General features: G+C 70.6%; 50 protein-coding genes and 2 tRNA genes (2 of these 52 only partly in view). 30 read left to right on the top strand and 22 right to left on the bottom strand.

The window, feature by feature from the left end; translation table 11 throughout:
* The 7 genes from JGR64_RS09270 to recO form a co-directional block, all read left to right on the top strand.
* Positions 1-1,157 carry the 3' portion of a DegQ family serine endoprotease gene (locus JGR64_RS09270; protein WP_199373070.1) on the top strand. It extends 352 nt beyond the left edge of the window, so the window shows 1,157 of its 1,509 coding nt (coding positions 353-1,509); its start codon lies beyond the left edge, outside the window; its stop codon occupies positions 1,155-1,157.
* A 157-nt stretch (positions 1,158-1,314) separates the two neighbouring features.
* Positions 1,315-3,108: a translation elongation factor 4 gene (lepA, locus tag JGR64_RS09265; RefSeq protein WP_199373262.1), complete on the top strand. Its 1,794-nt coding sequence runs from the start codon at positions 1,315-1,317 to the stop codon at positions 3,106-3,108.
* Positions 3,109-3,130: 22 nt separating this feature from the next.
* Positions 3,131-3,922, top strand: coding sequence for a signal peptidase I (gene lepB, locus JGR64_RS09260; protein ID WP_199373069.1), 792 nt, complete (start codon positions 3,131-3,133; stop codon positions 3,920-3,922).
* Positions 3,923-3,977: 55 nt separating this feature from the next.
* On the top strand, positions 3,978-4,358 hold the full coding sequence (locus JGR64_RS09255; protein WP_199373068.1) for a DUF4845 domain-containing protein: 381 nt from the start codon (positions 3,978-3,980) through the stop codon (positions 4,356-4,358).
* Positions 4,345-5,028 carry a ribonuclease III gene (rnc, locus tag JGR64_RS09250; protein WP_199373067.1) on the top strand — a complete coding sequence of 228 codons (684 nt, stop codon included), beginning with the start codon at positions 4,345-4,347 and terminating at the stop codon, positions 5,026-5,028. Before JGR64_RS09255 ends, rnc begins: the two co-directional genes overlap by 14 nt.
* Complete coding sequence (era, locus tag JGR64_RS09245; protein ID WP_199373066.1) at positions 5,025-5,960, top strand: GTPase Era; 936 nt, start codon at positions 5,025-5,027, stop codon at positions 5,958-5,960. The genes rnc and era overlap by 4 nt, the downstream gene beginning before the upstream one ends.
* An 18-nt stretch (positions 5,961-5,978) precedes the next feature.
* Positions 5,979-6,725: a DNA repair protein RecO gene (gene recO, locus JGR64_RS09240; RefSeq protein WP_199373065.1), complete on the top strand. Its 747-nt coding sequence runs from the start codon at positions 5,979-5,981 to the stop codon at positions 6,723-6,725.
* On the opposite strand, the gene JGR64_RS09235 is transcribed toward recO, so the two are convergent.
* On the bottom strand, positions 6,701-7,423 hold the full coding sequence (locus tag JGR64_RS09235; RefSeq protein ID WP_233348041.1) for a response regulator: 723 nt from the start codon (positions 7,421-7,423) through the stop codon (positions 6,701-6,703). The genes recO and JGR64_RS09235 overlap by 25 nt on opposite strands.
* Positions 7,424-7,457: 34 nt before the next feature.
* On the opposite strand from JGR64_RS09235, the gene JGR64_RS09230 reads away from it, so the two are divergent.
* The 12 genes from JGR64_RS09230 (at position 7,458) to JGR64_RS09175 (ending at position 19,745) form a co-directional block, all read left to right on the top strand.
* Positions 7,458-9,488, top strand: a complete 2,031-nt coding sequence (locus tag JGR64_RS09230) for a hypothetical protein (RefSeq protein ID WP_199373063.1) — start codon at positions 7,458-7,460, stop codon at positions 9,486-9,488.
* 24 nt (positions 9,489-9,512) lie between these two features.
* Positions 9,513-10,121: a YdbL family protein gene (locus tag JGR64_RS09225; RefSeq protein WP_199373062.1), complete on the top strand. Its 609-nt coding sequence runs from the start codon at positions 9,513-9,515 to the stop codon at positions 10,119-10,121.
* Between the two features lie 82 nt (positions 10,122-10,203).
* Positions 10,204-11,535 carry a 23S rRNA (uracil(1939)-C(5))-methyltransferase RlmD gene (gene rlmD / locus JGR64_RS09220; protein WP_233348039.1) on the top strand — a complete coding sequence of 444 codons (1,332 nt, stop codon included), beginning with the start codon at positions 10,204-10,206 and terminating at the stop codon, positions 11,533-11,535.
* Positions 11,536-11,574: 39 nt separating this feature from the next.
* Positions 11,575-12,090, top strand: coding sequence for a CYTH domain-containing protein (locus tag JGR64_RS09215; RefSeq protein WP_199373060.1), 516 nt, complete (start codon positions 11,575-11,577; stop codon positions 12,088-12,090).
* Positions 12,091-12,102: 12 nt separating this feature from the next.
* Positions 12,103-13,104: a beta-N-acetylhexosaminidase gene (gene nagZ, locus JGR64_RS09210; RefSeq protein ID WP_199373059.1), complete on the top strand. Its 1,002-nt coding sequence runs from the start codon at positions 12,103-12,105 to the stop codon at positions 13,102-13,104.
* Positions 13,101-13,661, top strand: coding sequence for a hypoxanthine-guanine phosphoribosyltransferase (locus JGR64_RS09205; RefSeq protein WP_199373058.1), 561 nt, complete (start codon positions 13,101-13,103; stop codon positions 13,659-13,661). The genes nagZ and JGR64_RS09205 overlap by 4 nt, the downstream gene beginning before the upstream one ends.
* Positions 13,662-13,674: 13 nt before the next feature.
* On the top strand, positions 13,675-14,439 hold the full coding sequence (locus JGR64_RS09200) for an S-methyl-5'-thioinosine phosphorylase (RefSeq protein WP_199373057.1): 765 nt from the start codon (positions 13,675-13,677) through the stop codon (positions 14,437-14,439).
* A 98-nt stretch (positions 14,440-14,537) separates the two neighbouring features.
* Entirely contained in the window at positions 14,538-14,744 is a 207-nt protein-coding gene (locus tag JGR64_RS09195; protein WP_199373056.1) for a cold-shock protein, read from the top strand.
* Positions 14,745-14,872: 128 nt separating this feature from the next.
* Entirely contained in the window at positions 14,873-15,907 is a 1,035-nt protein-coding gene (locus JGR64_RS09190) for a glycerophosphodiester phosphodiesterase (protein WP_233348165.1), read from the top strand.
* A 109-nt stretch (positions 15,908-16,016) separates the two neighbouring features.
* Positions 16,017-17,054 (top strand): dienelactone hydrolase family protein, encoded by a 1,038-nt coding sequence (locus tag JGR64_RS09185; RefSeq protein WP_199373055.1) that lies wholly within the window; start codon positions 16,017-16,019, stop codon positions 17,052-17,054.
* On the top strand, positions 17,051-17,515 hold the full coding sequence (locus JGR64_RS09180) for a hypothetical protein (RefSeq protein WP_199373054.1): 465 nt from the start codon (positions 17,051-17,053) through the stop codon (positions 17,513-17,515). Before JGR64_RS09185 ends, JGR64_RS09180 begins: the two co-directional genes overlap by 4 nt.
* 97 nt (positions 17,516-17,612) lie before the next feature.
* Positions 17,613-19,745, top strand: a complete 2,133-nt coding sequence (locus JGR64_RS09175; protein WP_233348037.1) for a M13-type metalloendopeptidase — start codon at positions 17,613-17,615, stop codon at positions 19,743-19,745.
* Positions 19,746-19,795: 50 nt separating this feature from the next.
* On the opposite strand, the gene JGR64_RS09170 is transcribed toward JGR64_RS09175, so the two are convergent.
* The gene (locus JGR64_RS09170; RefSeq protein WP_199373052.1) at positions 19,796-20,353 is read right to left on the bottom strand and encodes a hypothetical protein; all 558 of its coding nucleotides are present in this window, start codon (positions 20,351-20,353) and stop codon (positions 19,796-19,798) included.
* Positions 20,354-20,479: 126 nt separating this feature from the next.
* Here JGR64_RS09170 and tsaA point away from each other — a divergent pair, with 126 nt between their 5' ends.
* Positions 20,480-21,037 (top strand): tRNA (N6-threonylcarbamoyladenosine(37)-N6)-methyltransferase TrmO, encoded by a 558-nt coding sequence (gene tsaA, locus JGR64_RS09165; protein WP_199373051.1) that lies wholly within the window; start codon positions 20,480-20,482, stop codon positions 21,035-21,037.
* 102 nt (positions 21,038-21,139) lie between these two features.
* On the top strand, positions 21,140-22,741 hold the full coding sequence (locus JGR64_RS09160; protein WP_199373050.1) for an SDR family oxidoreductase: 1,602 nt from the start codon (positions 21,140-21,142) through the stop codon (positions 22,739-22,741).
* Between the two features lie 65 nt (positions 22,742-22,806).
* On the opposite strand, the gene JGR64_RS09155 is transcribed toward JGR64_RS09160, so the two are convergent.
* Together JGR64_RS09155 and JGR64_RS09150 are read right to left on the bottom strand one after the other, a co-directional pair.
* On the bottom strand, positions 22,807-23,331 hold the full coding sequence (locus JGR64_RS09155) for a hemerythrin domain-containing protein (protein WP_199373049.1): 525 nt from the start codon (positions 23,329-23,331) through the stop codon (positions 22,807-22,809).
* Positions 23,332-23,419: 88 nt separating this feature from the next.
* Positions 23,420-24,163, bottom strand: a complete 744-nt coding sequence (locus JGR64_RS09150; protein ID WP_199373048.1) for a DNA-formamidopyrimidine glycosylase family protein — start codon at positions 24,161-24,163, stop codon at positions 23,420-23,422.
* A 155-nt stretch (positions 24,164-24,318) separates the two neighbouring features.
* Here JGR64_RS09150 and JGR64_RS09145 point away from each other — a divergent pair, with 155 nt between their 5' ends.
* The 3 genes from JGR64_RS09145 to JGR64_RS09135 all read left to right on the top strand — a co-directional run bounded on the left by JGR64_RS09145 (position 24,319) and on the right by JGR64_RS09135 (position 27,137).
* Positions 24,319-25,068, top strand: a complete 750-nt coding sequence (locus tag JGR64_RS09145; protein WP_199373047.1) for a DUF72 domain-containing protein — start codon at positions 24,319-24,321, stop codon at positions 25,066-25,068.
* A 74-nt stretch (positions 25,069-25,142) separates the two neighbouring features.
* Positions 25,143-25,481, top strand: coding sequence for a hypothetical protein (locus JGR64_RS09140; RefSeq protein ID WP_199373046.1), 339 nt, complete (start codon positions 25,143-25,145; stop codon positions 25,479-25,481).
* A 27-nt stretch (positions 25,482-25,508) separates the two neighbouring features.
* Entirely contained in the window at positions 25,509-27,137 is a 1,629-nt protein-coding gene (locus tag JGR64_RS09135) for an acyl-CoA dehydrogenase family protein (RefSeq protein WP_199373045.1), read from the top strand.
* Between the two features lie 46 nt (positions 27,138-27,183).
* Here JGR64_RS09135 and JGR64_RS09130 read toward each other — a convergent pair whose 3' ends face one another.
* Genes JGR64_RS09130 through JGR64_RS09115 form a run of 4 tightly spaced genes read right to left on the bottom strand, consistent with a single transcriptional unit; the run spans position 27,184 to position 31,206 of the window.
* Positions 27,184-29,040 (bottom strand): ABC transporter transmembrane domain-containing protein, encoded by a 1,857-nt coding sequence (locus JGR64_RS09130; RefSeq protein WP_199373044.1) that lies wholly within the window; start codon positions 29,038-29,040, stop codon positions 27,184-27,186.
* The gene (locus tag JGR64_RS09125) at positions 29,040-29,627 is read right to left on the bottom strand and encodes a YigZ family protein (protein WP_199373043.1); all 588 of its coding nucleotides are present in this window, start codon (positions 29,625-29,627) and stop codon (positions 29,040-29,042) included. Before JGR64_RS09125 ends, JGR64_RS09130 begins: the two co-directional genes overlap by 1 nt.
* Entirely contained in the window at positions 29,627-30,586 is a 960-nt protein-coding gene (locus JGR64_RS09120; protein WP_199373042.1) for a hypothetical protein, read from the bottom strand. Before JGR64_RS09120 ends, JGR64_RS09125 begins: the two co-directional genes overlap by 1 nt.
* The gene (locus JGR64_RS09115) at positions 30,583-31,206 is read right to left on the bottom strand and encodes an RNA polymerase sigma factor (RefSeq protein WP_199373260.1); all 624 of its coding nucleotides are present in this window, start codon (positions 31,204-31,206) and stop codon (positions 30,583-30,585) included. The genes JGR64_RS09120 and JGR64_RS09115 overlap by 4 nt, the downstream gene beginning before the upstream one ends.
* 168 nt (positions 31,207-31,374) lie before the next feature.
* Here JGR64_RS09115 and JGR64_RS09110 point away from each other — a divergent pair, with 168 nt between their 5' ends.
* A complete protein-coding gene (locus tag JGR64_RS09110) occupies positions 31,375-34,266 on the top strand; it encodes an EAL domain-containing protein (protein ID WP_343225141.1) in 2,892 nt (963 codons plus the stop codon).
* A 31-nt stretch (positions 34,267-34,297) separates the two neighbouring features.
* Here JGR64_RS09110 and JGR64_RS09105 read toward each other — a convergent pair whose 3' ends face one another.
* The 3 genes from JGR64_RS09105 to xseA all read right to left on the bottom strand — a co-directional run bounded on the left by JGR64_RS09105 (position 34,298) and on the right by xseA (position 38,973).
* Complete coding sequence (locus JGR64_RS09105) at positions 34,298-35,995, bottom strand: VWA domain-containing protein (protein WP_199373041.1); 1,698 nt, start codon at positions 35,993-35,995, stop codon at positions 34,298-34,300.
* Positions 35,996-36,057: 62 nt separating this feature from the next.
* Positions 36,058-37,449 carry an aldehyde dehydrogenase family protein gene (locus JGR64_RS09100; RefSeq protein WP_234447021.1) on the bottom strand — a complete coding sequence of 464 codons (1,392 nt, stop codon included), beginning with the start codon at positions 37,447-37,449 and terminating at the stop codon, positions 36,058-36,060.
* 180 nt (positions 37,450-37,629) lie between these two features.
* On the bottom strand, positions 37,630-38,973 hold the full coding sequence (gene xseA, locus JGR64_RS09095; RefSeq protein WP_199373039.1) for an exodeoxyribonuclease VII large subunit: 1,344 nt from the start codon (positions 38,971-38,973) through the stop codon (positions 37,630-37,632).
* A 559-nt stretch (positions 38,974-39,532) separates the two neighbouring features.
* Here xseA and ispG point away from each other — a divergent pair.
* The 3 genes from ispG to JGR64_RS09080 all read left to right on the top strand — a co-directional run bounded on the left by ispG (position 39,533) and on the right by JGR64_RS09080 (position 44,974).
* Positions 39,533-40,825, top strand: a complete 1,293-nt coding sequence (ispG, locus tag JGR64_RS09090; RefSeq protein ID WP_199373038.1) for a flavodoxin-dependent (E)-4-hydroxy-3-methylbut-2-enyl-diphosphate synthase — start codon at positions 39,533-39,535, stop codon at positions 40,823-40,825.
* Positions 40,800-41,528 carry a phosphatase PAP2 family protein gene (locus JGR64_RS09085; protein ID WP_199373037.1) on the top strand — a complete coding sequence of 243 codons (729 nt, stop codon included), beginning with the start codon at positions 40,800-40,802 and terminating at the stop codon, positions 41,526-41,528. The genes ispG and JGR64_RS09085 overlap by 26 nt, the downstream gene beginning before the upstream one ends.
* 143 nt (positions 41,529-41,671) lie before the next feature.
* Positions 41,672-44,974 carry a S8 family serine peptidase gene (locus JGR64_RS09080; protein WP_199373036.1) on the top strand — a complete coding sequence of 1,101 codons (3,303 nt, stop codon included), beginning with the start codon at positions 41,672-41,674 and terminating at the stop codon, positions 44,972-44,974.
* A gap of 75 nt (positions 44,975-45,049) precedes the next feature.
* On the opposite strand, the gene JGR64_RS09075 is transcribed toward JGR64_RS09080, so the two are convergent.
* The 7 genes from JGR64_RS09075 to rnd all read right to left on the bottom strand — a co-directional run bounded on the left by JGR64_RS09075 (position 45,050) and on the right by rnd (position 51,263).
* Positions 45,050-45,919 carry a DMT family transporter gene (locus JGR64_RS09075; protein WP_199373258.1) on the bottom strand — a complete coding sequence of 290 codons (870 nt, stop codon included), beginning with the start codon at positions 45,917-45,919 and terminating at the stop codon, positions 45,050-45,052.
* A gap of 41 nt (positions 45,920-45,960) precedes the next feature.
* Entirely contained in the window at positions 45,961-47,022 is a 1,062-nt protein-coding gene (gene murB / locus JGR64_RS09070; RefSeq protein WP_343225140.1) for a UDP-N-acetylmuramate dehydrogenase, read from the bottom strand.
* Entirely contained in the window at positions 47,019-48,074 is a 1,056-nt protein-coding gene (locus tag JGR64_RS09065; RefSeq protein WP_199373034.1) for a quinone-dependent dihydroorotate dehydrogenase, read from the bottom strand. The genes murB and JGR64_RS09065 overlap by 4 nt, the downstream gene beginning before the upstream one ends.
* 7 nt (positions 48,075-48,081) lie before the next feature.
* Positions 48,082-49,617 (bottom strand): aldehyde dehydrogenase family protein, encoded by a 1,536-nt coding sequence (locus tag JGR64_RS09060; RefSeq protein ID WP_199373033.1) that lies wholly within the window; start codon positions 49,615-49,617, stop codon positions 48,082-48,084.
* 65 nt (positions 49,618-49,682) lie between these two features.
* Positions 49,683-49,759, bottom strand: a tRNA-Arg gene (locus JGR64_RS09055).
* Between the two features lie 295 nt (positions 49,760-50,054).
* Positions 50,055-50,130: transfer RNA gene (locus tag JGR64_RS09050), tRNA-Ala, on the bottom strand.
* 14 nt (positions 50,131-50,144) lie between these two features.
* Positions 50,145-51,263, bottom strand: a complete 1,119-nt coding sequence (gene rnd / locus JGR64_RS09045; RefSeq protein WP_199373032.1) for a ribonuclease D — start codon at positions 51,261-51,263, stop codon at positions 50,145-50,147.
* Between the two features lie 179 nt (positions 51,264-51,442).
* Here rnd and JGR64_RS09040 point away from each other — a divergent pair, with 179 nt between their 5' ends.
* Both JGR64_RS09040 and JGR64_RS09035 read left to right on the top strand, forming a co-directional pair.
* Positions 51,443-53,257 carry a formylglycine-generating enzyme family protein gene (locus JGR64_RS09040; RefSeq protein WP_233348035.1) on the top strand — a complete coding sequence of 605 codons (1,815 nt, stop codon included), beginning with the start codon at positions 51,443-51,445 and terminating at the stop codon, positions 53,255-53,257.
* Between the two features lie 23 nt (positions 53,258-53,280).
* Positions 53,281-54,189 (top strand): M48 family metallopeptidase, encoded by a 909-nt coding sequence (locus JGR64_RS09035; protein ID WP_199373030.1) that lies wholly within the window; start codon positions 53,281-53,283, stop codon positions 54,187-54,189.
* Positions 54,190-54,217: 28 nt separating this feature from the next.
* Here the strand turns inward: JGR64_RS09035 and phbB are convergent, their stop codons facing one another.
* The 4 genes from phbB to gluQRS all read right to left on the bottom strand — a co-directional run.
* Positions 54,218-54,970, bottom strand: coding sequence for an acetoacetyl-CoA reductase (gene phbB, locus JGR64_RS09030; protein WP_199373029.1), 753 nt, complete (start codon positions 54,968-54,970; stop codon positions 54,218-54,220).
* On the bottom strand, positions 54,967-55,473 hold the full coding sequence (phaR, locus tag JGR64_RS09025; RefSeq protein ID WP_199373028.1) for a polyhydroxyalkanoate synthesis repressor PhaR: 507 nt from the start codon (positions 55,471-55,473) through the stop codon (positions 54,967-54,969). Before phaR ends, phbB begins: the two co-directional genes overlap by 4 nt.
* Positions 55,474-55,562: 89 nt before the next feature.
* Positions 55,563-56,303, bottom strand: a complete 741-nt coding sequence (locus tag JGR64_RS09020; RefSeq protein ID WP_199373027.1) for a beta-ketoacyl-ACP reductase — start codon at positions 56,301-56,303, stop codon at positions 55,563-55,565.
* Positions 56,304-56,351: 48 nt separating this feature from the next.
* Positions 56,352-56,357 carry the 3' portion of a tRNA glutamyl-Q(34) synthetase GluQRS gene (gene gluQRS / locus JGR64_RS09015; protein WP_199373026.1) on the bottom strand. The gene runs 921 nt beyond the window's last position, so the window shows 6 of its 927 coding nt (coding positions 922-927); its start codon lies beyond the right edge, outside the window; it ends in the stop codon at positions 56,352-56,354.

The following is a 56,357-nucleotide window of genomic DNA, read 5'->3' as shown; positions in this document are numbered from 1 at the left end:
GGTTCCTGATCTCGGCCGATGGCTACGTGCTCACCAACCACCACGTGGTGGCTGGTGCCGACGAGCTGAAGGTCAAACTGTCGGATCGCCGCGAGTTCACAGCCGAGCTTGTCGGCGGCGACGAACAGTCCGATGTCGCCCTGCTCAAGATCAAGGCCGGCGGCAGCCTGCCGTACCTGCGTGCCGGCAACTCCGCGGCGCTCAAGCCCGGCCAGTGGGCGGTGGCGATCGGCTCGCCGTTCGGCCTCGACCAGTCGGTCACCGCCGGCATCATCAGTGCGGTGGGCCGGTCCAATCCCTACGCCAACCAGCGCTACGTGCCCTTCATCCAGACCGACGTCGCGATCAACCGCGGCAACTCCGGCGGGCCACTGCTCAATACCGCCGGCGAGGTGGTGGGCATCAACTCGCAGATCTTCTCCAATTCCGGCGGCTACATGGGCGTCAGCTTCGCGATCCCGATCGACGTGGCCATGAACGTCGCCGACCAGCTCAAGACCACCGGCCAGGTGAAGCGCGGGCAGATCGGCGTGCAGGTGCAGCAGATCACCGCTGATGGCGCGCGCGGCCTGGGCCTGCCGGATACGCTGGGCGCGCTGGTCGCCGACGTGGTCCCGGACGGGCCCGCGTCCAAGGCCGGGCTGGAACGTGGCGACGTGATCCGCGAGATCGACGGCGTGCGGGTCACGCAGTCCAGCGACCTGCCGCCGATCGTCGGCGCCAAGGCGCCGGGCAGCCGCGCCACCCTGAAGGTCTGGCGCGATGGGCGCAGCCGCGACGTCACGGTGACGCTGGGCGAACTGGACGAGGGCGTGGCCAGCGTCCGCCCCGCGCAGGGCAGCGCGCAGCCGGCCAAGTCGAGCAACCCGCTCGGCCTGGTGGGGCAGGAGCTGTCAGCAGCGCAGCGCCGGCAGCTTGAGCTGCCGGCGGGCGACGGCGTAGCCATTGCCCGCGTCGAGGGGCTGGCGGCACGCGCCGCGGGCATCCAGCCCGGCGACGTGGTGCTGTCGGTGGGCCGCAAGGGCGTGGGTTCGCCGGCCGACCTGGATCGCGAGCTTGCCGCGGTCCGCCCTGGCCAGACGGTGATGCTGCTGGTTCGCAACCGCAGCGGCGGGACCCAGTTCATCGCGGTGACGCCACGCGCAGCCGCGCAATAGTGCGGAGCGGGGCGGGGCCGTGGCGCAGGCCACGGTTCCCGCCGCAGCCCGGGCCTGCACGGCCGGCGCGGGGCTTGGCCCTCGCTGTGCGACAATCTTCGGTTTGACGCCACAGCCGCATCAGCGGCACGACCTGCCGCCCATGCCCCCCGATTCGATGCGGAACATCCGCAACTTCTCCATCATCGCCCACGTCGACCACGGCAAGTCCACGCTGGCCGACCGCATCATCCAGATCTGTGGCGGCCTGACCGCGCGCGAGATGGAGACGCAGGTCCTCGACAACAATCCGATCGAGCGCGAGCGCGGCATCACCATCAAGGCACAGTCGGTGTCGCTGCCGTACACCGCGCGCGACGGCCAGACCTATTTCCTGAACTTCATCGACACCCCCGGCCACGTCGACTTCAGCTACGAGGTCAGCCGTTCGCTGGCCGCCTGCGAAGGCGCGCTGCTGGTGGTCGACGCCGCGCAGGGCGTCGAGGCGCAGTCGGTCGCCAACTGCTACACCGCGGTGGAGCAGGGCCTGGAAGTGGTGCCGGTGATCAACAAGATCGACCTGCCCACCGCCGACATCGAGCGCGCCAAGGCCGAGATCGAGGCTGTGATCGGCATCGATGCCAGCGACGCGGTGGCGATCAGCGCCAAGACCGGGCTCAACGTCGAGGACGTGCTCGAGGCCATCGTGCAGCGCATCCCGCCGCCCGCGCCGCGCGAGACGGACAAGCTGCAGGCCCTGATCATCGACTCCTGGTTCGACAACTACCTGGGCGTGGTGTCGCTGGTGCGGGTGATGCAGGGCGAGATCAAGGCCGGCGACAAGATGCTGGTCATGTCCACCGGACGCACCCATCAAGTGGACAAGGTCGGCGTGTTCACGCCCAAGCGCAAGGAACTGGCGAAGCTCCGCGCGGGCGAGGTGGGCTGGATCAACGCGTCGATCAAGGACGTGCACGGCGCGCCGGTCGGCGACACGCTCACGCTGGCCACGGATCCGGCGCCGGCACCGCTGCCGGGCTTCCAGGAAATGCAGCCGCGTGTGTTCGCCGGCCTGTTCCCGGTGGATGCCGACGACTACCCGTCGCTGCGCGAAGCGCTCGACAAGCTGCGCCTCAATGACGCCGCGCTGCGCTTCGAGCCCGAGAGCTCCGAGGCGATGGGCTTCGGTTTCCGCTGCGGCTTCCTCGGCATGCTGCACATGGAGATCGTGCAGGAGCGCCTGGAGCGCGAGTACGACCTCAACCTCATTTCCACCGCGCCGACGGTGGTGTACGAAGTGCTGAAGACCGACGGCAGCATCCTCACCCTCGACAACCCGGCCAAGCTGCCGCCGGTGAACCTGATCGAAGAGGTGCGCGAGCCGATCATCCGCGCCAACATCCTCACGCCGCCGGATTACGTGGGCAACGTGATCACCCTGTGCGAGGAAAAGCGCGGCAGCCAGATCGGCATCAACTACCTAGGCAGCCAGGTGCAGATCAGCTACGAGCTGCCGATGGCGGAAGTCGTGCTCGACTTCTTCGACCGCCTGAAGTCGGTGTCGCGCGGCTACGCGTCGCTGGACTACCAGTTCCTGCGCTTCGATGCCGGCCCGTTCGTGCGCATTGACACCCTGATCAACGGCGACAAGGTCGACGCGCTGTCGCTCATCGTTCACCGCCAGCACGCCGACCGCCGCGGCCGCGACATCACCGAAAAAATGCGCGAACTGATCCCGCGGCAGATGTTCGACGTGGCCATCCAGGCCGCGGTCGGCTCGCAGATCATCGCCCGCACCACGGTCAAGGCGATGCGCAAGAACGTGTTGGCCAAATGTTATGGTGGCGACATCTCGCGCAAGAAGAAGCTGCTCGAGAAGCAGAAGGAAGGCAAGAAGCGCATGAAGCAGGTCGGACGCGTCGAGATCCCGCAGGAAGCCTTCCTCGCGGTACTCCAGGTCGACAACAAGTAGCCGAACCGGGGACGCCGCGATGATGAAATGGTTTGAATTGGGACTCGTGCTGCTCACCTTCCTGAGTGGCCTCGTCTGGCTGCTCGACAGGCTGGTGTTCGCCAAGCGCCGGGCCGCTGCCGCCGGGCTGCTGGAACCGCAGGAGCCGGTGGTCGTCGACTACGCGCGCGCCTTCTTCCCGATCCTCGCGGTGGTGCTGGTGCTGCGGAGCTTCATCGCCGAGCCGTTCCGGATCCCGTCGACCTCGATGATGCCCACGCTCCTGGTCGGCGACTTCATCCTGGTCAACAAGTTCGCCTACGGCCTGCGGCTGCCGGTCAACAACCACAAGGTGGTCGCCATCGGCGAGCCTGCGCGTGGTGACGTGGTGGTGTTCCGCCCGCCGCAGTACCCCGACCAGGACTGGATCAAGCGCGTCGTAGGCCTGCCGGGTGACCGCATCGCCTACCGCGACAACACGGTGTTCGTGAACGGCGACGCGGTGGCGAATGCGCCCGTGGGCCGCTACGTGGGCAAGGGCCGCGGCGACGAGATGTCCGGCGCCACCCTGCTCACCGAGGACCTCGGCGGGCGCCGCCACGAGATGCTCGAGGTCGACAGTCCGCTGTTCGCCAACCACGGCGTGGGCGAGTGGACGGTGCCGGCCGGCGAGTATTTCGTCATGGGCGACAATCGTGATAGAAGCGACGACAGCCGCTTCTGGGGGACCCTTCCGGAGAGCCAGCTACGCGGCAAGGCCTTCCTGGTGTGGATGAATTTCGACAGTTCCGCCGGTGGGGTGGATTTCGGCCGCATCGGCACGCGCATTCCCTGAGCCGTCGGCACGGGGCATGGACACTGGTGTTCTAGGGGATCGAGGGGAAACTGCTATGAGGAATTCGCAACGCGGCATCACCCTGCTGGGGTTCGTCATCGTGCTGGGCGTGGTCGGCCTGTTCGCCTATGTCGGCATGAAGCTGTTCCCGATGTACTCCGAGTATTACAGCGTGCGGTCCGCGCTCAAGGGCCTGTCGCAGGAGCCGGGGATCGCCAACACCGATCCGCGCAAGATCCAGGACCTGTTCTTCCGCCGGCTGTACATCAGCTACGCCGAGAACGTGAAGGCCGAGCACGTCAAGATCAAGCGCGTCGACAACGGCTGGCAGATGGACGTGAGCTACGAGGTGCGCAAGCCGGTGATCGCGAACCTCGACGTGGTCGGCAGGTTCGACACCACGCAGATGTTGACCAGGTCCGGTGATACCAACTGATGCCGGCGGCGTCCGCTTCGCGGGGCATGTGTTCCGCGACGGCGGCTTGCTTGCGCAGGCGCTGACCCACCGCAGCGCCGGCGCTCCGCACAACGAGCGGCTGGAATTCCTGGGCGACGCGCTGGTCGGCCTGATCGTCGCCGAGGCGCTGTACCTGCGCTGGCCCAAGGCCGACGAGGGCGTCATGACCCGCGCCCGCGCCGAGCTGGTGCGGGAATCCTCGCTGGCGCAGATCGCACGCGACCTCGACCTCGGGCCACGCATCACCCTCGGCCCGGGCGAGATGAAGTCCGGCGGCCACCGTCGCGATTCCATCCTGTCCGATGCGCTCGAGGCGCTGGTGGGCGCCATCTACCTCGACGGCGGCTTTGACGCCTGCTGCACCGCAGTGCTGCCATGGTTCGAGCCTGCGCTCGCCGGGCTTGCCGCGGGCCGCATCGGCAAGGACCCCAAGACCCGGCTTCAGGAGTGGCTGCAGGGCCGCCAGCGCCCGTTGCCGGTCTACGATCTCCTGTCCGAGGCCGGTGACGAACACGCCAAGGTCTTCCACGTGCGCTGCACGCTGGTCGAACCCGCGCTGTCGGCACCGGGCGAGGGCAGTTCGCGCCGCGCCGCCGAGCAGGCCGCCGCGGGCGCAGTACTCGCAAAACTGGAAGCAGACAAGCCATGAACACACCCCACGACGCCGAAGCCGGCCACCGCAGCGGCGCCATCGCCGTCATCGGGCGGCCCAACGTCGGCAAGTCCACGCTGGTCAACGCCCTGGTCGGCGCCAAGGTCAGCATCGTCTCCAACCGCCCGCAGACCACGCGCCACCGGCTGCTCGGCATCGCCACCGTGCCCGGTGGCCAGCTGTTGCTGGTCGACACGCCCGGCATCCACCGCGGCGAGCGCAGCCAGTCGGCGACCGCCATGCACCGGATGATGAACCGCGCCGCGCGCGGCGCGCTGGAAGGGGTCGAGGCCGTGGTGCTGGTGGTCGAGGCCGGCCGTTGGGACGAGGAAGACACGCTGGCCTATGAATCGCTGCGCGAGGCCGCGGTGCCGGTGGTGCTGGTGGTCAACCAGGTCGACCGCATCCGCGACAAGGCGGCGCTGCTGCCGTACCTGCAGCAGGTCACCGAAGGCCGCGAGTTCGCCGGCGTGCATCCGATCTCGGCGCTCAAGCGCAAGGGCCTGGAGGCGCTGGTCGCCCAGCTGCTGACGCTGGTGCCCGAGCAGCCGCCGATGTACGCCGAGGACGAGATCACCGACAAGAGCCAGCGCTTCCTCGCCGGCGAGATGCTGCGCGAACAGCTGATGCGCCAGCTCGGCGCGGAGCTGCCGTACGCCACCACGGTCGAGATCGAGTCGTTCACCGAGGAGGCCACGAAATCCGGGCCGATGATGCGCATCGGCGCGGTCATCTGGGTGGAGCGCGACGGCCAGAAGGCGATCGTGATCGGCAAGGGCGGCACGCGCCTGCGCGAGATCGGCAGCAAGGCGCGGCTGTCGATGGAGCGGCTGTTCGGCTGCAAGGTGTTCCTGGAGACCTGGGTGCGCGTGCGCCAGGGCTGGTCCGACGACGAAGCCGCGTTGCGTACCTTCGGCTACGACGAATAGCGCCCATACAATGCGCGGATGCGCTTGCTCGGCCAGCCCGCCTATGTCCTCCATGCCCGGCCGTGGCGTGAGACCAGCCTGCTGCTGGAGGTCCTGACCGCCGAGCACGGGCGCATGGGGCTGGTGGCGCGCGGCGTGCACGGGCCGCGGCGACAGGCACTGCGCGCAGCGCTGCAGCCGCTGCAGCACATCCGCTTCGACGCCGTGCAGCGCGGCGAGCTGGCGCACCTCAACGCCGCCGAGGCGATCGATGCCGCGCCGAGGCTGCAGGGCGAGGCGATGCTTGCCGGCTTCTACGTCAACGAACTGCTGCTGCGGCTGGCACCGCGCCAGGATCCTCAGCCGGAGCTGTACGCGCTCTACGGTGAGCTGCGTGCGCGGCTTGGCGCCGGCGAGCCGCTGGCCTGGACACTGCGCCGCTTCGAGCGCGACCTGCTTGACGCGCTCGGCGTGGGCTTCGACCTTGCGCACGACGGCGACGGCGTGCCGCTGGACCCGGCGGCGCGCTACCGGCTCGATCCAGAGCAGGGCCCGCATCGCGTGCGCGGTGAGCGCGACGGCGAGCGTTCGCGCAGCGCGACCGGGCGTGCGCTGCTGACTTTGGCGGCTGACGACGCACCGCCACCGCCGGAGGAGCTGGGCGGGCTGCGGCGCGTGCTGCGCGAGGTGCTGGTCGCCCATCTCGGCGCACGGCCGCTGACCTCGTGGCAGCTGATGGCCGATCTCGGCCGGCTCACCACTCAGGGCGGTGGCAGCAGGTCCTGAGCGGCGTCCGTGAACGCCTGCAGCGCAGCGGCGGATCCGGGCGCGCCTTCCAGTGCGGCCACCGCGTCGGCAAGGCGCGCCGCACCCACGAAGCCGCAGCTCGCGCGCAGCCGGTGCAGGGCATCGCGCATGCGGCGTTCGTCGCCGTCGCGGGCCGACGACGCCACCAGGTCGCGCGCAGCCGGGAGTTCGTCGAGGAACAGGATGCGCAGCGCATCGACGTGCGCGCGCTCGCCGTTGAGCGCACGCAGCGCGGCGAAGTCGTCCCAGGTGGGCGGCGGGCCAACCACATCCGCGGCGTCGCCGGCCACGTCCTCGGCGACGCGCGGTGGCCGCCATGTGCCGATCGCATCGGCCAGGGACGCGCGCAGGGCGGACGCCGAAAGCGGCTTGACCAGCACGGATGCGAAGCCCGCGGCGCGCAGCTCGTGGTGCAGCCACGGATCATGCGCGGCGGTGTGCGCGATCGCGGGCGTGGTCAGGCCGAGTGCGCGCAGCTCGGCCAGCAGGCCGGCGCCGTCGCCATCGGGCAGGTGCGCATCGACCAGCCACAGCGCGTGGCCGGCGTCGGAGGCCTTGGCAAGCGCCGCGAGATGGCTGTCGGCCATGTCCACGATGGCCGGCAGCGCTTCGATGGCGGCGGCCATGAAGGCGGCGGTGGTGGGGTCGTCCTCGACCAGCAGGATGCGTGGCTTCATCGGTGCGTGTCGTCCTGTCGTTATTCTGGCGGCCATGCCGAGGGCGATCTTACCGCTGCTTCTACTGCTGCTGCTGGGTGCGGCAGATGCGGCGTGGGCGCGCACCCTGTCGGCGACGATCGCGCGCGTGACCACGCCGGTGGCAAGCCTCGAGGGCGTCGAGATGCGGGTGCATTGGCCGGCGGGCGCTGCCGAAGGCGAGCTGCAGCTGCGGGCCGCACGGGTGGACGCGCCGGACCTGGGCTACCGGTTCCGGGACGTCGACTGGCGCTGCCCGCTGCGTCGCGATGGCCAGGGCTGGCGCTGCGATGGCCAGGTCCGCCAGCAGCGCGGCGCGCCGCTGCGGCTGGCATTGGCGCTGGCGCCGCGCATGGCGAACGTGGACGCATCGCTGTCCGCGGCGGGCGGAGGCGGTCGGCCGCGCCTGGCCGTGCATTACGATCGCGCCGCGCCGGACATCACGCGCATCGATCTTGCGGCCGTGCCGGTCGCTTGGGCGCAGGCCCTGGCCAGCCAGGCCTGGTCGGCTGGCCGATTCAGCGCAGGCACGCTCGATGGAACGGTCCGCGTGCACGCTCCCCGCGATGGTCCGCTGCACGTGCAGGCACCGCTCACGCTCGACGGCATCGGGTTCGACACCGCCGACGGCAGCATGGCCGGCGAAGGGCTGGATGCGGAGCTGCGCATCGACTGGCGCGCGCTGGCCGCGGGGCCGCGCATCACCGTCGACGGCGCGCTGCGCGGCGGCGAGCTGCTGTTCGGCAATGCCTACGTCGCGCTGCCAGCGCACCCGGTGGCCGTGCACGTGGCGCTGCAGGGTGGTGCCGATGGCTGGACCGTTCCGGCATTCTCCGCCAGTGATCCCGGCGCGCTGGAGGTCAGCGGGCATGCGGCGCTGGCTGGCGATGGCACCGTGCGCAGCCTCGACCTGTCGTTGCGCAGCGATGCGGTGGCGGCACTGCCCGAACGCTATCTCTCCGGCTGGCTGGGCATCGCGGGCCTGACCGGCCTGACGCTCGAGGGCGCGCTGTCGGCCGAACTCGCGCTGCGCGACGGGAGCCTGCACGCGCTGGCGCTGCGTCCGGTCACGCTGGACGTGGCGGCGCCCGACGGACGATTCGCCTTCCACGGACTGGACGGCGAGCTGCGCATCGTCGCCGACGGCAGCGCAGACAGCGCGCTCGGCTGGCGCGGCGGTGCGCTGGGCGATATCGCGTTCGGGGCTGCACGCCTGCCCTGGCGCAGCCGTGACGGCCGACTGGCGCTGCGCGAACCGGTGCGCGTGGCGCTGCTGGGTGGAGAGCTCGCACTGTCCGGCCTGTCGCTGGCCCTGCCGCGCGACGGCAGGGGGATGGAGATGGAAGGCGCCGTGGCCGTCGAGGCGCTGGACATGGCGAGCCTGGCGAAGGCGCTCGGGTTGCCGGCATTCCCGGGCACGCTGTCGGGCGTCATCCCGCGCATGCACTATGCGGCCGAGCGCCTCGCCTTCGATGGCGGCCTGTCGATGCGTGCCTTCGACGGCGAGGTGCGGGTGTCCTCGCTGGCCATGGAGCGGCCGTTCGGCGTGGCGCCCACGCTATCGGCCGACATCGTGCTCGACGGCCTCGACATGCAGTCGCTGACCGGTGTGTTCGATTTCGGCAGCATCAGCGGGCGCCTGCACGGCCAGGTGCTGGGCCTGCGCCTGGTCGACTGGCAGGCCACCGCCTTCGATGCCGAGCTGCACACCGAAGCCAGGCGCGGCGTGCGCCAGCGCATCAGCCAGCGCGCCGTGCAGAACATCTCCAGCGTCGGCGACGCCTCGTTCGTGACCAGCCTGCAAGGGCAGTTGCTGGCGGTGTTCGACGACTTCGGCTATCGCCGCATCGGCATCTCCTGCCGGCTGGCCAACGGCGTCTGCGCGATGGCTGGGCTTCATCCGCGCGGCGCCGGGTTTGCTATCGTCGAAGGTGCCGGCCTGCCGCGCCTGGACATCGTCGGCTACAACCGCAACGTCGACTGGGAGACCCTTGTCGAACGCCTGGCGGCGGTGGGCTCCGGCGATGTCGCCCCCGTATTCGACTGATCGACCGCGTCCGAGGAGGACTGCATGCGCCACTGGATGGGATTGCCGTTTGTCGCCGCGCTGGTGCTCACCGCCTGCGTCACCATCAATGTCTACTTCCCCGCGGCCGAGGCACGCGAGGCGGCGCGCGAGTTCGTCGAGAAGGTGATCGGCGACGAGGCCGCACCCGAGGCCATGCCCGCGCCCGGCGGTGGCATGGCGATGGTCCCGACCGAGCGTGCATCGCACCGCGTGGCCTTCGATCCGTGGATGCTGCTCGGCATCGCGCCGGCCCACGCGCAGGCGCCGGACATCACCATCCGCACGCCCGCCATCCAGGCGATCCAGTCGCGGATGGAAGCGCGCTTCGACAGCCTGCGCCCGCACTTCGACAGCGGCGCGCTGGGCTTCGGGGGCGATGGCCTGCTGGTGGTGCGCGAGGCGGCCCAGGTGCCGCTCAAGGATCGCGTGGCGGTGAACGCGGCCGTTGCCGACGACAACCGCGACCGTAAGGCGGTGTATCGCGAGATTGCCGTTGCCAATGGTCATCCCGAGTGGGAGGCGCAGATCCGCGACGTGTTCGCGCGGCAGTGGATCGCAAGCGCGCGGCCGGGATGGTGGTACCAGCAGGGCGGGGCCTGGAAGCAGAAGTAGGCGGCGCGCCCCAGCCGCCGGGCGGCGCCCGCGCCGGCGGCTTCTGCGACAATGTGCGGCCGTTTCCGAGGGCCGCAACGCCTTGGCTCGCATCGACCAGACCCCTTTCCAGGCCGAGATCCTCGACCTCAGCCATGACGGCCGCGGCGTTGCCCGGCGCCCCGAAGGCCACGTCAACGCCGGCAAGGCGGTGTTCGTCGCCGGCGCACTGCCGGGCGAGGTCGTCATGGCGAAGCAGACCGCGCGCTCGCGGCATTTCGATGAAGCCGAAGCGGTCGAGGTGCTCACCGCCTCGCCGGAGCGCGTCGTGCCGCGCTGCCCGCACTTCGGCACCTGCGGTGGCTGCACGTTGCAGCACCTGGCCGAGGACCGCCAGATCGTCGCCAAGGCGCGGGTGTTGAACGACAACCTCGCGCGCATCGGCCACGTCACCCCGGATGCGGTGCTCGCGCCGCTGAGCGGCGCCGCGTGGGGCTATCGCCGCAAGGGCCGCTTTTCGGTGCGCCGCGTCGAAAAGAAGGGCAGGACGCTGGTCGGGTTCCGCGAACGCGACCCGCGCTTCGTCGCCGAGCTGCGCGAATGCCACACCGTCATCCCGGCGCTGGGCATGCGCGTCGAGGCGCTGGCGGCGCTGGTCGACTCGCTGGACGCGCGCAGCGACATCCCGCAGATCGAGTTCATCGCCGGCGACCACACCATCGCGCTGGTGTTCCGCCACCTGCAGCCGCTGGGCGACGCCGACCGCGCGCGGCTGGTGGCGTTCGCGCAGGCAAAGGGCTTCGCTGTATTCCTGCAGCCGGGCGGACCCGACTCCCTGCAGCCGCTGTGGCCCGAGCAGGTTTCGCTGTCATTCCGCCTGGCGCCATGGGACATCGAACTCGGCTTCCGCCCGCTGGACTTCATCCAGGTCAACGCCGACCTCAACGAGAAGATGATCGCGCACGCGCTCACCCTCCTCGACGTGCAGCCGGGCGAACGCGTGCTCGACCTGTTCTGCGGGCTCGGAAATTTCACCCTGCCGCTGGGTCGGGTGGCCGCCGAAGTGGTCGGCGTGGAAGGCGATGCCGGGCTGGTGGCGCGCGCGCGTGAAAACGCCGAGCGCAACGCCATGCCGCACGTCAGCTTCCACGCGGCGGATCTTTCCACCGATCTTTCGCGCGAGCCGTGGATGCGCGCCGGCTTCGACAAGCTGCTGCTCGATCCGGCACGCGCCGGCGCACTCGATGTGCTGAAGCAGCTGCCGCTGAAGGGCCTGAAGCGCATCGTCTACGTCAGCTGCCATCCCGGCTCGCTGGCGCGCGATGCCGGCTACCTGGTCAACGAGCGCGGCTGGCGGCTGCGTTCGGCCGGGGTGATGGACATGTTCCCGCATACCGCCCACGTCGAATCGATCGCCGTGTTCGAACCGGCATGACGCGGCCCGGCGGCGCACACACACACGCAGGAGTTCCCGGTGGCAATTGAGATCGAACGCAAGTTCCTGGTGGCCGGCGACGGCTGGCGCGGGGCCGCGCACGCGGTGGTGCCGATGGCGCAGGGCTACATCAACGACCAGGCGGCGATGGACGAAGGTCGCCAGAACGCCTCGGTGCGGGTGCGCATCGCCGGCGAAGAAGCCTTCCTCAACCTCAAGTCGCGCGAGCTCGGCCACACCCGCCAGGAGTTCGATTATCTGATCCCGGTCGACGACGCGCGCGCCCTGCTGGCGCTGTGCGTCGGCGGCGTGGTCGACAAGCGCCGGCACCTGGTCTGCCATGGCGATCACCTCTGGGAGGTCGACGAATTCCTCGGCGACAACGCTGGCCTGGTGGTGGCCGAAGTCGAACTTGGCAGCGCCGATGAACCCTTCATGCGCCCGGACTGGCTGGGTGCCGAAGCCACCGACTGTCCGCGCTACTACAATCTGGCCCTGGCCTCGCGCCCGTACTCGCAATGGAGCGAGGCCGAGCGCGCCGGCCCGGAAGCCTGAAGGAGAAAGTCCATGCTCGTCATCGGCGTCGAAGGCACCGAACTCACCGCGCGCGAGCGCGACTGGCTGCAGCACGACGCCTGCGCCGGCGTGATCCTGTTCACCCGCAACTTCGCATCGCGCGAGCAGGTCGCCGAGCTGTCGGCGGCGATCCGCGCCGCCGCGCCGCGGCCGCAGCTGGTGTGCGTCGACCAGGAAGGCGGCCGCGTGCAGCGCTTCCGCGAGGGCTACAGCGCGCTGCCGTCGCTGCAGGGCTTCGGGCGCGACTACGCCGTCGATCCGCAGGCCGCGCTGGAGCGCGCGCGTGAGCACGCCTGGCTGATGGCCAGCGAGGTGCGCGCTTCCGGCGTGGACCTCAGCTTCGCGCCGGTGGTCGACCTTGGCCGCGGCAACCTCGCCATCGGCGACCGCGCGTTCTCCGACGATCCGCAGGTGGTTGCCGCGTTCACCCGCGCCTACGTCGAAGGCATGCACGCTGCCGGCATGGCCGCCACGTTGAAGCACTTCCCGGGCCACGGCTCGGTGCGCGAGGATACGCACTTCGACGACGCGGTCGACGACCGCACGCTGGACGCGATCCGCGCCGACGACCTGGTGCCGTTCGTGGCCGGCATCGACGCGGGCGCCGACGCGGTGATGCTGGCGCACGTGGTCTACCCCCAGGTCGCGCCGGAACCGGCCGGCTACTCGCCGCGCTGGATCAACGAGATCCTGCGCAGCGAGATGGGCTTCCGCGGCGTGGTGTTCTCCGACGACATCGGCATGGCCGCGGCGTTCTCCGCAGGCGGCGTGAAGCAGCGCATCGATGCGCACCTCGACGCCGGCTGCGACGTGGTGCTGGTCTGCCACCCGGACCTGGTCGAGGAGTCGCTGGCTGCCGTCGAAGGCCGCACGCTCAACACCATGGCGCTCACCGGGCTGCTGGGCCGCGGGGCACTCGGCTGGGACGGATTGCTCGCGGATGCGCGCTACAGCCGCGCGCGCAGCGGCCAGGGCGGCGGGGTGGCGGCATGAGCGCGGCGCTGCTTGCCGACGCGCTCGCCGGCGCCGACGTGATCCACGATCGCGCCGCGCTGGAAGCCGCGATCGAAGGCATGGCCGATGCCATCGTGCCGGACTACGCCGGCGACGCGCAGCCGCCGCTGTACATCACCATCATGCATGGCGGCATGCCGTTCGCCGCGCAGCTGGCGTTCGCGCTGGGCGAGCGCGGGCTGGACCTCGAATTCGATTACCTGCATGCCACCCGCTACCGCGGCGCGACCAGTGGTTCGCGGCTGGCGTGGCTGCACCGCCCGGCAACGCCCATGCGCGGCCGCCGCGTGCTGCTGGTCGACGACATCCTCGACGAAGGCCACACGCTCAACGCCGTGATCCGCTGGTGCCAGGACGAGGGCGCGGTCGACGTGCGCGTGGCGGTGCTGGCGACCAAGATCCACGACCGCTGCGTCGAGGGCGTGTGCGCGGATTACTCGGGTGTCGAAGTCCCGGACCGCTACGTGTTCGGTTACGGCATGGATTACAACGAGCAGGGCCGCAACCTGCCGGCCATCTACGCACTCGCCGACTGACCGGAGACAGCGCATGAGCCCGACGATTCCCGACCTCGCGCTCGCCGTCATCGGCGGGACCGGGCTGTACCAGCTGGCCGGCCTCGAGGACGTCGAGTCGCACCAGCCGGTGACGCGTTTCGGCGCGCCGTCCGGACCGGTCCGCATCGGCACCCTGGACGGGCATCGTGTCGCGTTCCTCGCGCGCCATGGCGAAGGCCATTCCGTGGCGCCGCACCTGGTGAACTATCGCGCGAACCTGGTGGCGCTTCAGGCGCTTGGCGTGCGCCGCGTGCTCGCGCTGAACACCGTGGGCGGCATCACCGCGCGCTTCGGTCCGCGCGTGCTGGCCTGCCCGGACCAGCTGATCGACTACACCTGGGGCCGCGTGTCGACCTTCTGCGAGGAGCCCGGCAGCGAGGTGCTGCACGTGGACTTCGGTGATCCGTACACGCCGTCGCTGCGCCACGCGGTGATCGCGGCGGCCGCCAGGTCCGGCGTCGCGCTGCTCGACGGGGGGTGTTACGGCGTTACACAGGGGCCGCGCCTGGAGACACGCGCCGAGATCACGCGCTTGGCGCGCGACGGCTGCGACCTGGTCGGCATGACCGGCATGCCCGAGGCCGGGCTGGCGCGCGAGCTTGGCCTCGACTACGCATGCCTGGCCATCGTCGCCAACTGGGCGGCCGGCGCAGGTCCGGTGCACGACGAGGTGATCACCATCGAAGAGGTGGTGGCCAACGTCGAAGCGGCGTCCTCCGGATTGCCTGGCCTGGTCTCGGCCCTGCTCGCGGGGTGATTGAAGTCGGCCGGGTTGCTTTGCATACTCGGGCCGTGTGTCCGGGCGCCTTGCACGCAGGCCACACGCAATCGCATCCAGACGAGGTGGACAGAGTCATGCAATACGGCACAGTGAAGTGGTTCAACGACGCCAAGGGCTTCGGTTTCATCGCACCGGAGGACGGCAGCACGGATGTCTTCGTGCACTACTCGGCAATCTCATCGGAAGGCTTCCGCAGCCTGCAGGAAGGGCAGCGCGTCAGCTACGAAGTCACCCAGGGGCCGAAGGGCGCGCAGGCGACCGGCGTCGCACCGGTCGCGTAAGCGCGACGATCAGGAAAAGAAAGCGTTTTCCCTGTTCCGGGGCCCCGTGATGCGGGGCCCCTTTTTTCTGGCGGGAGTGCGACAAGATGTACTGGATCCCGCTGGCACTGGCCATGGCCGCCTCACCGATGCCCACCACCGCTGGTCAAACCGAAGTGCAGCCGCCCGGACCGCTGGTGATCGCGCACCGCGGCGCCAGCGCGGTGCTGCCCGAGCACACCCTGGCCGCGTACATGCGTGCCATCGAAGACGGCGCCGACTACATCGAGCCGGACCTCGTCGCCACCCGTGACGGCGTGCTGGTGGCGCGGCACGAGGGCGAGATCGGCGGCACCACCGACGTCGCCGCGCACCCGGCCTTCGCCGACCGCAGGACGACGCGCCGCGTCGACGGCCGCGAGATCGAAGGCTGGTTCGTCGAGGACTTCACGCTCGCCGAACTGCGTACGCTGCGTGCGCGCGAGCGCCTCCCGCAGCTGCGCGGCACCGCACACGACGGCCTGTACGCAGTCCCGACCTTCGACGAGATCGTGGCGCTGGTGGCGCGTGAATCGGCGGCTCGCGGGCGCGAGATCGGCCTGATTCCCGAGCTCAAGCATTCCACCCACTTCAGTGCACGCGGGCTGCCGCTCGAGGGCCGCCTGCTCGACGCGCTGGCTGCGCACCCCTACACCCGCAGCGCAGCGGTGGTGATCCAGTCGTTCGAAGTCGGCAACCTGCGCGCGCTGCGCGCGAAGCTGGGCGAGGGCAGGGCGAACATCCGCCTGCTGCAACTGCTCGGCGCGGCGGATGCGCGACCTGCCGACATCGCCGCTGGCGGACCGACCTATGCCGACATGGCGACTGCCGCAGGCCTGCGCGAAGTCGCCACCTATGCCGACGTGCTCGGCCCGCAACTTGGCTACGTGGTGCCGGTGGGTGCCGACGGTCGGCCGGGCAAGCCCACCACGATGGTCGCCGACGCGCACGCCGCCGGACTGCAGGTGATGCCGTATACGTTCCGTCCGGAGAACCGGTTCCTGCCGCGCAGCCTGTGGCAGGGCGAAGACCCGCGCAGCCGCAACGAGGAGGGTGCCGTCGCACATATCCGCGCCCTGCTCGATGCCGGCATCGATGGCTTTTTCACCGACGATGTCCGTGTGGGTCGCAGGGCTGTGGATTAGGCGGCGAGCGGTGACGTTCGGCAGGGTGCATTCCGCCGCATGAAATCCCGGGTCGCCAAGTGTCTGATTTGCCTCGGCCGCGGTAGCGGCTACAACAATGGGGAACGCCATGAAATGGGTCAAGCGCATCGCGGTTGTTCTGGGGCTTCTTGCATTCGCCCTGACGGCGTACGCCGTCAGCACAGCCAGAGATTCGGACAGGCCGGTCGGCTTCCAGACCGCACGAGTTGAAAGCGGGAGCGGCCCGATCGCCGTCGCCCTGTGGTATCCCACATCCGGAACGCCCCGCCCGACGACGTTCGTGAGTGGCAATCTGCTCAACGTCGCCAGGGACGCGCCTGTGCTCGGCACGAAGCTGCCCGTGGTGCTGGTCTCGCATGGCAATGACGGAAGCGCCCTGAGCCATGTGGACCTCGCGATGGAGCTGGCGAGTGCGGGCTACGTCGTGGCGGCGCCCACCCATGCCGGCGACAACTACGCCGACCGTAGCCGCCAGAGTTCGCCGGCGCTCTTCAGCCAGCGTGCGGAGCAAATGCGCGCGACCCTGGATTTTGTCCTGGAGGGATGGCCCGGCGCGTCCAGCGTCGACGCGTCCCGCGTGGGTGCCTATGGCCTGTCCGCAGGCGGCTTTGGCGTGCTCACCCTGGTCGGCGCCAGGCCGGATATGGCCGCTGTCTCGGAGCACTGCCGGCGGACGCCGGAGTTCATCTGCAAAGTCCTCGGGCATGTGAAATCCCCTCTGCTCGACAGCGGCGAGGGATCGGGAGTGTTCCTGAAGGACCCGCGAATCCGTGCGGCCGCGGTAGCCGCGCCAGGGCTTGGCTTCACGCTGGCGGGAAATGGCTTGTCCGACGTGGACGTTCCCGTGCAGGTATGGAGCGGCGAAAAGGACGACCTCGTGCCTTTCGCAACGAATACCCGGATCGTGCTGGATGGGCTGGGGCCCCGGGCCATGGCGAGGCAAATGGCAGGCGCCACACATCTGTCGTTCCTGGCGCCCTGCGGCTTGCTGAAGCCTCCGGCCCTCTGCAGTGATCCCGAGGGATTCGACCGGCTTGCCGCCCACAAGGCCATGAACGCGGAGCTGGTTTCCTTCTTCAATTCGCACCTGGGGGCTCCCGTGCAGCACACGGCGCCCGCTCCATGACGACTGTCGCGCCCATGCGCCTTCTCCCCCTGTTGCTGCTGGTCGCATGCGTCTTCGGCGCCTGGCGCTGGTGGGATGGCCGGGAGGCTGCACGCGCCGATAGCGCCGACAGCGGCGCCGCCATCAGCGAGAACGGCTTTGTATCCGTGCGCATGCCGGATGGCGCATCGCGGCACGCGGTGCTCGTCCTTGCACCGAAGAACTGTCCGTCCGACCAGGCACGGCGCAGCGAGGCGCTGGTCGCGTTCCTTGAAGACAAGGGCGTGCCCGTGGTCCGGGGCAGCTCGATCGCGTTCTCCATGGACGATCCCACGCCCGAACAGGTCGCGGGCGCGAACCGCGCGATCGAAATCTTCAAGCGCGGCGCACCGGCTGTCTTCATCAACGGCATGGCCATGTCCGATCCGACGCCGGCGCAGGCGGCGGCGGAGTACCGGAGGCTTCGCGCGACGGGGCGCTAGTTGCGCCATGCGTGAGCATCGGCTCGAAAAAGCAGGGTTGGGTATCCTTGCAAGGCTGACGCCCGCGGGCGTCCGTCCACCCGCCAGGAGTTACGATTTGAAGACCAGCCTGCTCTCCGCCGCGACCGCGCTCGCACTTGCGATCGCCGCGCCCGTTTCCGCCCATGACGCCCGCGATGCCGCCGGCTGCCTGGACATCGCCTGCGACTCCACCCTGCTATATGCCGCCGACGATTCGGGTGCCGGCAGCACCGGGGCGAACGTCGCAGCCGACCGCTTCGGCACCTGGGGCATCGATACCGCGGGCATGGATCGCGATGTGTCGCCGGGTGCGGACTTCTTCGGCTACGTCAGCGGCACGTGGGCCGCCAACACCGACATTCCCTCGGACAAGTCGATGTACGGCTCGTTCCTGGTCCTGCGTGACCTGTCCGAGGCGCGCGTTCGCGGCCTGGTCGAGGGCTACGTCGGGCAGGGCGGCGCCGCGACCGGCGACGCCGCCAAGGTCGCCACGCTGTACCGCAGCTTCCTCGACGAGGCCGCGATCGAGGCCCTGGGCGCGACGCCGCTGGCGCCGCACCTCGACGCCATCCGGGCCGCGGCCGACAAGGACGCACTGGCCGACCTCATGGGCGCGGCTTCCGGCGGCGTCGGCGCCACCCTGTTCCGCCTTGGCGTGTCCGACGACCAGCGTGATCCCGACCGCTACACGCTCTACATGAGCCAGTCCGGCCTCGGTCTCGGCGACCGACAGATGTACCTGGACGAGAAGTTCGCGCCGCAGCGCGAGCGCTACGTCGCCTATATCGCGCAGCTGCTGCAACTCGCCGGTTGGGACGATGCGCAGGGCAATGCGCAGCGCGTGTTCGATTTCGAGAAGGCGGTGGCCGACGCCCACTGGACCCGTGCCGACAGCCGTGACCGCAGCCGCACCTACAACCCGGTCGAGCGCGACGCGTTCGCGACCACCGCGCCGGGCTTCAACTGGGAGCGCTACTTCGCCGCGGCCGGCGTCGAACAGGCGCCACGCGCGGTCGTGCGCCAGGACAGCGCGATGCCGAAGCTGGCGAAGCTTTTCGCCGCTGCCGACCTCGATACGCTCAAGGCCTGGCAGGCCTTCCACGTCACCGACCAGGCGGCGCCGATGCTGTCGAAGGCCTTCGTCGACGCCCACTTCGACTTCCGCTCGAAGTTCCTCTCCGGCCAGCCCGAGCAGAAGGAACGCTGGAAGCGCGGCGTGGCGCATGCCGAAGAGGCGATGGGCGAGGCCATCGGCCGCGACTACGTGCAGCTGTATTTCCCGCCGGACTCCAAGGCCAAGATGGACGAACTGGTGGCCAACGTGAAGGCGGCCATGGGCGCGCGCCTGGACCAGCTGGAATGGATGGGCGAGGACACCAAGGCGGAGGCCCGCGCCAAGCTGGCCGGCTTCGGCCTGAAGATCGGCCACGCGGAGACCTGGCGCGACTATGCCTCGCTGGAGGTCAGGGACGGCGACGTGCTCGGCAACGCGCTGCGTTCGGCCGCCTTCGAATGGGACTACGACCGCGCGCGCATCGGCCAGCAGGTCGACAAGGCCGAGTGGGGCATGACCCCGCAGACGGTCAACGCCTACTACTCATCGGTGAAGAACGAGATCGTGTTCCCGGCCGCGATCCTGCAGCCGCCGTTCTTCGATCCCGACGCCGATCCGGCGGTGAACTACGGCGCCATCGGCGGCGTGATCGGCCACGAGATCATCCATGGCTTCGACGACCAGGGCCGCAAGTCGGACGGTGCCGGCCTGCTGCGTGATTGGTGGACGGCCGACGACGCCGCCAAGTTCGAGGTCCAGGCCGCGAAGCTCGGCGCCCAGTACGAGGCCTTCGAGTTCCCGCAGCTGCCGGGCATGCACATCAACGGCAAGGTCGCGATGGGCGAGAACATCGGTGACCTGGGCGGGCTGACCATCGCACTGGAGGCCTACCGCCGCTCGCTCGACGGCAAGCCGGCGCCGGTGATCGACGGCTTCAGCGGTGAGCAGCGCCTGTTCATGGGCTGGGCCCAGGTATGGCGCACCCTGTGGCGCGACGACGCCCTGCGCCAGCAGTTGGTCAACGGCACGCATTCGCCGGGCCACATCCGCGCGTTCGCGCCGCTGCGCAACATCGACGCCTGGTATGACGCGTTCGACGTCAGCGAAGGCGATCCGCTGTGGATCGCGCCCGAGGATCGGGTCCGCATCTGGTAATGCGGGAGTGATGCGCGCACGGGTCGCCGACGGTGACCCGTGCGCGGCGTCTATGCCAGGCCGGCCGGCCGCAGTTCGATGCCCAGCGCCGGCGCGATCGCACGCATCGCCTCGTCGTCGCGGCTGAGCGCAATCCAGCCGGCGGTGGTCTCGGTGCCGGTTTCCCACACCCACAGCGTGTAGCCGTAGGCGCGCAGCGCGTCGTAGGCCACGTGCAGCAGGTCGGCGATGCTGGCGTCGGCGAGGAACTCGTCGTCGGTCGGATCCTCGACGCCCCAGTCGAGCTCGAGGTTCCAGCGCGAGATGAGCTCGGTGATGCTTTCCACGAACGCGGCGGCATCGTCGTCGTGCACCTGGAAGCCGGACTTCCAGTCGATGATGTCCTTCAGCACCCAGGCCGGCTCGAACTCGTCTTCGCCGGCATCGGCGGTCGCGTCCTGGTAGGCGGCGAACTGCTGCAGCGCGGTCTCTTCGTCGCCGGGATTGAGCAGCAGCAACAGCTGCCAGACCAGCGTCTCGTTGCCGGCGTCCTCGTCGATTTCAAGGTCGGGATCGAATCCGCCGGCGTAGTTGTCGTCGGGGTCGAATTCGCTGTCGGGAGCGTGCATGGCGGGTGGTCCGGTGCGGGGCGCACAGGATAAGCGCAGCGTGGTGGCCAGGGCGTCGCGTGTCCGCTCCGCGCGCGCTGGCGGCGGCCATGGGACCATGGCCGGCCCATGCTGCCAGACCCGCCCATGCCGCCCGAACCCGGCTCCGCCGCGCCCGCGCCCGACGAGGCCAAGGTGTTCACGTTCAGCCCGATCGCCTACGTGCGCTCCCCGTACGCGCGCCGCATCGACGCGCCGCACCAGGCCACGGTGGTCGAAGGCACCGAAACCGGCGATGCGGTCGACGCGCATATCGAATTCATCGACACGCTGCCGGCGGCCGCGTTCCGCGACCTGGCCGGCTTCGCGCGGATCTGGCTGGTGTTCGTGTTCGACCGCAGCGAGGGCTGGAAGGCCGAGGTGAGGCCGCCGCGCGGCGGCGGCAAGCGCAGCGTGCTCGCCACCCGCGCGCCGCACCGGCCGAACGCGATCGGACTGTCTGCGGTGGAGCTGGTGGCGGTGGAGGCGCGCGCGCTGCGGGTGCGCGGGCTGGACCTCCTTGATGGCACGCCGGTGCTCGACATCAAGCCCTACGTGCCCTACGCCGACGCGTTTCCGGGGGCTGCGGCCGGCTGGATCGACGCGATCGACGCCCGCACCGGCCGTCATTCCGCGCCCGGGCCGCGGCGGCCGCGGACCCGCTGAACCGGCAGCCTGCCACTCCGCCGGGGCCGTGCAGGCGCGGCTCGCTGCGATCTTCAGGCGCCGGCGCTGTCGTTTGCGGCGCCCAGCCCGCAAACTATGCGCATGACCACGACCTCACCGGGCGCACCTGACGCCCGCGCCGACCTGCCCGGCGATACGCTCGAAGCGCGCCTGCGGGACGCCACCGATACCCTCGAAACCGTCGCCGCCGACCACGCGCTGCTCGACGCGCTGGACGACGCCACCCGCGAGCGCCTGCACCGCGCGCTGGCCGCGATCAGTGCGCCGGTCGATCCCGTGGCGCGCCGCCAGCGCCGCAAGCAGGCCAAGCGCAGCCGCGTGCTGGAAAAGAACCAGCGCGACGACGCGATCCTCGATGCCACCGGCATCCGCACGCTGCGCCGCCAGCCGGTGTTCACCACGCCCAACTATTTCCCGCCGAGCGGTTTCAAGCCCCTCGACCTCGATGCCGACGTGCCGCCGCACCACGAGGCGCTGGAGCCGCAGCACTGCTACGTGTGCAAGCAGAAGTACACGCGCATCCACCACTTCTACGACCAGCTGTGCCCGACCTGCGCGGACTTCAACTTCGCCAAGCGCACAGAGCTCACCGACCTGACCGGGCGCGTGGCGCTGCTGACCGGAGGCCGGGTCAAGATCGGCTACCAGGCCGGCCTGAAGCTGCTGCGCTGCGGCGCGCGGCTGATCGTGACCACGCGTTTCCCGCGCGATTCCGCGGCGCGCTACGCCGAGGAGCCCGACTTCGCCGAATGGCACGACCGCCTGGAGATCTTCGGGCTCGACCTGCGCCACACGCCGAGTGTGGAGGCGTTCTGCAGCGAGCTGCTGGCCACGCACGACCGCCTCGATTTCATCATCAACAACGCCTGCCAGACGGTGCGCCGCCCGCCGGGGTTCTACGCGCACATGATGGCGGCGGAAACCGCCGCGCTGCACGAAGCGCCCGAACACCAGCGCGTGCTGCTCGGCCGCTATGAAGGCCTGCGCGCCACCGCGGTGCTGCCGGAAGGCGAAGGCGGTGCGCTCGCAGGCCGCGACCTGCGCCACGACGCCGCCGCCGGCCTGACCCGCGCCGCCGAGCTGTCGCAGGTGCCGCTGCTGGCCGAGGAACTGCTGGGCCAGTCGCACCTGTTCCCGGAAGGCCGCCTGGACCAGGACCTGCAGCAGGTCGACCTGCGCGGCCGCAATTCATGGCGCCTGCTGATGGACGAGGTGCCGTCGGTGGAGCTGCTGGAAGTGCAGCTGGTCAACGCGATCGCGCCGTTCCTGATCAACGCGCGGCTCAAGCCGCTGATGCTGCGCACGCCCGACGGCAGCCCGCCCACGCGCGACCGCCACATCGTCAACGTGTCGGCGGTGGAAGGGCAGTTCTATCGCAACTTCAAGACCACGCGGCACCCGCACACCAACATGGCCAAGGCCGCGCTCAACATGATGACGCGCACCTCGGCCGCGGATTACCACGGCGACGGCATCCACATGAATTCCGTCGACACCGGCTGGGTGACCGACGAGGATCCTGTCGAGATCGCCGCGCGCAAGACCATCGAGGAGCGCTTCCATCCGCCGCTCGACATCGTCGACGGCGCGGCGCGCATCGTCGATCCGATCATCGCCGGGCTGAACACCGGCGAGCACGTGTGGGGCCAGTTCCTGAAGGACTACAAGCCGACCGACTGGTAGGCAGCATGCGCCGGGGCGCCACGTGGCGCTCCCGGTGCTGTCGGCTCGACGCACGCGGACGTGCGTCAGCCCGGCGCCTTCGGATTGCGCAGTACTGACTTCAGGCCTGTCTTGATCTTGGCGTGTGCGGTGATTCCGGCCGCGACAAACGACGACTTCCACTCCTCGTACTGCTCGTCGAACTCCGCGAGTTCTTCGGCGGTGAACAGGTCGCGGGCAGAGGCGAACATCTCCTTCTCCTCTTCCTTCGCATGGTGGTCGATGAATTCGCCCAGCACCTTCACCGAACCGGCGAACTGGCGCGAGGTCTTGTCCGACGCGTGCAGGTCGGGGAGTACGGTCAACTCGACCGCACGATGCTCCTGGATCGCCTCGGCGTGCTGCAGCAGCTGCTCGTGCGAGGCGCGCTTGGCGAACGCCGGGTAGAACACCAGCTCCTCCCACTTGGCGTGCGGGATCAGGTTCGCCTCGATCTTCTCCAGCAGGTCGGTCCGCGTCTTCTCGGCGCGGTCGGTGGTGGCGTTGATCTGTTCGAACAGGGCGCGGAGGGCGTCGTGTTCCTTTTTCAGGGTGGCGAGGATGCTGCGCATTGGCGGTGGCTCGTGCGGGCGGGCTGGCTATCCAAACCCGGTGCCACGGATGCCGGCGTGAAGGACGCCGGCTCCCGCGCAGAGCGCTTCAATCGGCGACGTACAGCCGCTGGCAGGTGTCGCACCAGAAGGCACGCCGCTGCGCACGGCCGAGGTGCTTTCGGAAGGTCAGCGGAGTGCCGTCGCGCGGGCAGCTCCGCCTGGTGTGCACCTGGTAATTTTTCTTCAGCACGAAGGCCTTCTTCCAGCGGTAGAAGTCGAAGCTGTATTCACGCGCCTGCGCAACCAGCTCCGACAGCTTGCGCGCGGGCAGGGCGCCGACCGTGCTTTCCGGGTGCACGCGGATCCGGTGCAGCACCTCGTTCTTGATGATGTTGCCCACGCCGGCAAACACGTCCTGGTCCAGCAGCACGTCCGCGGCCAGCGCCTCCGGTTGCGCGCGCAGCTTGCGCCGCGCCAGCGCCGGGTCCCAGGCGTCGTCCATGACGTCGCCGCGCCAGTCATAGCTGTCGTCGAGCGCACCTTCGACGAAGCGCACCGAACAGGCATAGAAGTTGAGTTCCTCGCCCTTGCTGAAGCCCAGGCTCAGGCGCGGCGGCGTGGCCTTGCCCTCGTTGATGCGGTAGCTGCCGAACAGCAGGAAGTGGATGCGCAGGCTGAAGCCGTGGAACTCAAGCAGGAAGTGCTTGCCCCAACTGCGCACGGCAATCAGCTTGCGGTTGCGCATGCGCTCGATGTCCTGCGTGCTGTTGCCCGAAACGCGCAGCACCTTGCGGCCGGCGAAGCGCGCGGCATCCTCGCGCAGCAGGATGATGGAAGGACCTTCCGGCATGGCGGCGAGTATCGCCACGGTGGGTGACACGCATGTCAACGCGTGGTGCCTGCCCGTGCGCCTGGCACCGGCTCGTCGCCGCATCCGTGGCTTCACCGAGTCACGGGAGGACGGATGTTATCGGTTGTGCCGACGCCTCTCGATCCGGTCCGCGCATGCCACGTTCCCCTGCCGCCAGCACCGCGGTCCGCACCGGCACCGCCGGCTGGTCGATCGCCGCCGGCCATCGCCAGCTGTTCGCTGCCGGTGACAGCATGCTCGCCACCTACGCGAGCCGCTTTGCGATGGCGGAGATCAACTCTTCGTTCCACCGTCCGCACCGAAGGGCCACATACGAGCGCTGGGCGGCCACGGTGCCCGCAGGCTTCCAGTTCTCGGCCAAGCTGCCGAGGACGATTACCCATGACCAGCGCCTGCAGGGCAGCGGCCCGCTGCTCGATGCCTTCCTCGACCAGGCCGGTGGGCTGGGCGACAAGCTCGGCTGCCTGCTGGTGCAGCTGCCGCCGAGCCTCGCGTTCGATGGCCGCGTGGCGGCCACGTTCTTCGCCATGCTGCGCCGGCGCTGGGCGGGCGGCATCGCCTGCGAGCCACGCCACGCCAGCTGGTTCGCGCCGCGCGTCGACGCGCTGTGGCAGCGGCACCACATCGCACGGGTTGCGGCGGATCCGGCGCCGGTCGCGGCAGCGGCGGAACCGGGTGGCGACCCGTCGCTGCGCTACTGGCGCTGGCATGGCGCGCCGCGGATCTACTACAGCGATTACGACGCCGAAGCGCTGGCCGCGCTCGCGGCGCGCGTGGTCGCCTCGACGCCGCGCGGAAGCGCGGCCTGGGTCGTGTTCGACAACACCGCGCACGGCCATGCCACGCCGAATGCCGCCGCATTTCAGGCCCTAGCGGTCAGCTGACGCGCCGGGGCGTGCATGCCTTCACCGCTGCGACTACGCTGTGCATCGTTTCCGAACCCAGGCGGACAGCCCCCATGGCAATCCCTGAATCCGACATCCAGCCCGGCTGGATCTACAGCACCACCCGCAAGCAGGAGCGCCTGGTGCTGGGCCGCGACCGCGACGGCCGCATCGTCTACGTGTCCAAGGGCCGCAACATCGCCGGGCCGTTCCTCAACTGCCACGTGCGGATCACCGCCAAGCAGTTCGCGGACCGCGCGACCGGCAAGCTGCGTTTCATCGACGACGTGAAGCCGTACATCATCGCCAACAAGGCGACCACGGTCGTCGTGGGGCCGCAGCCGCGCCGCGGTGGCGTGGTGCCGGAGCACATGCTGACCTCCCCGGCGCGCGGGACCGGCGCAGCCGACTGACCCGTAGCACCCGGAGGGGAGCGCGCCATGGGCACGCATGTCGTCGACAACCAGCCGCCGGAGTTCGCGCCGCGCGACCTCTGGGCCGATGACGCCGTCCTGCGCGAAGCGCTGGCGCGCGAGGGCGCGGCGTCATTCGCGTCGCGCGTGGCCGGGTATGGCGCGATCGCCGGCGGCGAGCTGCTGGCGCTGTCGCACGACGCCCATCGCGACCGCCCGCGGCTGCGCACGCACGACCGCTTCGGCCAGCGCATCGACGTGGTGGAGTTCCACCCCAACTACCACCGGCTGATGCAGGTCGCGGTGGAGCACGGTGTCGCCGGCCTGTCCTGGGCGCAGCCCGGCGCGGGTGCCCACGTCGCGCGCGCGGCGCTGAGCTACCTGCACCATCAGGTGGAGCCCGGTACCAGCTGCCCGCTGACCATGACCCATGCCGCGGTGCCGGCCCTGCGCCAGGCCCCGGCGCTGCGGGAGTGGGCGGACAAGGTCGCGAGCTGCCGCTACGACGCGTCGGATGTCGCCATCCACACCAAGCCGGGCGTCACCATCGGCATGGGCATGACCGAGAAGCAGGGCGGCAGCGACGTACGCGCCAATACCACCACCGCCACGCCGCTCGCCGATGGCGATGCCGTGGCGGGCGATGCCTACGCGCTGCGCGGGCACAAGTGGTTCTTCTCGGCGCCGATGTCCGACGGCTTCCTGGTGCTGGCGCAGGCGGCGGGTGGATTGAGCTGCTTCCTCATGCCGCGGCGCCTGCCCGACGGTGGCCGCAACGCATTCACGCTGATGCGCCTCAAGGACAAGCTCGGCGACTGGTCGAACGCGTCGTCGGAGGTGGAATTCCAGGGTGCGACCGCGTGGCGCGTGGGCGACGAGGGCCGCGGCGTGGCGACGATCCTGCAGATGGTGATGCTCACGCGCCTCGACTGCATGCTCGGCTCCGCTGCCGGCACGCGCATGGCGCTGGCGCAGGCGATCCACCATTGCCGGCACCGCAGCGCGTTCGGCAAGCGCCTCGCGGAGCAGCCGCTGATGCGCAACGTGCTGGCCGACCTGGCGATCGAATCCGAGGCCGCGCTGGCGCTGGCGATGCGCGTGGCGCGGGCCGTGGATGCCGCGCCTCACGATCCGCGCGAGGCTGCATTCGCGCGCGTCGCCACCGCGGTCGGCAAGTACTGGATCTGTCGCCGCGCGCCGGCGCTGGTCAACGAAGCGCAGGAATGCCTGGGCGGCGCCGGCTACATCGAGGAATCGCTGCTGCCGCGGCTGTACCGCCAGGCGCCGCTCAATTCGATCTGGGAGGGCAGCGGCAACATCCAGTGCCTCGACGTGCTGCGTGCGCTGGCGCGCGAACCGGAGGCCGGCGCGGCGCTGCTGGCCGAGGTCGACGCCGCGCGTGGCCTGCACCCGGCGCTGGACGCCGCGCTCGTGGTCTTGCGCGAGGCCCTGCCGGACGCGGGCGAGGCCGGCGCACGCCTGCTGGTCGAACGCCTCGCGCTCGCGCTGCAGGCGTCGGTGCTGCTGCGCGCCGGCAGCCCCGTGGCCGAGGCGTTCTGTCGCAGTCGCCTGGGCGGTGCGCACGGCCTGGCGATGGGTACGTTGCCGGCGGAACTGGCGACGCACGCCGCCATCGAGCGCGCGCTTCCAGGTTGAGATCCTCGCCGTGCGTGCCGCGCTTCGACGCGCGCAGCGATACCGGCTATGCGTCGACGGACGCGCCCTGGACATCCAGGAACTGCAGCCGCGCGAGCTCCGCGTACAGCCCGTTCTGCGCCATCAGCTCGGCGTGGGTGCCCTCGGCGACGATGCGCCCGGCGTCCACCACCACGATGCGGTCGGCCTTGAGCACCGTCGCCAGGCGATGCGCGACCACCAGCGTGGTGCGGCCGGCCATCAGCCGCTCCAGCGCGTGCTGCACGGCGCGCTCGCTCTGCGCGTCGAGCGCGGAGGTGGCTTCGTCGAGCAGCAGTACCGGCGCGTCGCGCAGCAATGCGCGGGCGATCGCGATGCGCTGCTGCTGGCCACCGGACAGGCGCGCGCCGCGTTCACCCAGCTGTTCGTCGTAGCCGGCGGGCAGGGCGGTGATGAAGTCGTGCGCCTCGGCAGCGCGCGCTGCGGCTTCCACCTCGGCGTCGCTGGCCTCCAGGCGGCCGTAGCGGATGTTGTCGCGCGCGCTGGCGGCAAAGATCGTCGGCTGCTGCGGCACCACGGCGATCGCGCCGCGCAGCGCGAGCGGGTCGAGCGTGCGCAGGTCCACGCCGTCCAGCGTCAGCGTGCCCGACTGCGGGTCGTAGAAGCGCAGCAGCAGCGAGAACACCGTGCTCTTGCCGGCGCCCGACGGGCCGACCAGCGCGACGGTCTCGCCGGGTGCCACGGCCAGCGTGAAGCCGTGCAGTGCCGGCATGTCCGGGCGCGACGGATAATGGAAGGTGACGTCGCGCAGCGCGACCTCGCCGCGCACCGGCTGCGGCAGCACGGCCGGTGCTGCAGGTGTCGCGACGAGCGCGCGTTCGTCAAGCAGTTCGCTGATGCGCCCCATGCCGCCGGCGGCTTTCTGCAGTTCGTTCCAGACCTCGGCCAGCGCGCCCACCGAGCCGCCGCCGAACAGCGCGTACAGCACGAACTGGCCTAGCGTGCCCGCGGTCATGGTGCCGCCGGCCACGTCGTGCGCGCCCGACCACAGCACCAGCGTGATCGCGCCGAACACCGCGGTGATGGCGACCGCAGTCACCATCGCCTGCACGGTGATGCGGCGACGCGCGGTCGCGACCGACATGGCCACGGCGGCGCCGAAGCGCGTGCGCTCGTGTTCCTCGCGGGCATGTGCCTGCACCGTGGACACCGCGCCCAGGGTCTCGTTGGCGAGTGCGTTGGCATCGGCGATGCGGTCCTGGCTCTGCCGCGAGATGCGCTGCAGGCGGCGGCCGCCCAGCACCAGCGGCAGCACGAAGAGCGGGATGCCGACCAGGGTCCACAGCGCCAGCCTGGGGCTGGTGACCACCATCATCGCCACGCTGCCCAGCACCATCACCGTGCTGCGCAGGGCCACCGACATGCTGGTCGCCACCACGCTGCGCAGCAGCTCGGTATCAGCCGTGAGGCGCGAGACCAGCTCGCCGGAGCGGCTGCGCGAGAAGAAGGCCTGGTCCAGCCCGATCAGATGCCCGTACAGCTGGTTGCGCAGGTCGGCGACCACCCGCTCGCCGAGCAGCGACACGAAGAAGAACCGTGCCGCCGTGGCCAGCGCCAGCGCCACCGCGACAGCAAGCAGCAGGCCGAAGGCGGCGTCGATGCCGGAGCCGCTGGCAAAGCCGCGGTCGATCATGAAGCGCACCGCCACCGGCAGGCTGAGCGTGGCGGTGCTGGACGCGATCAGCGCGAGCAGCCAGGCCACCAGCAGGCCCTTGTGCCGCGCCAGGAACGGCAGCAGGCCGCGCAGGCTTGCGAACGGCGCCTTGCGGTCGCCGACGGGCGTCGTGTCGCCGGGTGGCGCGTTGCTGCCGTCGGCTGCGGGGGGTGGGCTTGCCTGCCGGGACGTTTGCGAGAATCGGGCCATCAGCCATTGTCGCCGATGCGCACGCGGTCGCGGGTGGCGTCGCGCAGCCGCGTACGGAAGCCTTCCACGGCATCCACAGGCAGCCGCAGATGGAAGTGCGCACCGTCGGCGTCGAAGGTCTCCGCCAGCTTTTCGACGGCGAATGCCGCAAGCGCCGCATGCACTTCGCCGCAGTCGGCGAAGCCGCAGGCCACGCGCAGCTCCACCATGTCGATGACGTCGCGCCGCGGCGCCGTGCGCAGGCACTCGGCGGCCGCGCCGCCATAGGCGCGCACCAGGCCGCCGGCGCCGAGCTTGATGCCGCCGTACCAGCGCGTCACCACCACCGCCACGCCGTCCAGCCCCTGGCCATCGATGGCGGCGAGGATCGGGCGACCGGCGGTGCCGGCGGGTTCGCCATCGTCGCTGGAGCGGTAGCCGGCGCCGATCCGCCACGCCCAGCAGTTGTGGGTGGCATCGGGCACCGACACGGCGGCCATGAACGCGACCGCTTCGTCGGCCGATTCCACCGGCGCGGCGTGGGCGAGGAAGCGGCTGTGGCGGACGAGGATCTCGTGGGTCGCGGGCGCGGCCAGGGTGGTGCGCATTACGGCAGCAGCACCCGCAGGTCGCGCGGCACGGCCACGTCGGGATAGCGGCGGCGGAATTCGTCAAAGCTGGCGCGTGCCTCGGCGTAGCGCTCTTCGGCCACCAGCTCGCGGATGCGCGCCAGCCACGCCTCGCGCACTTCCGGGGCGTCGGCCGAGGCCGGAGGGGCATCGTCCAGCGGCTGGTCGTACGCGTGGTCGTCTTCCACCGGCGGCGGAGGCGCGGGCGCTGCTTTCGCGGCTGCCGCCGCGGCGGGACGTGCCGCGTCCTGTGGCGTGCGCATCGCACGCCGTTGCGCGGCGTCTGCAGCTTCGTCCTCGGCCCGGCGCAGGCGCTCGGCGTCGGCCTGCTGTCCGGCTTCGCGTCGCGGAGCGACAGCGGCGGCCGTGGGCTCCGGCGCGTCGAACACGACAGGCGCCGGCGGCGGTGGCGCTGGCGGAGCAGGCGGCATCTCCATCACGGGCGTTGCGTCATCGGGCGGTGCGGAAGGTGTGCCGGATGCGGCCATCGACCGCGCGGCTGCCGGTCGCGGCTCGGCGCGCGACGCTGCGTCCTGGGTGGTGTCGGCTGGTGCGCTGCTGGCGGGCGCCGCCACCTGCAGCTCCGCGGCAGGCGCCGGGCGTGACGGGGCATCGCCCATGTCGCGGGACGCAGCCGCGCGCGGCGCTTCGTCCGGTACTTCGATCGCGTCGCCCTGCGGACGGATCTGCCAAGCCACGCCGACGGCAAGCACCAGCGACGCCGCCAGACCCGCACCGGTCGCCCACGCCATGCGCGGGCGACGGGTACGGCGTGGCGCCACGGCAGTCTCGTCGCGCGCCGCCTTGCGTGCCGTTGCCAGGATCGCGGCATCCAGCGTGGGCGACGGCCCGGTGGACGGCCGGTCGCGCGCGAGCAACGCCGCGAACTCGCGCTCCTCGTGGTCCAGCGGGGTTCCGGGTGGAGGGACGCGGCTCATGCCGGGCGCTCCTGCGCGGCAACGGACGCGGCAGGGCCGTCACCGCCATCGGCGGGTTGCAAGCGCTGGCGCAGCTTGTCCATGGCGTAGCGCAGCCGCGACTTGACGGTTTCGCGGCCGACGCCGGTGATCACGCCGATCTCCTCGAGGCTGAGCTCCTGCTCCAGGCGCAGCACCAGGACCTCGCGTTGTTCGGGCGGCAGGGCATCCAGCGCCAGCTGCAGGCTGCGGCGCGATTCGAACGCCGACAGATTGCGTTCCGGCGTGTCCGGATCCTCCACGCGTTCGGTGCGCAGGTCTGCATCCGCAGGCGCGGGCGGGCGATGCTGCATCGACCGCCAGTGATCGTTCATGCGGTTGTGCGCGATGCGATAGAGCCACGTTGAAAAGCCGGCATCGGGTCGCCAGTCCCGGCGCGCGGCGATCACGCGCTGCCAGGTGTCCTGGAACACTTCGTCGGCCAGCCCGGGGTCGCGCAGCAGGCGCAGCAGGTAGCGGTGCAGGCGCTGGCGATGGCGCGCGTACAGACGCTCGAACGCAGCGACATCACCGCCTGCCCAGGCCAGCATCAGCGTCTCGTCGCTGCCTTCGGAACCGTCGTTGGCGGCGCGCTCGTCCATCGCCGCGAGGGTACGGGTTGCGCGCCGCGGCGGGAAGCCCGTGCGGCTCGCCGCGCGACCATGCATCATGCGCGGACCGGTCGTGGGGGGCGGCCTGGATGCCTTGCCGGCCGCGGGCGCGTTCAGCGTTCTTCCTGAAGGGTTCTCGTGTGGGAGGAGAGGTCGCGCGTGCAGGCAGTGCTGGATCTTCCGATAGTGGCCACGCCGCGCGAGGGCGACCTTGCGGGGCTCGCGGACGTGCTCGCGCAATCGCTGCCCACCGGGTCGGGCGTGGTGGTGTGCTGGAGCGATCCGCGCATCGGCGTCGGCATGTCGGCGGTCGAGGGGGTGCCGGCGGCGCTGCGTGCCCACGCGCTGGCATTGACCGGCGGTGAAGCGCACGCCGGCGACGGCGCGGCGATCGACGAGGCATGGAGCAGCGGCGGGGCCTCCCTGGCCATCGCCGCACGGCTGCCCGAACCGCTCACGCCCGCCTCGCTCGACGCCTGGCGGGCGCTGGCGCGGCGCGTGGTCACCGCCACGCTGTCGGCGGCCCAGGGCGAAGCGCGCATCGCATCGCTGCAGAAGTCCGAACGCCTGCAGCAGGCGCTCTACGAGATCGCGGACGTCGCCGGCTCCGGACTGGACATGCAGGACGTACTGGCGCGCATCCACGGCGTGGTCGGCGGCCTCATGTCGGCCGAGAATTTCTACATCGTGCTCTACGACGATGTCCGCGAAACCGTCCGCTTCCTGTACTTCGCCGACCAGCGTGATCCCTGGGTGGCTGAGCCGGACACCGAGATCGCGCTGTCCGACATCCCCAACAGCCTGACGGTGGCCATGCTGCGCCATGGCCAGCCGCTGCTCGGGCCGTCGGCGCGCATCCGCCGCCAGCTCAACGTCGATCGCGACCAGTTCCATGGCCCCGACAGCGCGGACTGGCTCGGCGTGCCGATGCGCCGCGACAGCCGCGTCAGTGGCGCGATCGTGGTGCAGAGCTACGACAAGCCCGATTGCTACAGCGACGAGGACCGCGTGCTGCTGGAGTTCGTGGCCCAGCACATCCTGACCGCGCTGGACCGCAAGCACGCACACGCCGAGCTCGAGCGCCGCGTCGACGCGCGCACGCGCGAACTGCAGCGGGCCAACCAGGTGCTGCAGGCGGAGATCGTCGAGCGCCAGCGCGCCGAGCGCCTGCAGCGCGCGCTGTTCCGTATCAGCGAGCTGTCCGTCACCGCCGGCAGCGTGGAAAGGTTCTACGCCGACCTCCACGCCGTGGTGGGCGAGTTGCTGTACGCGCGCAACTTCTACATCGCCATGGTGTCGGCCGACGGCAAGCACATCGAGTTCCCGTACTCGGTCGACGAACGCGACGTCGTGCGCCGGCGGCGGCGGATGACCAAGGGGCTGAGCGAGTACGTGATCGAACACGGCCGCGCGCTGCTTGCCGACCGCGCCAGGATCGCGGAGCTCGAAGCCAGTGGCGAGCTCCGCCACCACGGCAGCCTGGCCTACTGCTGGCTCGGCGTGCCGCTGTCGCGCGATGGCGTGGTGGTGGGCGTGATCGCGGTGCAGAGCTATTCGCCCGACATCGGCTTCAGTGGGCGCGACCAGGGGCTCCTGACCTTCGTCGCCGACCACATCGGCGGTGCGCTGGCGCGAAAGCGCACGCAGGAGCACCTCAAGGCCGCGCACGCCGAGCTCGAGTCGCGCGTGGAGGCGCGCACCCGCGAGCTCGAGAGCGCCAACCGCGAGCTGCGCGCGCAGGTGGGCGAGCGCCTGCGCGCCGAAGAACGCCTGATCCACCAGGCGCGCCACGACCACCTCACCGGCCTGCCCAACCGCACCTACCTGCTGGAATCCCTGGACACCGCCGTGGCCGAGACGCGCAGCCAGGCGCGCGGGCCGTTCGCGGTGCTGTTCCTCGACCTGGACCGCTTCAAGCTGGTCAACGACAGCGTGGGCCACGCCGCCGGCGACGAGATGCTGGTGGAAGCCGGCCGGCGCATCGGCAGCATGCTGCGCGACGGAGACGTGGTCGCGCGGCTCGGGGGCGACGAGTTCGCGGTGCTGCTGGCCGACGCCGCCGACGGCGACGTGGCGCAGGGCGTCGCGGCGCGCATCCTCGCCGCGCTGGGCGAGCCGATGTGGATCGCCGGGCGCGAGCTGTTTCCGTCGGCCAGCGTCGGCATCGCCCTGTGGCAACCACGCTACCGCCACGGCGAGGACCTGCTGCGCGATGCCGACGCGGCGATGTACCGCGCCAAGGCGCGCGGGCGCGACCGCAGCGAGCTGTTCGACGAGAACATGCGCGCCGAGGCGACGCGCCTGCTGGACCTCGAAGCCGACCTGCGGCGCGCGATCCTGACCGACGCATTCGAGCCGTACTTCCAGCCGATCGTCGACCTGTCCAATGGAGAAGTCGTTGGCCACGAAGCGCTGCTGCGCTGGAACCACGAGCAGCGCGGCCCGCTGCAGCCGTCCGAGTTCATCGGCGTCGGCGAGGACAGCGGCCTGATCGAGCAGGTGGACTGGCTGCTGTACCGGCGCGTGTTCGAATGGATGACCCGCGTCCAGCGCGGCCACGTCTCCATCAACGTCTCGCCGCGCCACTTCCACTCGGAGAATTTTGCCGAGCGCCTGCTGCAGATGCTCGACGACGCCGGCGCCGACCCCGCGCGGCTGCGCATCGAGATCACCGAGGTCGCGCTGCTCGACGACGCGCCGCGCGCGCTGCGCATGCTCAACAGCCTGCGCGAACGCGGCGTACTGGCGTTGCTCGACGATTTCGGCACCGGGTTCTCGGCACTGTCGTACCTGCACCGCTTCCCGATCCACGCGCTGAAGATCGACCAGAGCTTCGTGGCGGGCCTCGACGGCGAGATGCATCCCGAGAGCCTGGCGCTGGTGCGCGCGATCCTGGTGCTTGCGCGCACGCTGGGCATCCAGACCGTCGGCGAAGGCGTGGAAACCACCGCGCAGGCACAGACGCTCAAGCAGCTCGGCTGCACCTATGGCCAGGGCTACCTGTTTGGACGCCCGCTGCCTGCACCGGCCACGGGGCACCGGCCGCGCTGAGCGTGGACGGCCGGTGCCCGCGGCCATCGCTTCAGTCGGCCGGGCGCGCGACGTCGCCACCGGTGGCGATGCGGCCGGCTTCGACCAGCTCCGCGAACTCCGCGCGCAGGCCCCAGCGGTCTTCTCCGCGGCTGGCGCGCGCGCTGCGCGCGATGGCATCCCAGTCCCAGCCCTCGATATTGCGCCCGCCGCGCAGCGCGTCGGCGAACGCCGCCACGGTGGCCGCGAAGCGCATCGACGCGCTGGCCTCGGCGCGGATCGCGTCGCGACGCACGGGCACCTCGATCAGGCGGCTGTCATCCTCGCCCGGGCGCTTGTAGCGCAGGCGCAGGTGCGCGAGTTCGTCGCCGCGCGCGGGCTGCGCCTGCGTGGCGCCGTAGCGCAGCGCCGGCAGGCGTTCGGCGCCCGACCCGACCAGGGTGACCTCGTACAGCGCGGTGACCTCGTGGCCGGCGCCGATGTCGCCGGCGTCAACCCGATCGTTGGCGAAGTCCTCGCGCTGCAGCATGCGGTTCTCGTAGCCGACCAGGCGGTACTCGGAGACCACCGCCGGGTTGAACTCGACCTGCACCTTGACGTCGCGCGCGATGGTCAGCAGCGTCGCCGACATCTCCTCCACCAGCACCTTGCGGGCCTCGAGCACGGTGTCGATGTAGGCGTGGTTGCCGTCGCCGACATCGGCCAGGCGCTCGGCCATCGCGTCGTTGTAGTTGCCCTGGCCGAAGCCGAGCGTGGTCAGCGCGATGCCGGACTTGCGCTGGTCGCCGACCAGCGTCTCCAGCGCCGCGCGGTCGACCGTGCCGACGTTGAAGTCGCCGTCGGTGGCCAGGATCACGCGGTTGGCGCCGCCGGCCACGAAGCCCTGGCGCGCCATCGCATAGGCGAGCGTGATGCCTTCGCCGCCGTTGGTGCTGCCGCCGGCCTGCAGGCGCTCCAGCGCGGCGATGATCTCGCCCTGGCGGTTGCCGGGCGTCGGCGGCAGCACCAGGCCGGCGGAGCCGGCGTAGGCCACGATCGACACCCTGTCCTGCGCACGCAGCTGCGCGGCCAGCGCCGCGAATGCCTGCTTCAGCAGCGGCAGCTTGTCTTCGGAATGCATCGAGCCGGAGGTGTCGACCAGGAACACCAGGTTGGCGGGAGGCAGCTCCGCCTTCGGCACGTCATAGCCCTTCAGGCCGACCATCATCAGGTGGCGCTTCGGGTTCCACGGTGCCGGGGCGATCTCGATGGTCGCGCGGAAGGGCACGTCGCGACTGGCCGGAGCCGCATGGCCATGACGGAAGTAGTTGATGAACTCCTCGGCGCGCACCGCGTCCGCCGGCGGGCGCACGCCCCGGCGCAGCATGCGGCGCACGTTGCTGTAGCTGCCGGTGTCGACGTCCACCGAGAAGGTCGACACCGGCTGCTCGGACACGCGCTGCACCGGGTTGTCGGTGCGTGCGGCGTACTGCTCTGTGTTGGCGGGCGGGGGGGCGTACATCGGCGGTGCAGGGGGCGGAGACGGCATGTACGCGCGCTGTGCCGCCGCCGCGGTGCGCTCGACGCGCTCGCGGGCCATCGCGTCGGCCGCCATGGCCCGCTGCTGCCCGCTCTCCATCGCCGTAGTCGGGGCAGGCGCATCGAAGATCACCGGGGGTGCCGAGGGCGCGGCCGCCTCGTGCTTCGCCGACTGGCAGGCCGCGAGCAGCAGGGTGGCGGCCAGTGCGGTGGCCAGGGTGTGTCGGTTCATGGGCGGCTCCTGAGGTGGACCCCCAAGCCAACGCGCACCTGGCGTGAACGGGGTTGGGCGCCTCAGGCGGGGTCGCGGATCACCAGCAGGCGCGGCTCGGTCATGTCCTCGATCGCACTGCGCACGCCCTCGCGGCCAAGGCCAGAGCCGCGCACGCCGCCATAGGGCATGTTGTCGACGCGGAAGCTGGGCACGTCGCCGACCACAACGCCGCCGACTTCGAGCGCGTCCCAGGCGCGCATGGCGTGCGCGAGGCTGGCGGTGAACACGCCCGCCTGGAGGCCGAAATCGCTGTCGTTGGCGCGTGCCAGCGCGTCCTCGAACTCATCGAACGGTTCGATGCACGCCACCGGCCCGAACGCCTCCTGGCGCATGAGTTCGGCTGTCCGCGGAACGTTCTCGAGCAGCGCCGCGGGCAGCATGTTGCCGACGCGCGCGTCGCCGGCCAGCTGCTTCGCGCCCGCCTTGCGCGCGGACTGGATCCACGCGTCCACGCGCTTCGCCGCCGCCTCGTCGATCATCGGCCCGATCACCGTGCGCTCGTCGCGCGGGTCGCCCATGCGCAGCGCCGCCACCGCGGCCTTGAGCTTGCGGCGCAGCGCCGGATACAGCGAGGCATGCACGTAGATGCGCTGCACGCTGATGCAGCTCTGCCCGGACTGGTAGTAGGCGCCGAACACGAGGCGCTCGACGATGTGGTCGAGGCTTGCGCCAGGGTCGGCGTCGACGATGCAGGCCGCGTTGCCACCGAGCTCCAGCGTCACCTTCTTGCGCCCGGCACGCGCCTTCAGCTCCCAGCCGACCAGGCCACCGGTGAAGCTCAGCAGCGCGATGCGCTCGTCTTCCACGAGCGCCGAGGCCGCGGCGTTGTCGCAGGGCAGCACCGAAAACGCGCCCTTGGGCAGCTCGGTTTCGGCCAGCACCCCGGCGATGATCAGCGCGCCCACCGGCGTTTTCGCCGCCGGCTTGAGCACGAACGGACAGCCTGCGGCGATCGCCGGCGCCACCTTGTGCGCGACCAGGTTGAGCGGGAAGTTGAACGGCGTGATGAAGCTGCAGGCGCCCACCGGTACGCGCTTGACCATGCCGCGGTAGCCGCGTGTACGCTCCGACACCTGCAGCTCCAGCACCTCGCCTTCGATGCGCGTGGCTTCGCCGGCGGCGATGCGGAAGGTATCGATGAGCCGGGTCACTTCGCCGCGCGCGTCGCGGATCGGCTTGCCGGCTTCGATGCACAGGGACTGCGCAAGCTCGTCCGCGCGTTCGCCGAAGCGCCGCACGCAGTGCTCGAGGACATCGCGGCGGGCGTCAGGCGGGAACGCGGCCATCGCCGGGCGCGCCTTGTGGGCGGCCACGATCGCCTTGCGCACGGTGCCGGCATCGGCCAGCGCCACGCGCGTGGCGCGCGTGCCGGTGTACTTGTCGAGGACATCGAGATCGGTGTTGGCCGCCACCGCGCGGTTGGCGAGGTAGTAGGGATATCTCGCGGCGAGGCCTTCGCGCTGCTTGCCGCCCGCGGCCGCGCCGTGCTTGCCGGATTTCGCCACCGTCGTTCTCCTCTGATCGCCCGTGCGCACGCACTGCAGGCGATTATGCGGAACCGCGGTGAGCACCGGGTCAGGCCGGCGCGGTGCTCATGTGTCCTCGCGCGACTCCACGCGCACGCGCAGCGCGCCATCGACCAAGCGGGCATCGAGCACGTCGCCGGCGGCGGCATCGCCCGTGGTGCGCACCACGCGGCCGTCGGCGTGCTGGAGGATCGCGTAGCCGCGCGCGACGGTGGCCAGCGGACTCACGGCCTGCAGCGAGCGCGCCAGGCCGTGCAGGCGCAGGGCGTCGTCGCGCAGCCGTCGCGCCACTGCGGCCTGTGGGCGCGGCGCCAGGGTGGCGAGGCGTTCGCGCAGCGCCGCGAGACGCCGCGCCGGGTGGGTCGCGCGCAGCACGGCATCGGCGTGGCGCAGGCCGGAGCGCCACTCCGCATCGCGCACGCGCCACGCGGCCTGCAGGCGTCGCAGTGCGTCCTGCTGGCGCTGGCCCAGTGCCAGCAGCCGCGCCTGCGGGCGCATGGCATTCAGGCGCAACGCGGCGCGGTCGGTGCGCTGCATCGCGTTGCGCAGTTGCTGCAAGTGCAGGGCGCCCAGCCGCTGGTGCAGGCCACGCACGCGGGTGCCAATGTCGACGCGGTCGGGTACCAGCAGTTCGGCGGCCACCGACGGCGTCGGTGCGCGCAGGTCGGCGGCGAAGTCGGCGAGGCTGAAATCGGTCTCGTGGCCGACCGCGGACACCACCGGTACCGGCGAGGCGGCGATCGCGCGCGCCAGGGCCTCGTCGTTGAACGCCCAGAGATCTTCCAGCGAGCCGCCGCCGCGTGCGAGCACGAGGACGTCGTAGCGGCCGCTCGCGCCCGCGCGCTCGAGCATGGTGCGGATCTGCGCTGCCGCGGCCTCGCCCTGCACGGGCACGGGCAGGACATCCACCTCGACCAGGGGGAAGCGACGGGCCAGCACGCTGAGCACGTCGCGCACCGCGGCGCCCGACGGCGAGGTGATCACGGCCAGGCGCTTCGGGTAGGCGGGCAGCAGGCGCTTGCGGGCGTCGTCGAACAGGCCTTCGGCCTGCAGGCGCGCCTTCAGTTCTTCGAAGGCCCGGCGCAGGGCACCTTCGCCTGCTTCCTCCAGCGAGTCGAGGATCAGCTGGTAGTCGCCGCGCGCTTCGTAAAGGGTGAGCCGGCCGCGGGCGATCACCTTCAGGCCGTCGCGGGGCTGGAACTTCAACCACTGGCTCTTGGGCTTGAACAGGGCGCAGCGGACCTGGGCGCGGGCATCCTTGAGGGTGAAATACAGGTGTCCGGAGGCCGGCCTGGAGACGTTGCCGAGTTCGCCTTCGACCAGGACGAACGGGAAGGCGTCCTCGAGCAGGCTGCGGGCAAGGGTGTTGAGCTGGGTCGGGGTAAGGATGTTTTCGGACGCGGCGGGCATGGCGTCAGGATACCGTGCAGCGGGGGCGGGCCTGAGCGCTGTTGGCTGGCAGGCCGTGGCCACCGGTTGTGGCAAGGGCAGGGCCGCTGGCTGGCTGGCTGGCGGTTGGCAAGAACAGCGTCCTTGGCTGGCTGGCTGGCGGATTGGTGGGTACTCCGTGGGCGACCCCCTTTTGGATCGCTGGGTGTTTCCTGGGGGCTTTGGTCGCAGCGAGGGTCTTTATGCCCACTGCGCACCCACCAACCCGCCATGGCGCGCTTCTCGCGGCCGCGGGGAAAGCACTGCCGCTCTGCCCCGGCATGCGTCAGCCGCGAGAAAGACTCGATCTTCGCGACGCTTTCCCTCAAGCCGCAGCGCCGGTGGCAGCGGAGGGTGTATGGGTACGCAGCCGGCCTAAAGGGACCGCGATGCGGGACCGCCGCGCAATACCCGCCCACCTCCCAACCCGCCACGACCCATGCAGCGGGGACCAGCCGGCGGAGTACCCGTACACCCTCCGGACCCGCCAACCAAGCGAAGGCCCCGGAACAATCACGTCGCCTGGGACTAAAATGCCCCAATGAACGCCATTCCCAGCATCCGTCACGCCGGCAGCGCCGGCAGCCTTGAAGAGTGGGCATTCGGCCCGGCGCCGCGCCGCGCCACGCGGCAGGTGCGGGTGGGGAGCGTGCTGGTCGGCGGGGATGCGCCGGTGGTGGTGCAGTCGATGACCAACACCGATACCGCGGATGTGGCGTCCACCACGAAGCAGGTGGCGGAGCTGTGGCGCGCGGGTTCGGAGCTGGTGCGGGTCACGGTGAACAATCCCGAGTCGGCCGCGGCGGTCCCGCGGATCGTCGAGAAGCTGGCGATGATGGGCATCGAGGTGCCGATCGTCGGCGACTTCCACTACAACGGGCACCAGCTGCTGGCGGCGGAGCCGGCATGTGCCGAGGCGCTGGCCAAGTACCGCATCAATCCGGGCAACGTCGGCTTTGGCCGCAAGCGCGACACGCAGTTCGCGCAGCTCATCGAGTTCGCGATGCGCCACGGCAAGCCGGTGCGCATCGGGGTCAACTGGGGTTCGCTGGACCAGTCGCTGGCCGCCGCGTTGATGGATGAGAACGCGCTGCGCGCCGAGCCCTGGGACGCGGGACGCGTGCTGCGCGAGGCGCTGATCCGCTCGGCGCTGGATTCGGCGGCGCGCGCGGTGGAGCTCGGCCTGGCGGCCGACAGGATCGTGCTCAGCTGCAAGGTCAGCGGCGTGCAGGAACTGATCGCGGTGTATCGCGACCTGGCGGTGCGCAGCGATTTCGCGCTGCACCTCGGCCTCACCGAGGCCGGCATCGGCAGCAAGGGCATCGTCGCCTCCGCCGCGGCGCTCGCGGTGCTGATGCAGGAAGGCATCGGCGACACGATCCGCATTTCGCTGACGCCCGAGCCAGGCGCGCCGCGCACGCAGGAAGTGGTGGTGGCGCAGGAACTGCTGCAGACCATGGGCCTGCGCGCGTTCACCCCGATGGTCACCGCCTGCCCGGGCTGCGGGCGCACCACGTCGGAGTTCTTCCAGGAGCTGGCCAAGGTCGTGCAGGAGCATGTGCGCGCGAAGATGCCGGAGTGGAAGATCAGCCATCCGGGCGCCGAGCACATGACGCTTGCGGTCATGGGCTGCGTGGTCAACGGCCCGGGCGAGTCGCGGCATGCCGACATCGGCATCTCGCTGCCGGGGACCGGCGAGGCGCCGTCGGCGCCGGTCTTCATCGATGGCGAAAAAGCGCTCACGCTGCGCGGCGGCAACATCGCCGCCGAGTTCGTCGGCCTGATCGACAGCTACGTCGACCGACGCTATGGCCGCGCCCCGCACGCCGGCTGAGGCGATCGGGAACCTGCTGTCGGACGCCCGCTTCGGCGCGGGTTTCCTGCAGCGCCACGGCTGGCGCCTCGTGCTGGTGTTCGTCGGTCTGCTGCTTCCGCTGTGGGGCTTCGCCGAGCTCGCCGACGAGGTGCTGGAGGGCGAGCCGTTCGATTTCGACGAGCCGATCCTGCTGTTCGCGCGCGAGGCGGCGGCGGGCGGGCTGGACCGGCTGTTCCTGCTCGCCTCCAAACTGGGCTACGAGTGGGGCGTGGTGCCGGTCGACATCCTGCTGGTGCTGGGCCTGGCCCTGGCGCGGCGGCATCGCGAGGGCCTGTTCGCAGGCGTGGCGCTGGCGGGCTCCGCGCTGCTCAACATCGCCGCCAAGCAGGCGTTCGCCCGCGACCGCCCTTCGCTGTGGGAGTCGATCGCGCCCGAGCACAATTTCAGCTTCCCGAGCGGCCACGCCATGGGGTCGATGACGCTGGCGATGGTGCTGGTCCTGCTCTGCTGGCACACGCGCTGGCGCTGGCCGCTGCTGGCAGCGATGGCGCTGTTCGTGACGCTGGTCGGGCTGTCGCGCGTCTACCTGGGGGTGCATTACCCCTCCGACATCCTCGCGGGATGGACGGCCGCGCTCGCGTGGACGGCCGCGACCTGGCTGCTTGTCAACCGCAGGGTGGCGCCGGCTGACGCACAGGGCTTGCGACAGCCCGCGGAGTAACGGATGCTCGGCGGCGGTGGACCGTGACGACAGTCACGATCAGCCGATGCCGGGGGGCACCGCATGGGCCGGGTCACAGCAACGCGGCCGCGTGGACGAGTGTCGACACACACGTATCCAGACCACGTTCCAGGGGAGAAGTCATGACCACGAAGCCATCAGTGGTGGCGGCCGTTGCCGTTGCCATCGTGGTGTCGGCTGCGGCCGCCGCCACCATCGGATCGAAATCCAGGCCAGCGACGCCGGCCACCGCACAGTCCGCGGTCCTCGCGGGCGGGCCGGTCGCCGGTGCCGCGGCGCGCGCGCCAAAGGACGCGGCGGAGCCGCACATCGTGCTGTTCAACGAACCCGCCCTGGCCGCCTATCGCGGCGGCGTGCGCGGCCTCGCGGCCCCGGCGCGAAGCGCTGGCGGGCGCCTCGACGCCGCCAGCCGTTCGGCCGTTGCCTATGTCGACTACCTGCGCAGCCGCCAGGCGGCGCGTGAGTCCGACATCGGCCGTGCGCTCGGCCGCAGCCTGCAGGTCGGCCATCGCATGCAGCACGCGGTGAACGGAATCGTGGTCGCCTTGACGCCCGCCGAAGCTGCGCAGGTGGGACGGATGCGCGATGTGCGCCTGGTCGAGGGCTACCGCGAGTACGCGCTCGATACCGACACCGGTCCCGGCCATATCGGTGCACGGTCGGTGTGGTCCGGCAGCGCGGCCGGCGGCGCGTTCCAGGGTGAAGGCATGGTGGCCGCCATCCTGGACTCGGGCATCAACTTCGGCAGTCCGTCGTTCGCGGCGGTCGATCCGGTCGACGGCCATGTGCACGTCAACCCGCTTGGCGCCGGCAACTACCTCGGCACCTGCGCGCCCGGCGGCATCGACGAAGGTCGCTGCAACGACAAGCTGATCGGCGGCTACGACTTCGTGTGCGCGGCGCCGGGCAATGCCTGCTCCAACCCGGGGTTCCGCGAGGAGCCCGGCTTTGGCGACACCAACTCGCACGGCAGCCACGTTGCGTCGACCGTCGCCGGCAACCGCCGCGTGGTCGCGATCAGCGGCGCGCAGGCGTCGATTTCCGGCGTGGCGCCGCGTGCCGGCGTGGTGGCGTTCGACATCTGCTACACCAACATCTCCACCGGCCAGGGCCTGTGCCCGAACGTGTCGGCGGTCGCGGCGATCGACCAGATCGTCATCGACGGCGTGGCCGACGTCATCAACTACTCCATCGGCGGTGGTGCGCAGCCGTGGGGCGAGGCGGTCTCGCTCGCCTTCCTCAACGTGGTGGAAGCGGGCGTGTTCGTGGCGGCCTCCGCCGGCAACAGTGGTCCCGCGGCCGGCACGCTCGGCCACGTGGAGCCGTGGGTGTCCTCGACCGCGGCGGCGCGCCACGGGCGCGAGGGCTACTCGTTCCTGATGCAGGTCACCGGGCCGGGCACCGTGCCCGAGCCGTTGACGGCCATCGAGCTCTCCACCGGCGCCAACGGTGTCGGACACACCGCGGCGTACCCGGCCAGCACGCCGCTGCGCGTCAGCCCCGCGATCGATGCGGTCGACGACGGCTGCGCGGGCTACCCGGCCGGCACCTTCAACGGTGCGATCGCCGTGGTCCGCCGTGGCAGCTGCAGCTTCACCATCAAGACCAATGCCGCGTCCGCGGCGGGTGCGGTGGCGGTGGTGATCGCCAACAACCTGCCGGAAGTGCTGGTGCCTTCGGTGCCCGACACCACCGTGCCGGCATTCGGCGTGACCCAGGCGGAGGGCAACGCACTGCGTGACTTCAACGTCGCCAATCCGCCGGCCACCGCGACCATCGGTTATCCGGCGGCGCCGCTGCCGAACACCGCCGACGCACTGGCGGCGTTCAGCTCGCGCGGCCCGGCAGGCACCTTCAGCCTGATCAAGCCCGACGTCACCGCGCCCGGCTACGCCATCCTGGCCGCCGTGGCCGGCACCACCATCAGCGGGTCGGAGAACGCGGTGGGCCTCATCAGCGGCACGTCGATGGCGTCGCCGCACCAGGCGGGTGCTGCTGCCCTCGTGCGCCAGGCGCGTCCGGGCTGGAGCGTGTCCGAGGTGAAGTCGGCGCTGGCGATGACCGCCACCGGCACGGTCTTCCTCGAAGACGAAGTGACGCCTGCCAATCCGTTCGCGCGCGGTTCGGGGCGCATCCGGGTCGACCAGGCGGTGCGCGCCGGCTTGGTGCTGGATGAAACCGCGGCCAACTACAGCGCGGCCAATCCGGCGACGGGTGGCGACCCCGCCACGCTGAACCTGCCGAGCCTGGCCGACCGCAACTGCGCCGGGGGCTGCACGTTCACCCGCACCTTCCGCAACGTGGACGGTCGCACCCAGGACTGGGCGGCCAGCCTGAGTGGCCTGCGTGGGCGCGTGCACCCGATCTTCGCGCGCGTGCCAGCCAACGGCAGCGTGACCTTCGAGGTGACCATCGACAGCAGCAACCTGCCCAACAACGGCAGCTGGAGCTTCGGCAACCTGCGGCTCGCGCCGAGCGGCGTGAAGGGTGGCAAGGCGAATCCGGTGCTGAACCTGCCGATCGGCGTGGCGGTGCAGCCGCCGGTGCTGGTGCTGCCGGCGCTCGTGCAGGCCAGCATCGCGGCCGGTGGCCAGGGCTCGGTGGCGATTCCGATGTCCAATCCGGGCGGTTCGGCGTTGGCCTGGTCGGTCGACAACACCGGCAATGCGATCAGCAGGCTGGTCGATATCTGGCGCGGCGCGGTCACCAGTGGCTTCCGTGCCAGCCGGTACAGCGATCCGGCATCGGCGGGTGGCTTGCTGGCCCAGTTCTCCAGCGACGACTTCACCGTCGAGACGAGCACGCGTATCACCAGGATCACGGCCGAGGGCTTCGTGGTCAGCGGCGTCGCGCTCCCCACGGCGTCACCGAACCTGAGCTGGAGCATCTACCCGGATGCCGGCGGCATGCCGGCGGGAAATCCCCACAGCAACCCTGGCGCGGCGGTGTGGGCGCACACGAGGTCGGCGCTTGCCCCGGGCGTGTTGGTGGAGGGTGGCCGCATCGCCCTCGACCTGGTGGCCGCCGGCCAGTCCCTCACGCTCGCCCCGGGTCGCTACTGGGTGGTGATCAACACCGCCGGCACGTTCGCCAACCGCTGGGCGTGGTTTGGCAGCAGCGTCGGGCAGGGCGGCTTTGCCAGCCTCAACGTGGCCGGCGACGGCAGCGGCGCGTGGGCCGCCAACGTGGCGTTCCCCTCGCTCGACCTGCAGGTCGACGGCGAGGTGCCGTGTGGCGCGAGCTGGCTGGGTGCGGTCACGCCGTCGTCGGGTTCGCTGGACGCCGGCGGCTCGCAGTCGCTGGTCGGCACGCTGCTCGGCAACGGGCTGGCGGCGGGCAGCTACTCGGGCTTCGCCTGCGTGGCGAGCAACGACCCTGCCGTGGCGAAGAGAGCGGCACGCGTGGCGCTGACGGTCACGCCGTGATCCCGGGCCTCGCCCGGTCGTGAATGCAAAGGGCCCGGGAAACCGGGCCCTTTGCCGTTGCAGCTCAGCGCTGCGCTATTCCCCGGGCTTGGCAGCCTCGGCCGGGGCGCTCGTCGCGGCGCGCCGCGCCAACTGCACCTCGCGGTGCGCGATATAGATGTTGGCACCCAGGATGATGCCGGCGCCGATGAGGGTCCAGCGCGTGGGCGCCTCGCCGAACAGCAGCCAGGCCGCCACCGCCACCAGCGGCAACTGCATGAAGCTGATCGGCTGCAGCGCCGAGACCTCGCCGATCTTCAGCGCCCGCGTCCACAGCAGCTGGCCACCGGTGCCGAACGCGCCGAGCAGCAGCAGCCACAGCCAGGTGATGCCCTGCGGCCACTCCCAGGCGAACAGTGCCGGCACCAGCGACATCGGCACCCAGAACACGTAGGTGTAGAACACGATGGTGTCGGCGGCGTCCACGCGCGACAGCTGCTTGATCTGGATCGCCACCAGCGCCGAGAGCAGGGCGCCGCCCAGTGCCACCAGGCTGCCGGCGCTGAAGGCCTCGCTGCCCGGGCGCACGATCACCAGCACGCCAACCAGGCCGATCACCACCGCCGACCAGCGCCGCATGCGCACGGTTTCGCCGAGGATGAACACCGCGGCCACGGTCGCGAGCAGCGGCGTGGCATACGACAGCGCCACCGCCTGCGCCATCGGCAGGTTGCCCAGCGCCCAGAAGCCGCACAGCATCGACGCCACGCCGATCGCGCAGCGCACCAGGTAACGCGGCAGCTGGGTGGTGCGTGGCAGGCGCCAGCCGTCGCGGAACAGGAACGGCAGCAGGAACAGCAGGCCGAACAGGTTGCGGAAGAACGCGATCTGGGCAGTCGAGAGATCCGCCGAGGCGATGCGGATCATGACCGCCATCGCCGCGAAGAAGGTGGTGCTGCCGAGCATCAGCAGCGCGGCGCGCGCCTGCGGGCTGGCGGGCCCCGGATTCACCAGGCGGCGCCGACGATGCGTGGCTCCGGCTCGAGCGCAACGCCGAAGCGCGCTTCGACCGATGCCGTGATGCGTCGCGCCAGCGCAAGCAGCCCGGCGCCACTCGCACCGCCGTGGTTGACCAGCACCAGGGCGTGCCCGGGCGCCACGCCGGCGTCGCCGTCGCGATGGCCTTTCCAGCCGGCGGCGTCGATCAGCCACGCCGCGGACAGCTTGCGCATGCCAGGCATGCCCGACGCGAAGCAGGGCAGGCGCGGGTGCGCGGCAAGCAGCGCGTCCGCCTGCGCCACCGGCACGATCGGATTCTTGAAGAAGCTGCCGGCGTTGCCGAGCAGGGCCGGATCCGGGAGCTTGCGCCGGCGGATGCGGCACACCGCCTCGGACACCTGCTCCGGGGTCGGCGATTCGATGCGCATGGCCGCGAGCTCCTCGCCGATGCCCGCGTAGCCGAGCTCCAGCCGCGGCGTGCGCGCCAGGGCGAACTCCACCGCGGTGACGATCCAGCGCGTGCGTTCGCGCTTGAAGCGGCTGTCGCGGTAGGCGAAGCCGCAGGCCGCGGCATCGAGGCGCACCAGGTGGCCCGCGTCGCGGTCCCAGGCCTCGACCGCGTGCACGTGGCGCTCGATCTCGACACCGTAGGCGCCGATGTTCTGGATCGGCGCGGCGCCGACCGTGCCCGGGATCAGCGACAGGTTCTCCAGCCCGGACAGTCCGAGGGCGAGCGTGTCGCGCACGAAGTCGTGCCAGCCACGACCGGCACCGGCGCGCACGACGACCCTGTCCGCGTCCTCGTCGATCACCGCGACCGCGCTGTCGCGCATGGCCAGCGCAACGCCTTCGAGGTTGGCGGCGAACAGCAGGTTGCTGCCGCCACCGATCACCAGCAGTTCGCCGCCTTGGATGCGCGGGTCGGCGAGTACGGCGGGCAGGGCGGTGGCATCGCCCACCTCGACCAGCCACGCGGCGCGCGCGGGCACGCGGAACGTGGTGCGATCGACCAGGTCGGCGTCGCGGGTCCAGCGCACGGCGTGCGGGGCGTCGATGGGCTTGGCGCTCACAGGTTGGGCAGGTTTCCGCGGCTGGGCGCTTCCTTGCGACGGCGGATGGCCTCCACGCACTCGCCGATGAGCCGCGGCCCGCGGTACACCAGCCCGGTGTAGAGCTGCACCAACGTTGCGCCGGCCGCGGTCTTCTTGGCGGCATCGGCACCGGACATCACGCCGCCCACGCCGATCAGCGGAATACCGTCGGGCAAGCGGGTGCGCAGCATGCGCAGCACCGCGGTGGACTTGTTCATCAGCGGCTCGCCGGACAGGCCGCCCGCCTGCGCCGCATGCCGGTGGCCCTGTACGGCGATGCGCGACACGGTGGTGTTGGTGGCGATCACGCCGTCGACCGAGAGGTCACCGAGCACGCGCGCGGCGGCGTCGATGTCCTCGTCGCTGAGGTCGGGTGCCACCTTGACCAGCAGCGGCACGCGGCGGCCATGGCGCGAGGCCAGCCGCTCCTGTGCTTCGCGCAGTTCGCCGACCAGCCGCCGCAGCGCCTGTTCTTCCTGCAGCTCGCGCAGGCCCGCGGTATTGGGCGATGAAATGTTGACCGTCACGTAGTCGGCGAGCGGATAGACGCGTTCCAGGCAGTGCAGGTAGTCGGTCACCGCGGATTCGTTCGGGGTGTCCTTGTTCTTGCCGATGTTGATGCCGAGCAGGCCACCCTGGCGCCTTGCGCGTTCCACGTTGCGCACCAGCGCATCCACGCCATTGTTGTTGAAGCCCAGCCGGTTGATCAGCGCGCGGTACTGCGGCAGGCGGAACATGCGCGGTGCCTGGTTGCCCGGCTGCGCGCGCGGCGTGACCGTGCCGATCTCGACAAAGCCGAAGCCCAGCGCGAGCAGCGCGTCGATGTGTTCACCGTTCTTGTCCAGCCCCGCGGCAAGACCCGCGGGGTTGGGGAAATCCAGGCCGAAGGCGCGCGTCGGGAACGGGCGCGGCCGGGCGCCGAGCAGGCGCTGCAGCCGCACGCGGTGCAGCGCCTCCATGGACGCCAAGCCGAGCCGGTGTGCACGTTCCGGCTCGAGTGCGAAGAGGAAAGGCCGTGCCAACCCGTACATCGCGTCCTCAGATATCGAACTTGATGCCCTGGGCCAGCGGCAGCGCGTCCGAGTAGTTGATGGTGTTGGTCTGGCGGCGCATGTAGGCGCGCCAGGCGTCCGAGCCGGACTCGCGTCCGCCGCCGGTTTCCTTCTCGCCGCCGAACGCCCCGCCGATCTCGGCGCCCGAGGTGCCGATGTTGACGTTGGCGATGCCGCAGTCAGATCCGGCCGCCGACAGGAACGCCTCGGCGCGCTTGAGGTTGGTGGTGAAGATCGACGACGACAGGCCCTGCGGCACGTCGTTCTGCATCGCGATCGCCTCGTCGAGCTGCGAATACTTCATCACGTACAGGATCGGCGCGAAGGTCTCGGTCTGCACGACTTCGGCGCTGTTGGCCAGGCCGGTGATGATGGTCGGCAGCACGAAGAACCCCTTGCGGTCGGTGAGCGCGGTGCCGCCACTCTCGACCTTGCCGCCGGCGGCCTTGGCCTGCTCGATCGCCGCCAGGAAGGCGTCGACCGCGGACTGGCTGTTGAGCGGGCCCATGAGGTTGGCGGCATCGGTCGGGTCGCCGATCTTCTTCTCCACCTGCGCGTAGGCGGTCTTCAGCTTGCCCAGCACGTCGTCGAAGATCGACTCGTGGATGAAGACGCGGCGCGTGCTGGTGCAGCGCTGGCCGGCGGTGCCGACGGCGCCGAAGGCGATCGCCGGGATCGCGAGCGCAAGGTCCGCGGTCTCGTCGACGATGATCGCGTTGTTGCCGCCCAGTTCCAGCAGCGAGCGGCCCATGCGGCGCGCGACGCGCTCGCCGACCTGGCGGCCGACGCGCGTGGAGCCGGTGAAGCTCACCAGCGCGATGCGCTTGTCGTCCACGAAGCGCTCGGCAAGGTCGTTGCCGGCATCGTTGAACATGAAGAACAGGTCGGGGAAACCGGCCTTGGCCAGCGCCTCGTTGCAGATGCGCACCGAGGCGATCGCCGACAGCGGGGTCTTGCCCGAGGGCTTCCAGATCGAGATGTCGCCGCACACCGCGGCGATGAACGAGTTCCAGGCCCAGACCGCAACCGGGAAGTTGAACGCCGAGATGATTCCGACGATGCCCAGCGGGTGCCACTGCTCGTACATGCGGTGGCCAGGGCGCTCGGAGTGCATGGTCAGGCCGTAGAGCTGGCGCGACAGTCCGACCGCGAAGTCGCCGATGTCGATCATCTCCTGGACCTCGCCGTCGCCTTCGGGCTTGGACTTGCCCATCTCGAGCGCGACCAGCGAGCCGAGTTCATCCTTGTGCGCGCGCAGCGCGTCGGCGCACAGGCGGATCGCTTCGCCGCGGCGCGGGGCGGGCGTGGTGCGCCAGACCTTGAACGCGGCCTGCGCGCGCTCGACGATCAGCTCGTAGTCGGCCTGCGAGGATGCATTGACCTTGGCCAGCACCTCGCCGGTGCTCGGGTTGACCGGCTCGAGCACACCGGCATCGGCGGTCTTCGACCATTCGCCACCACCGAGGAAGGTGCCGGACTCGTGCGTGGACAGGCCGAGGGCGGTGAGTACGGGGTGGGACATGGCAGGCTCCTGCGTTCGTGCGCGGCGGCGGGCCCGGGGGCGACCGTCCGTCGATGCGATGAGGGTGGCGCCCCCGGCGCGATTCGAACGCACGACCTTCCCCTTAGGAGGGGGACGCTCTATCCAGCTGAGCTACGGGGGCTGCAACCCGCGATTTTGGCACGCCGTGCATGGTGGCGGCAAAAAGGCCGCGGGAAGGCCCGTGGTGGCCGGGAGGCCTTCGCGGCTCATGTCCCCCGGATCCGCCTGGCGGCGGATGCCTCCTCCTTTACTTCCCCGCGAAGGCCTCCCGGCCACTCCGGGGCTCTGCGCCGGCTGCCGGTACCGAGATCGCGGGCAGTGGCTTTGCTCCAAAACCACCGCGTAGTGCGGCGTACCCGGCGCCTGCGCTTCCAAAAAAAACGCCCGACCATTGCGGGTCGGGCGTCTGGAAATCGTGGTGGAGCGGAGGGGGATCGAACCCCTGACCTTCGCGATGCGAACGCGACGCTCTCCCAGCTGAGCTACCGCCCCACGAGCTGCGGATTCTATACGTTGGTTCCGCCGCTCGGCAAACCCTGCGTGGCGCTGGCCAGCAGCGGCGCCAGCGTGGGGGACAGCAGTTGGCGGCGCCAGCCGCCCAGCACCGACCAGTCGCCGTCGTCGAGCAGCGACTCCAGCCGACGCCGCGAGGCGAGCACGCCATCGGGAAGGCCAAGTTCGGCGCTGCGCGCGGCGACGGCGTCCTGGAGGCGGCGGACCGCAGCCTTGTCGCGCTCCTCGGTGCGGATCGGGGGCGCGTCGGCCTCGTCGGCCAGCGGCGTGCCCAGGGCGGCCCAGAGCTCGGCGCCCAGCTTGCGCGGCGCCTTGGGGTGGGCATCGAGCAGCTGCTTCAGCGCGCCGGAATCCACGGGGTTGGCGCGCGCGATGCCGGCGGCCAACTCGTTGTCGAGCACCCAGGTGCGCGGCCGGTCGTGTTCGCGCGCCCACGCGTCGCGCCAGCGCAGCAGCCGCAGCAGGCGGCGCTGGCCGTCGCCATCCAGCGACTGCGCGGCGCGGATCGGCAGGTGTGGCCAGCGCTCCAGGCCGTCGCTGCGCGCGGTGTCGCGCATGCGTGCGCAGTCTTCGCGCAGCCAGTCCAGGCGGCCGAGCGCGTCAAGGCGGTCGCGCAGGTGGTCGTGCAGGGCGAACAGATGGCGCACGTCGTCGGCGGCGTAGGCCAGCTGCGCTTCGGACAGCGGCCGCCGCAGCCAGTCGGAACGGGTCTCGCCCTTCGACAGCGTCACGCCGAGGATCTCCGCCACCAGCTTCTGGTAGCCGGCGCCGGCCGCAACGCCCGCGATCGCGGCCGCGACCTGGGTGTCGAACAGGCCTTCGGGTACGGCATCGCAGGCACGGCGGAACGCGATCAGGTCCTCGCTGGCGCTGTGCATCACCTTGGTGATCGCGGGGTCGAGCAGGATCGGCCGCAGAGCGTCGCAGGTGCCCGGCGCCAGGGTGTCGACCAGCAGGATCTCGTCGTGCACGGCGATCTGCACCAGGGCCAGCTGCGGCCACCAGGTGCGTTCGCGGATGAACTCGGTATCCAGGCCGATGCGCGCGGGGCGTGTTTCGAAGCGGGCGAGCAGGGCGGCCGGCTCGGCAATCCAGCGGAAGTCTTGGTCCATCGGCGCCAGCTTACCGACCGCGCCGTGCCGTCGGCAAACACGGCGAACGATGCTCCGGGGGGCGGGGGCGCTGCGCGGTATCGGCCGCTTGCCGTAATCTGGCGCCCGTGAATGTCCCACGCACAGCCTCTTCCCGACCTCGCCGCCCCCTCCGGGCTGTCGCGTTCATGGCGTTGGCCATGGCGCTTTCGGCCGCTTGCAGCCGCGACGCCGGTGATGCCGACCCGCAGGGCGACGCCGCAGCAAGTGCCGGGGCGGCCGATGGCAACGTCACCATCAGCGGCGATGACAGCATCGCCGAGCGCCTGACGTGGCGCGCGCCGCGCGTGGTCCTGCCGGAGGGCGACGATGACCTCGCCGCGACACGCGCGCGCGCGCAGGTCGCGTTGGAATCCGGCGACCTTGATCTCGGCGTGAACTCCGCCATCCCGCTGTACCTCGCCATCCTGGGCCGGGATGGCGACGACCGCGGGGCCCGCGCCGGCCTGGAGCGCGCGCTGCAGGACCTGCTTGCGCAGGGCGACCAGGCACTCGCCGGCGCCGGCGACGACATCACCGCCCTGCGTCGCGCGCAGCAGGTCGCGGCGGTCGCGCGCAGCCTGCGTCCGGCTGACGAGGCGGTGCGCGAGTACCTGGCCAAGGTCGACCGTGCCGAACAGCTGTGGGAACTCAACCGCAGCGCCGAGGGCGAACTGCGCGCCGGTCGCTTGGGCGAAGACGGCGGTGGCGCGCTGGCCCGCGTGCACGAGGTGCTGGCGCTGTCCGAAGGCCAGCCGCGGGCCATGCAGACGCTGGCCGCCATCGAGAGCGCCCTGATCAGGCGCGCCGAAGACGCGGCGGCGAAGGGCGATTTCGACGACGCCGATGCCTGGATTGCGCATGCGGCCAAGGTGCGCGAGGACAGCGCGACGATCCCGGACGCGCGCGAGCGCGTGGCCATCATGCGCCGCGCGCGCGTGCTGGCCCTGCGCGACGAGGCGATGGCAGCGCTGCATGGCGCGGACGGCATCGAACGCGCGCGCGCGCGCCTTGCGCAGATACTCAACCTGGCCGCGCCCGGCGATCCGGCGGTGGTCGAGCTGCGCGAGCGGATCGACCTGGCGGTGCACTACGGAAATTTCCGCCCCGGTCAGCGCTTCACCGACGGCGCCGGTGGTGGCCGTGGGCCGCAGATGGTGGTGGTGCCGCATGGCGGATTCACCATGGGCGCCGCAGACGATGACCGCGACGCGGAGGACAGCGAGAAACCCAGCCGCAACCTGCGCTTCGACCGCGGCTTCGCGCTGTCGCAGCACGAAGTGACCGTGGCCGAGTTCCGCAGGTTCGTCGACGCGACCGGTCATCGCAGCCGCGCCGAGCGGCGCGGGTTCTCGATGGCCTACGACGAGCGCAGCGGCAACTTCGTGCGCCGCAGCAAGGCCGACTGGCGCACCGACTTCTCCGGCAAGGTCGCCGAAGGTGCACTGCCGGTGGTGCACGTCAGCGCGCGCGACGCACAGGCCTATGCGGACTGGCTGGCCTCGGTGACCGGCCAGCGCTACCGCCTGCCGAGCGAGGCCGAGTTCGAGTACGCGCTGCGCGCCGGCGGCAGTGGCCAGTACCCATGGGGCGACGGCGCGCCGCCGGCCGGGGCGGGCAACCTGACCGGCGACAAGGACCGGTCGCCCGGCGGCCGCAGCTGGAGCAACGCCTTCGACGACTACGACGACGGGCACTGGGGTCCGGCTCCGGTGGGAAGCTTCTCCGCGAATGCATTCGGTCTTCACGACCTGGCGGGCAATGTCAGCGAATGGGTCGCCGACTGCTGGCATGACAGCTATCGACGGGCCCCCGCTGACGGCGCAGCCTGGGTGAATCCCGGCTGCCGCACGCAGGTGGTGCGCGGCGGTGCCTGGGCGAGTTCCCCGGTGCAGACGCGCAGCGCCTGGCGAGCACCGGCACCGGTCGACAACACCAACGCACGCGTGGGCTTCCGGGTCGCGCGCGACATCTGAATCCAACGGCAGGAGCAAGGCGAATGCGTCAGGACCCGTTCGGGCGGCAACAGCAGCGCCAGTCGTCGCCGCGTCGCGGCTTCAACCCCAGGATCCTGATCCTGATCGCCTTCATCGGCTACGGCGCCTACTACTACTTCTCCAACCAGACCGTCGACCCGGTGACCGGCGAGAAAGTGCTGATCGACAAGTCGCTGTCGATCGAGGACGAGAAGGCGCTGGGCCTGCAGGCCTACGAGGAGATCCTGTCGACCGAACAGCCTGTGGACCCCAACCTGCCGATCGCGCGCGAGATCCGCGAGATCGCGCAGCGCCTGATTGCCAAGGTGCCGGAAGTGGAGGCGGCGCTGGCGGCGGAAAACGGGCAGCAGGCGCCGGGCTTCTCGGCCGGCTTCGAGTGGGACGTCAATGTCATCCAGTCCGAGCAGGCGAATGCGTTCTGCCTGCCCGGGGGCAAGATGGCGGTGTACACCGGCCTGGTGCCGGTGGCGCAGAACGACGATGCGATGGCAGTGGTGATGGGCCACGAGATCGCCCATGCCCTGTTGCGCCACGGTGCCCAGCGCATGGCGCAGCAGAAGCTGACCCAGGTCGGGCAGATGGCGGGCGCCATGAGCGGCATGGACCCGCAGCAGCAACAGATGGTGATGGCGGCGATGGGCTACGGCTACCTGCTGCCGTATGCGCGCAAGCATGAGACCGAAGCCGACGTGGTCGGCCTGATGCTCGCCGCCGCCGCATGCTACGACCCGCAGGAAGCGGTACCGCTCTGGGAGCGCATGAGCGCCGCCAGCGGTGGCCAGGCGCCGCCCGAGTTCTCGTCCACGCATCCCAATCCGGGCACGCGCATCGAGAACCTGCAGTCGCTGATGCCCAAGGCGATGGAATACCAGAAGCGCTTCTGCCCGCAGGGGGCGACCGCGGCGCGCTGAATGCGGGTAAGCGGCCTTTCCGGGCCGCTCAGAAGCTCATGAACATCCCGCCGTTGACGGGAATGTTGGCGCCGGTGATGTAACCGGCGTCCTCGGCGGCGAGGAAGGCTACGGTGCGGGCGATTTCGTCGGGGCGGCCGAGGCGCCCGACCGGCACCTGGGCGACGATGCCAGCGCGGATTTCTTCGGGGATGGCCAGCACCAGCGCCGTCTCGCAATAGCCGGGCGACACCGAGTTGACGGTCACGCCCTTGCGCGCGACCTCGCGCGCCAGCGCCATGGTGAAGCCGTGCATGCCGGCCTTCGCCGCGGCGTAGTTGGTCTGGCCGAACTGCCCGGTCTGGCCGTTGACCGAACTGATGTTGACGATGCGGCCGTGGCCGCGCGCCGCCATGCCGTCGACCGCGTGCCGGCAGAGGTTGAACACGCCGTCGAGGTTCACCGACAGCACCGAATCCCACTGCTCGCGGTCCATCTTGCGCAGCGTACCGTCGCGGGTGATGCCGGCGGCGTTGACCAGCACGTCGAGGCGGCCCTCGCGTTCCTCGACATCGGCCACGAAGCTGCCACAGGCGTCGAAGTCGGCCACATCCAGCGGCAGGAAGGCCACGTCCAGCCCGTCGACCGCGGCTTCGAAGGCGGCGACGCGCGCGGCATCGCGGCCGAGGTCGGCGGCGATCACGCGTTGTCCCGACGCGGCGAGCGTCCGGCAGATGGCCGTGCCCAGCCCGCCGATGCCGCCGGTGACGACGGCAACGCGTTTCCCCGTGGCGGCCGTCACTTGCCGCGCGGCTTCTGGCTGCCGCTCGCCTTGCCGGTCTTGTCGGCCGGCTCGGAGGCCGGGCGCGCTACGCCGCCGACCAGGTTCTTCTGCAGTTCCTGCCACATGGCCATGTTGCGCTCGGTGAGCTGGTTCATCATGGCCCACGGCGTCTGCCCGAGCATGCCGCCCATCTGCTGGCGGAACTGCTGCTGCTGCTCCAGGAACGTATGCATCGAGCGTTCCAGGTAGGTGCCCATGAAGCCCTGCAGCGAGTCGCCGTAGAAGCGGATGATCTGGCTGAGGAGTTCGGTGGACAGCATCGGCTGCCCGTCCTGCTCGTGCTCGGTGATGATCTGCAGCAGCACCTGGCGGGTCAGGTCGTCGCCGCTCTTGGCGTCGCGGACCTCGAAGTCCTCGCCGTCGACGATCAGTTGCCGGACGTCCTCGATGGTGATGTAGCTCGAGATCTCGGTGTCGTACAGACGGCGGTTGGGATACTTCTTGATGACGCGCATGGCCATGGAGCAGGCGCTCTGAAAACGGGACTTGCCCGCAGCATGGCGCAGTGCAGCAGGGCTTGCAACCGGCGCCCCGAGGGGCGCCGTCGCGCTCACCAGCCCATGTATTGGCCGCCGTTGGCCGACAGGTTGGCGCCGGTGATCCACGCAGCTTCGTCGGGGAGGAAGAACGCCACCGCGTAGGCGATTTCATCCGGATGGCCGAGGCGCCCGGTGGGAATCTGGGCAACGATCTTCTCGCGCACCGCCTCGGGCACGGCCATCACCATGTCGGTGCCGATGTAGCCGGGGGACACGGTGTTGACGGTGATGCCGAACTTCGCGTTTTCCTGCGCCAGCGAAATCGTGAAGCCGTGCATGCCGGCCTTGGCGGCGGCGTAGTTGGCCTGTCCGTACTGGCCCTTCTGGCCGTTGATCGAACTGATCTGGATGATCCGGCCCCACTTGCGCTCGCGCATGCCCTCTATGACCGCGCGGGTGACGTTGAAGCAGGAGTTGAGGTTGGTGTCGATGACCTCGTTCCACTGGTCCGCGGTCATCTTGTGGAAGGTGCCGTCGCGGGTGATGCCGGCGTTGTTGACCAGCACGTCGACCGGGCCGAGCTGGGCTTCCACGTCGCGCACCATGGCGGCCGCGTCTTCGGCGCTGGACACGTCGCCGCGCGCAAGCGCGACCTCGCAACCCTGGGCTCGCATCTCCTGCTGCCAGGCCTTCGCGCGCTCCTCGTTGCGATAGTTGGTGGCCACGCGGTAGCCCGCGTCTGCCAGCCGCTTGCAGATCGCCGTGCCGATGCCGCCGGTACCGCCGGTCACCAAAGCCACCCGTCCTTCCATGTCTGCGCTCCCCGTTGCATGGACGCCGGACGCGTCCGTTGCCGGATTCTATGC

The organism is Luteimonas sp. MC1572 (genome assembly GCF_016615815.1).
Taxonomy (GTDB): Bacteria; Pseudomonadota; Gammaproteobacteria; order Xanthomonadales; family Xanthomonadaceae; genus Luteimonas.
This window is presented reverse-complemented; position numbering and strand designations above follow the sequence as displayed.

What these genes read in the sequence shown, in the direction of transcription:
- JGR64_RS09145 (WP_199373047.1), top strand. Translation starts at nt 24,319, where the DNA reads ATGCCACGTTCCCCTGCCGCCAGCACCGCGGTCCGCACCGGCACCGCC.
- recO (WP_199373065.1), top strand. Translation starts at nt 5,979, where the DNA reads ATGCGCTTGCTCGGCCAGCCCGCCTATGTCCTCCATGCCCGGCCGTGG.
- JGR64_RS09255 (WP_199373068.1), top strand. Translation starts at nt 3,978, where the DNA reads ATGAGGAATTCGCAACGCGGCATCACCCTGCTGGGGTTCGTCATCGTG.
- ispG (WP_199373038.1), top strand. Translation starts at nt 39,533, where the DNA reads ATGAACGCCATTCCCAGCATCCGTCACGCCGGCAGCGCCGGCAGCCTT.
- JGR64_RS09125 (WP_199373043.1), bottom strand. Translation starts at nt 29,627, where the DNA reads ATGCGCACCACCCTGGCCGCGCCCGCGACCCACGAGATCCTCGTCCGC.
- JGR64_RS09080 (WP_199373036.1), top strand. Translation starts at nt 41,672, where the DNA reads ATGACCACGAAGCCATCAGTGGTGGCGGCCGTTGCCGTTGCCATCGTG.
- tsaA (WP_199373051.1), top strand. Translation starts at nt 20,480, where the DNA reads ATGCCGCCCGAACCCGGCTCCGCCGCGCCCGCGCCCGACGAGGCCAAG.
- JGR64_RS09160 (WP_199373050.1), top strand. Translation starts at nt 21,140, where the DNA reads ATGACCACGACCTCACCGGGCGCACCTGACGCCCGCGCCGACCTGCCC.
- JGR64_RS09135 (WP_199373045.1), top strand. Translation starts at nt 25,509, where the DNA reads ATGGGCACGCATGTCGTCGACAACCAGCCGCCGGAGTTCGCGCCGCGC.
- JGR64_RS09195 (WP_199373056.1), top strand. Translation starts at nt 14,538, where the DNA reads ATGCAATACGGCACAGTGAAGTGGTTCAACGACGCCAAGGGCTTCGGT.
- JGR64_RS09130 (WP_199373044.1), bottom strand. Translation starts at nt 29,040, where the DNA reads ATGGCCCGATTCTCGCAAACGTCCCGGCAGGCAAGCCCACCCCCCGCA.
- JGR64_RS09105 (WP_199373041.1), bottom strand. Translation starts at nt 35,995, where the DNA reads ATGAACCGACACACCCTGGCCACCGCACTGGCCGCCACCCTGCTGCTC.
- JGR64_RS09035 (WP_199373030.1), top strand. Translation starts at nt 53,281, where the DNA reads ATGCGTCAGGACCCGTTCGGGCGGCAACAGCAGCGCCAGTCGTCGCCG.
- JGR64_RS09230 (WP_199373063.1), top strand. Translation starts at nt 7,458, where the DNA reads ATGCCGAGGGCGATCTTACCGCTGCTTCTACTGCTGCTGCTGGGTGCG.
- JGR64_RS09235 (WP_233348041.1), bottom strand. Translation starts at nt 7,423, where the DNA reads ATGAAGCCACGCATCCTGCTGGTCGAGGACGACCCCACCACCGCCGCC.
- JGR64_RS09150 (WP_199373048.1), bottom strand. Translation starts at nt 24,163, where the DNA reads ATGCCGGAAGGTCCTTCCATCATCCTGCTGCGCGAGGATGCCGCGCGC.
- rnd (WP_199373032.1), bottom strand. Translation starts at nt 51,263, where the DNA reads ATGGACCAAGACTTCCGCTGGATTGCCGAGCCGGCCGCCCTGCTCGCC.
- JGR64_RS09190 (WP_233348165.1), top strand. Translation starts at nt 14,873, where the DNA reads ATGCCCACCACCGCTGGTCAAACCGAAGTGCAGCCGCCCGGACCGCTG.
- JGR64_RS09170 (WP_199373052.1), bottom strand. Translation starts at nt 20,353, where the DNA reads ATGCACGCTCCCGACAGCGAATTCGACCCCGACGACAACTACGCCGGC.
- JGR64_RS09155 (WP_199373049.1), bottom strand. Translation starts at nt 23,331, where the DNA reads ATGCGCAGCATCCTCGCCACCCTGAAAAAGGAACACGACGCCCTCCGC.
- JGR64_RS09180 (WP_199373054.1), top strand. Translation starts at nt 17,051, where the DNA reads ATGACGACTGTCGCGCCCATGCGCCTTCTCCCCCTGTTGCTGCTGGTC.
- JGR64_RS09020 (WP_199373027.1), bottom strand. Translation starts at nt 56,303, where the DNA reads ATGGAAGGACGGGTGGCTTTGGTGACCGGCGGTACCGGCGGCATCGGC.
- JGR64_RS09060 (WP_199373033.1), bottom strand. Translation starts at nt 49,617, where the DNA reads ATGTCCCACCCCGTACTCACCGCCCTCGGCCTGTCCACGCACGAGTCC.
- JGR64_RS09140 (WP_199373046.1), top strand. Translation starts at nt 25,143, where the DNA reads ATGGCAATCCCTGAATCCGACATCCAGCCCGGCTGGATCTACAGCACC.
- JGR64_RS09200 (WP_199373057.1), top strand. Translation starts at nt 13,675, where the DNA reads ATGAGCCCGACGATTCCCGACCTCGCGCTCGCCGTCATCGGCGGGACC.
- JGR64_RS09185 (WP_199373055.1), top strand. Translation starts at nt 16,017, where the DNA reads ATGAAATGGGTCAAGCGCATCGCGGTTGTTCTGGGGCTTCTTGCATTC.
- xseA (WP_199373039.1), bottom strand. Translation starts at nt 38,973, where the DNA reads ATGCCCGCCGCGTCCGAAAACATCCTTACCCCGACCCAGCTCAACACC.
- lepB (WP_199373069.1), top strand. Translation starts at nt 3,131, where the DNA reads ATGAAATGGTTTGAATTGGGACTCGTGCTGCTCACCTTCCTGAGTGGC.
- era (WP_199373066.1), top strand. Translation starts at nt 5,025, where the DNA reads ATGAACACACCCCACGACGCCGAAGCCGGCCACCGCAGCGGCGCCATC.
- phaR (WP_199373028.1), bottom strand. Translation starts at nt 55,473, where the DNA reads ATGGCCATGCGCGTCATCAAGAAGTATCCCAACCGCCGTCTGTACGAC.
- JGR64_RS09075 (WP_199373258.1), bottom strand. Translation starts at nt 45,919, where the DNA reads ATGCTCGGCAGCACCACCTTCTTCGCGGCGATGGCGGTCATGATCCGC.
- JGR64_RS09205 (WP_199373058.1), top strand. Translation starts at nt 13,101, where the DNA reads ATGAGCGCGGCGCTGCTTGCCGACGCGCTCGCCGGCGCCGACGTGATC.
- JGR64_RS09225 (WP_199373062.1), top strand. Translation starts at nt 9,513, where the DNA reads ATGCGCCACTGGATGGGATTGCCGTTTGTCGCCGCGCTGGTGCTCACC.
- JGR64_RS09065 (WP_199373034.1), bottom strand. Translation starts at nt 48,074, where the DNA reads ATGTACGGGTTGGCACGGCCTTTCCTCTTCGCACTCGAGCCGGAACGT.
- nagZ (WP_199373059.1), top strand. Translation starts at nt 12,103, where the DNA reads ATGCTCGTCATCGGCGTCGAAGGCACCGAACTCACCGCGCGCGAGCGC.
- JGR64_RS09040 (WP_233348035.1), top strand. Translation starts at nt 51,443, where the DNA reads ATGGCGCTTTCGGCCGCTTGCAGCCGCGACGCCGGTGATGCCGACCCG.
- lepA (WP_199373262.1), top strand. Translation starts at nt 1,315, where the DNA reads ATGCGGAACATCCGCAACTTCTCCATCATCGCCCACGTCGACCACGGC.
- JGR64_RS09115 (WP_199373260.1), bottom strand. Translation starts at nt 31,206, where the DNA reads ATGGACGAGCGCGCCGCCAACGACGGTTCCGAAGGCAGCGACGAGACG.
- JGR64_RS09120 (WP_199373042.1), bottom strand. Translation starts at nt 30,586, where the DNA reads ATGAGCCGCGTCCCTCCACCCGGAACCCCGCTGGACCACGAGGAGCGC.
- JGR64_RS09085 (WP_199373037.1), top strand. Translation starts at nt 40,800, where the DNA reads ATGGCCGCGCCCCGCACGCCGGCTGAGGCGATCGGGAACCTGCTGTCG.